Here is a 41,508-nt window from a genome sequence, read left to right as displayed (position 1 = left end):
GCACGCAAGAGTGTGGAAGAGTAGGTCGCCGCCAAGTCTTTTTTACTCCATTTTAAATGGAACCCTTTAACCCTAGTAACCTTGTTGCTAGGGTTTTTTGTTTTCCTCCTCTTTAACCCTTTAATCTTAGCCAGGCTTCTTTTATTTGCTTAGCTTGTTTCTAAAAGTAGCAAAAATAGTTCCGCCTAGCATGGAAGTTGCTAGGATCCGTAGGATAGCTAAAATAATCCCGTGTAAATGACAGTTTTTCATTCTCTCTTGCCCCTTCGCGGCTTTATTGCGAGGTCCCTACTGGAGGGATTCACACCAACGGCGGTTTAAATCACTTGAAAAGTATTTCTCTTTTTCTTGAGGAGAAAGAATATAGGTTTCGAAAAAAATCTTTATCGATCGAGATATAGAGGGATCCTTTTCTTTTAACTGTAGAAGAAACAAATCTAACCATTTTTCTTGATTTAAATGGAAAGTATCTGCTGCGATAAGCATCGCAACGGCTAGTAAGCTATATAAGGGAGAGTCCTTTAAGAATAAGCTAGGGGGAGAATCTCCTTCTACTATTTGCCCATCTAGCATTAATAAAGCCATTTGGCGATCTGGAGGCATTCTAGATGGCAGTCTTGTTGCATCTTCTTTATCCTTCCTGATGTAAGAAGCAAATTGATCGACATCTTCTTGAGAACCCAAGATAAGCTTAAAAGAAGGGGAATCTTGCTCATTTAGGCTATCGGTAATGCATAGCAGGTGGGTGATTGGTTTTTTGGATGTTAAAGAAAATTCTTCACCTACGATCGTGTCAAGATAATTCTGAGTTACCATTACACAATCAAAATTAACGATGGCTTGTAAACCTGAATCAGGAAAAAACTGGCTGGCAGGTAATAATGTAAATGCACCCACATTAGGGTTGCCAAAATCAGGAGAAAAAAATATTTTTTTATTAAGCTTTTGGCGATCGGCCTTAGGTATCTTAGAATCTTGCTGCATGCGCGTTTGATTAATAGCCAATTGCTCAGTTTCATTTTCTTGGTTCATTTGACTCTCTTGGCATTGCACCATCGTTCCTTCGCGGTTTTGCGAACCTGTGACAGAAGAATTGAGAAAATTAGCGCTTAATTCGATATTGCTAGCTAAGCGGGGAATAGCTGCGAGGCGTATTTGTTCGAGCTGCGTTTTTAAAGACTCTATTTCTTCATTTAGTACTATATCTGAGACCATTGTAATTAGCCTCTCAGAAACCTTTTGCAAATAATCTCCAATATTATGAGAAATTTTTCCTTCTTTATATTCTTTTAGAAGGCTGGTAACGACTTGCCGGGCAAATAGAGGAGCTCCATGGCTGGCTAGGCGCATATAAAGTTGCGAATCTTTTTTATCATATAAGGTATCTAAGACATATTGTTGAGTAGTATTGATAAGGTCTTGTAGGCAATGTTGTAAATTATCATTAATCCGCGCTTCCATTTCATTGAGGTAGGTAAATAAGATAAATTGCTGCATGGTAGCTTCATCTCGAATACCCTTTTCACTAAGTTTTTGTAAGGGGGAGTCTTTAAATCTATCGACCATGCATTTCACGCAGCTTTCTGATAAGGCGTGTACGACTCCTTGCCCTTCTTCTAATTTGCGCATACGTCGATTGCCCTGGCAAAGTTCGTACAACGGGGTGGCTTCTGAAGCTGTCACGAGGGCAAGTGCATGGTCATCTTGAGGAATATCAGCCCCGGTAATATGATCTTGATCATAATAGGTGAATAGTTCACCAAGCTTATATCCGGTTTGTTCTATAAGATGCTCTTTATCAGTTCCCTGTATAGGTTGACAGTTTTGATCTTGAATATGCAAGCAAAATAAGTGCCCTTGTGGGTCATAGAAAAGAATACCTTTAATTTGGGCCTTATTTACTTGCTCGGAGATTAAACGAGCAACCTCTAGAGAGGATAGCCCGCGAAAGTGACAACCGACATCGATGATTGCATGAAAGCGGCCCTTATAATCTTCATGATGAAGTAAGCTTAATAAAGCTTGAGGGGTAGGCTTAACGACATGTAAGGCTGAATTGCGATTGACTAATAGATCGATTGTTTGGCCGCTGGTTCCGCTATCAGGATACCATTCGACCTGCCTTCCCTTACTATCAAGAGTAGGACGCATATCGGAATTATCCAAATTTCCCGAATATCCATTAATGGATTTAGCCATGGTGGCCGTACTTTTCCCATTACTGCTTACTTGAGATTCATACAGGTCCACTTTATGAAGAATGCGTATACTGATATAGCTGATTAGCATTTGTAAAACAGTATCATCCGTTGTATTTCTTAGGGCTTGGCAGAAGCTTTTCGCGTCCACTTTTTCCTGTTCAAAAAAATTGGTAAGAAGGGGTTCTTTCTCTCGTAGATTGCGAAGCACTTGATAAGCGGCAGTCGTCTCTAGATCACTTGTGACTTTACGCTGCATCTCACTTTGAGCTTGTGCGCGCAAAAAACCGACAAAATCATCCACCTGTTCCTCAAAAATCCCTTTAGATAAGTAGGCAATTAAGGTGTGGATCATCATGACATAATGATCGCTAAACTCTGAGCCAATCAGCGGCTTCATGTTAGCTTGGAAAGGAATGGAAATGAGAGGATGCCCTCCTACAGCTATAAGCCCATGATGCTCATCCACTTTCTTTTGTAGTCCTTCCATCAACCATCCATCCCCAATTAAGCGTTGGGCTAATACCGCATACTCCGCCGCTGTTAACCCACCTGTCAGGGAGTTTGTATTTTTTTCAAGAAAATCGGGAAGAGGCTTATGAGGATTTGAAAGAAATTCAATAAGTTCTTGCTCTTCATGAGGATGTTGAATACCTAGCTTTCCTCTCCATAGGGGATCTTTAAGTAATAGGCCTGGGAGGTTTTCCATCATCTTTTTGCTATCAGCTTCATGATGGGTTTGTTGATTGAGTTGATCGATGCAATCTTTTAAGGAACCCTGTTTGACAATTCCTTCAGAAATTAAAAGGCGTAACAGCTTGCCAATTAATTCTCCCTCTTGAATGTCGGGGTGGACAATTTTTCCAAAAGGCATATTCAGTTCTTTCAAAGGATCCATGGCTTGATGCACTTCATCAAAAGTAAACACGCCTCGACCACGGAAAATGCTTAAAATCTCGCTCATCAAGGTGATTCTATCTCGTTGCGCCTTATCATTTTCTTTGAAACGCAATGCTTCTTTAAGGAATCTACAACGAAGTGCTTGTAAAGACTCACTTGTGGTATGGATAAATTGACGTTTATGTATCGCTAAGATAAGGGTATCTTTAAGATGGGTTAGGTGTTCTTTAGTCATATATTCAGGACGATCATCAAATTCAAACAATCTCTGCTCTTGAGTAAAGATTGCTAAAGCTTTCTCTCCCATGTTGTAGACGCTAGTTGCATATTGATGATCAGGCGAGACGTGCACAGACAGATGATAACCATCAGCTTTTGCTAATGCTAACATTTGTCCCCATACTAAAGTTTTACCTCCTGCTTGGATCAATTGTATGAAAATGTCCCTCCATTGATGATTAGTTTCAGTTTGAAGGGCATGGTTCAAGCCTTCAATTGAATGTTGACGTACGAGGAAAAGCTGATCATCTTTAAGCTTGGTCATGCAATATTCAAAGACTAAAAATATATGAGGGACAGGGCATTTGGAAAGATCATGAGAAGTAGACATCAATGCGTTTAAATTTCCAATTGCCTGCAATAATTCTTCATTATTTGCTTGGCTTTTTGCTTCGTTTACCCTCTGGATACCTTGGCAAATACTTTCCAAATGATGAGAACGAACAAAAGCTTCTAAATATTCTCCAATCATAGAGTGTAATTTTTCTGCCTGTTGCTTGCCCTCGATCTCAGAGCGAGAAAATCCCATTTTTTTGCGGTACATTTCGGCGTCTCCGTGTAGAAATAATAGCACGCAATCCTCGAGCGTTAAGGGCGCCCTATGCTTGGCTCCTACTTTAGCTGCTTGAGTGGGATTTTCTTTAAGCTGCTGATTAGCTAATTTTAAAATACTTTGTTCTAAATTATGCATAGTAGAACTTGCCTCACCATGCTCCTTCATTAACTGTTGGCTAATCTCTTCAAACTGTTCTTCCACTTTTTCCCATTCGCTTATCTTAATAGAAGTTTGACCTAGCTGACGGTTTTTAATAGCTCCAAGGTAGTAATCAAGTGTTAAATCTTCTATGCTGCTGTTTATAAAATTTGCTACCGATTCATCGTCGGAATTCAAGTTTTGTGCTGGCATTTTAAAAGGTTCAATATTAGCCTTTTTGGCAAGTTCATTAAGGTCTCTTATTTTATCCATTAGAGGAGATGGGAATGCACGGAATTTTGATGGATTAATTTTTCTTAATTCGCCTAGCAAGGTGTGCAGTTTAAATTGATCAGCAAGAGAAATAAGTTTCTTGTATTGAGGGTCAGACTCTAAATCCATCCTGTCTAACTCAGAAGAGTCTTTGGTTGAATCTTCTTTTAGGTCACTTAGTATTTTTGTGATTTCCTTTTTTACTGCCTCCTTTATTATTTCGATTTCTTTACTAAGGTCGCCTAAGGAGGCATCTTCTTTAGAAGACAAAGCATGTGGAAATAGACGCACATGGCACTCTTTAATGTCGGCGAAAAGGTTTTTTTTCAAATCTTTTCCTTTTACTCCTCTACCAGGATAAGCGGAAGGTAATTCCAAAGTATTAATTGCTGGCAGGATTTGTCGGGGAGGTTTTAAACGAGTGCTAGGCTTAGCCTCGGAGGTCTCTTTTGCAGCAATAGCAAAAGGATTGTCATGAACCACATCCTGGCTATCTTGAGTAGAAGGTTTAAAGGCAAAAGGTTTATCAGAGGGTGTTGAAGAAGGAGTGCCAAAGGCAAAAGGATTATTAGTGGGTGTTGAAGTTGGCTGAGAAGGAGTGCCAAAGGCAAAAGGTTTATTAGAGGGCGTTGAAGTTGGTTGAAAAGGAGTGCCAAAGGCAAAAGGTTTATTAGAGGGCGTTGAAGTTGGTTGAAAAGGAGTGCCAAAGGCAAAAGTATTATTAGTGGGTGTTGAAGTTGGCTGAGAAGTTGAATGGGATGTGCGGGTACGGGAGGAACGGTTTCCACTTGGCTGACCTGTTCTGCCTGTTCTTTTTTTAGTGGAGGCATTAGCCTTACCTCCGGATGTGGTTGTTAATTTGTTTTTAATAGGATCAACGCACAATTGTATAGCCTGATTTAAAGCGCTTACATCTATTTCTCCTTTTTCCTCAAATAATAAGGTAGATACTTGATCAACAACCTTTTGGGCATTTTCAGGAAACTTATCACTAGAAAGAAGGAAGTTTATGGCTTGAGGTTCTCTCTCTTTTAGCTCGCAAGCGATACGTAGGACAAGGCGCAAAGTTTTATTGCCAGGATAGGTGTCCGAATATGCTTCATCTAAAAAATCCTTTACTTCTTTTCTTTCTTCAAGGCTATCGCTATTTGCTTGTTGGAATAAAAAGGGGAAATAGCGAATAAAATCTTTTCCTTGGCGCGAACGAAAGGGGGGTAACTCGTCTTTTGTCTGGCTTTTAATATTCTTACGTAGTTCCTTCCATCGCACTTTGTTGAGATCGTCGCTTATTTTTTCCAAATCTTGTAAAACTTGGCGGGTAGGTGAGGCAGTAGGGGTTATCCATTCGCTTTCCATTGCATTTTTCATCCCCCATGTACTTAGTAAATAAGTGGGAACGAGAGATTCAATCCGTAAATCTTTAGGTAAAGAACCCATTCTTTTTAAATATTCTTTAACCATTTTTTGAAGAAATTGCGGAATAGGTTTGCTTTCTGTGGTATCTGTAGACCAGCTTGCTAGCGATAAAAACTGCCAAAATTCTTCCCATTTTTGTTCAGGAGCCAAATCAGTGGGAATAGATGGTTTGAAAAACGGGTCATTATTTTTTTTAGCCATTTCCAGTGATTGTTTTGAGGGATGGGCTTGTAGGTTTTGACGGACTAAAGCAGCTACATACAATTGTAGGGCTAGGCTATAGTGACTATGGTTAATTCCCCATTTATTAGGAGTATCGCGCCTAAGATTATCAAATCTAGGAGTATCGTCCTCCTGAGTGTGGCAAAATATCCATCCAAGTATACGTAGCTGATTAGAAGTGAAGCGTTGATATGAATAGGCTTGTTTTAAGAGCGATAGCGCCTTTTTATACTCTTCTGGGGTGCGTGCATGCATGAAATGCAAGTAAGTTAAATAGGTATTAGCTTCGGGAGAAGTTTGAATAGCAAGCTGAGGTGTCCAATCCGCAGCCTGAAGAGCGGCGCTTCTAGGGGGAGAGGTTAGCTGGCAAGTGAGGTAGCTTACATGGCGAGGAGAGTCTACTTGGGGAGGAGAATCTACCTGTGTATCAAACTCCTGTTGTGTCTTTTGAGGAATTAAGGCTCTGCATTGTCTTGCCGGGTTTTCAATGATTAAAAAACCCTCGAAGCCTGCTAAGCCTCCTATCCTTTGATTTTCTGCTAGGAAAAAATGGCTGCTTTCCCATTTCCATCGATTTCCATCAAGCTTAAAGTGGAGGGGCTGATTTTTATTAGCAGGAGAAGTTATATAGGGGAAAGAAAGCACATACTGCTTGTTAGTTTTGCTTTCCCAAAGAATCATGTGACTATCAAAACCTTGCAAGCTTTCTCTCAACATAGTATCTGCTTCTAAGCATTCATACCGTTCTCCATTGATTGTAAAAATGCCTTCATGATCAATCGTATATTGCACTTGTTTAGTCTGTTTATTGAAAATAATTAAGGCTGCAGATTCGGTCAGATTATTTGCTTTAATCCAGATCTGCAAGTCGGGGTGCCCTTTCAAGGCAGCAGGCAAAAAATCGGCGCCTTGCTCGGCAGGTTGTAAAGAATACCAACCCATCCTGTCGAATTTGCGATGCAGTTGTAATAAGTTGTCAGCATCTCCATATAAACGAATTTTATTTTCTCCACTGACTCCTTCATAATAATCGAGGCCCCCTTTTCGGAAGATAAAGGGGTTTTGGCTGCAGACTTCTTGGTAGAAAGGGTGTTTCTTATAATTGGAGGGGCATGAGGAAAGTGGGTAATCATTTTTTTTAAATTCTCCTGTGATTATATCTAACTGATAGCGGTTGTTACCCTTGTCTTGCCCTGTAAAAAAGGGAAAAGCAGCAGGCTGCCATTCGATATCGGCTTCTGACATATGCGAAGCTGTAATTTGACTTAGGACGTTGCTAAAGTTAGTTTTAAGAAAAGCTTGTATGATGGGGAGATGTTGTAAAAATGCGGCTTGAGCCGATTGCTTCAAGGCGTTTCTGTTGTAACCATTTAAATCGTGTTTGAACTCATCGCTGGGTTTATTTTCTCGAATTTTTTCCAGTTCTACTTGTGCGATTATCAGCAGTTTGATTTGTTCTTGGTCTTCTACAGTCAAAGGAATCACTTTAAAGCTATCTATGAAGCATAGAAGAAGGCGTTCCCGAAAAGCAAGAGCTGACGAAAATCGATTATCTGCATTCCAGCTTATCATTCTTTGCTGGAGCAATCCTAATCTTTCAGTATTTTGGTCTTTATCATCTAAAATTTCTATGCAATCACATAAAGCCCGTTCATACTGCTCACAAATAAAGGCTAAAGTATCGCCTATTTCTTGCTTGTGAGGATTATCTTTAAAAGCGCTTTCTAGATGTTTAAGATGGTTTTCAAAAAACTTTACCAAAAGTTCAGCTACTTGCGGTACTATTACTTCCTTAAATAAGCCTACTTCGAAAAAAATTTGAATAAAATAAGCTTGCTTTTCAGGATCCATGAGGGCCTCAGGATGCTTGTTAAAGTAGCTAATTAAAGTAGTATAACGTATTGCTGATTTGGATGCCTGGGCACTCACCAGCTCATGTAAGGAAGAGTCTGTTTTAGCTAATAATTCGTTTTGTTGCAGGTTTTTTTTTGTTCCCAAATCAGTTAAAGAGTCTGGTATTACTGGCTTTTCTGGTAAGTTATATGGATGCTGTTGAGCAAGTTCACGCACAGGCACTTCTGGTAAGTTATTTGGATACGGTTGAGTAAGCTCTCGCAGTTGAATGCTAAAGCACAGCTTATTTTTGCTACTTTTTTGAGAACGAGGAATTCCTAAATGACTATCCTTCTCGCTATAAGGCTTAATCGAGCTAGCTGTATCTCTTTTTTTGCTACCTGGTAAAGTTGAAATGGAAAAACTGCATTTGGCTAACCAAGCTAATTGACGGAGTTGTAAGAAAGAAGGGGAAAAACCTTCTTCCTCTGGTATAAGGTGACCGGTATAATAACAGTAGACACGCCAATCTTCTGCAGAAGCAGAGCAATCTTTAGGCCTTTGCTCATCTATTTTCGCCCAATCCATTTCAGAAGGAAAGCAGCGCAGGGTAAATTCATACTCATCTTTGGAGAGAGTAAGCATTTCAAAAGAATCTTGATACAAAAAATAGGGATTGTTCGGAAAATCTATACCGCTTATGCTAGGCTGCTCTTTAATACCAAAGGTGGCAAAATTAAAGAGTTGTAGGGTTTTTCCTCTATCTTCTTTAGGGACTTTTCCTATATTTACAAAATAGCCATGCAAATGTTTGAAAAGTTCTTCTGTTTCCCCCTCTAGGCAGGGGCTAGGCAGCTGGGCCATTGCTTGCTCTAGCGGTAAGGTAAAGACTGGGGGAAGAGCTAAGCTATATCCCTTTACTCCTCCTGAAAGAAATCCCGCTTTCTCCTCGTGTATCTGACATAGCTGCCACCCCAGCGCCAAGGCACTATGGAAAGCTAGAAAATTTTTCAAGTTAAAAAAAGCATTTGGTTCAGAAGATTTGGTCTGTTTAACCGACTCATTAAATAAAAGCGCGCTAAGATCCAAGATTTCATTAAGCAGTGAAGAGCAATCGTGGACTTGAAGCTCATCTTGTAGTTTGGGACTATTTAAAATGCGAAAAGATAAATCGGCAAACGTCTTCTCCAAAAAAGGAAGAGCATTACCTTTAGCTTGAATGTATTGCAAGGCAAATTGATGAGCAGTATGGCAAGAATCGATTATCTCCTTAGGGCTTGCCTGGGAGGGGAGTGGAAGGAGTGTAATGGCAGGCAATTCAGGGGATGAAAATGGCAATTTTATTTCTTGCTTAGAAATTTCGGGAGGCCTCCATTCCTCTAGCTTCTTGGCAATTTTCATGCTTACTGAGGGGGGACTTTTGAATTGAGTGGGCACGCTTGCTCGCTGCGCTAGAGCGATTTCCCAGCCGTTTTTCTCACAAAGGATTTCAAATTTTTCCCTTAAGCCTTCTAATTGCTTTAATACTTCGATGGCTTTATCATTTTTTGGGTCAAATTTAATAATTTTTGCTTGTTGATGAAAAAGGCGTGATAAAAGGTAATCCGTCAGAACCCGCATATCGCGCTCTTGTAGTTTCTCTGGATCTACTGTAATAAGACAACGGGCAATCTCTCGTTCCCATAAGTTAGTAACAACTTTATAATCTTTTGTGCAAAAGGCAAAGTAAGCAATCAAAGAACGTAGGCGGCAGGTGCCACTAAGTTGCCCCTTCATCCACTGAAGGGAAGTTGGTTCTATTTTTGAAAAACTACTCAGCAGCACGTAAAGGTGCGAAGCATCAAATTCTGCATTTGAGTCCATAACACGGCGGCTGAATGGAACGAATAAGGGTTCGAGCATTTTAAAGATAAAGTCTTCATTCAACTTTTCCACGGGTAGTGAGTAACCTTGTAAAGTGTTCACATATAACTTAGTGCCATCATTGTGAGCAGAATGGTATTGCGTGCCATCTCCCGTGTTGAACACATGGAGTTTATAGCTTGTTTTATTTTTATCTAATTGGATTTCTACTAACATGGCGTGGCCGGCTTTATCCGGTTTAGAAGCATGCCATCCCCAGCTAAATCTTACGGAGCCCTTTTCTTGTAATTTCTGAATAACCTGCTTGGCCATTTTCTCACATGCGTCTTTGCGAATCATTAAGGTGTCAGGTTGAAGTTCTGAATTTTTCTCTTGGATTGTTTCTGGCTCCTGCGATTTGTTTAACCCTTCTTGCATCAGTTGATTAAAATCTTTTAGTTCGTCTAAGTGATCGAAAAAGATTTCCATTCCTTGGGGTAATTCATAAGTATCCTTTAAATAATTTAACCAAAGGTGCATAAACTCAATGCCTTTGCTCGTACCCTCGATTAACTTCCCCTGGCTCGTTCTAGCTTTTTCCAAAATGGCATCGCCCACGAGGTGAGCCACATTGCTTAAGGTTAAGGATGATAAATACTCCTCAGGGGGGACGCTTTCAGATTGTATAGGAATAGAAGTAGAGGGAGGAGAGGCTTGAAAAAAATTAGCCTGCAAATAGGCTTTTTTTAGTTCTTTAAGTTGAGCAAATAAGGTGGTTATTTTTTTAACTGTTGCTTGTTCCATTCCATGACTTTGAGTACTTAATATCTTTAAGCGTCCCTTAAGCTGCTGAATTTGTTGTAAGCTTGGCGTACTTTGGTTGGAGAGAATCGAGGAACTAAGATTAGATATGGAGGAGTGTGTTTTTTCATTCCCTGTTTGTTCTAGCGCAGAAATCTCGCGTTCTAGCTTGGAAAATTCGCTACCTAGGTCTTTATAATTCATAGGTTCATTGCGAGCTTCTTGCATAATCCCTCGGATGTGAAATAAATTTTCAATTATCATTATAATTTTAATTTAACGATTTTGTTAATTATTAAACAAAATATTTTAATTTTTGAAACTTATTTTTTTGGTTTAATAACTGAAAATGTTTGATTTATATTCAAAAAAAATAACTAATCTTCTATCCCTACAATTAGGAATTAAAATTAGAAAAAGAGGCTTTTTAACAGGCGATGTCATCTGTTAGGCAGCTTGATATAATTGATCGAATAAGATTCTCTTTAGAAGAGCTCTCTTTTGCTGATAGCTTGTTTAAATCCTGGCCAGTTGAATTTTTTAGCTGTTTTGCACCACTTGGACTTTCCAGAGAGGTGCTACCTTAGGCTGGTACGCAGAAAATTTGTACGATAGGTCGCCAAAGTTTTTAACCCGAGCTGGTTACCTTTCTGGTAGCAAAAGAGGCGCGAATGACTTTTTTGGGCTAGTGTGAGAGGGAGGATCCAGGGGAGGAAGGCTATGCTAGAGGAGAAAGAGCTCTACGTTTATCAGAGCTTTGATTAAAAATTACTTTGATACGCCCTTTGCATTGAAAGGCGTTTCAAAGGATTTTTAAGATTAAAATAAATCGGGAAACTTTGCTTTAATCTTTAGCGGAGGTTGTTGTAAAAGACCTTTTGCTCTTAGGGCTACCACCAACTCTCGGGAAGGATCGTCCATAGGGCCTAGTTCAATGAGGTGGGAAAAAAGGCTTTCTAGGACGGTTACATCAGGGTATTTGGCAAGATAGCCTTCTTTTTCTTCGTGCGACATGCCCGTCGTGACTTTTTCTACACATTTTTAAGGGGCTAAAGATTGCTCTGTTGCCAATGAGGCAAAGAAAAGAGAGGCAAATCGTTCTTGATAAGCGTATTCTCCACCGGGATAGTTGCTTTAATATACCCTGCTGTAATCCGTTCTAGCCGTAACCCTGCTATGGAGAATAAAATAGCCTTCAGGCTTGGACGTTCACGTTTTTGTAGCAATGTAACAGCTGGGTTAGAAACGCTTTGTGGGGGAGGATTAGCTGGGGAGTGAACTGAAACTTGCGTATTTTTTCCTCGGTTAAGGGTGCGCACAATCGGCTCTTATAAGGAAAAATTTGGTTTTTTACAAAAGTAAAAAGTTTTTTTCTTTAAGGAACTGGGTCGTGGCCACCAAGACAACGGGGATTACACCGACAAATGCGGGAAAAAGCCAGGCGGGCTCCTTTGGAAATTCCGTATTTTTGAATGGCTTCCATGGCATATTGGGAACAGGAAGGGGTAAATCGACAAATAGGGCCCAGCATGGGAGAGATAAGAAGCTGATAGAGACGGATTAAAAATAGAGCAATTTTTTTCATATGATTCTAAAAACGTCTCTTAAGAGAGTCAATAAAACTTCTAGAATGATCAGCCAAATAATAGTCCACTCAAGCCGGCTAGAGTGCTGATGGTTGAGCTCACTTCCCAGCATTTCAAACAATTCTCGCACCACGTCTAAGCGATGATTAAGTACTTCGGTTCGGTCTTTAATATCGAGTTCATTGACAATAATCAAATGTAGCTTTTCAAATTCAGGGTATTCCCAAAAAAAATCCGGGGAAGCAAGCGCGTGAATATGTAAAGTAATCGAATTGCGCTCTATGAAGAGCTCGCCCATTTTTTTGCGAATTTGGCTGCGCGAAAGAGGAATGCGACCTAGTTTAGCAAGCTCTTCAGGTAGGTATTTTGTTTGATTGTATATCTTTAATAGGCTGCTTTCAAAAGCGCCTAGCTTAACAGATTGGGAAAGTCCTTGGGAAGCTGCTAATTTGGTTAAAGCGGAGGTATCGGGAAGCGTTAAATCATCTTCTACAAATTTAGCCAGGGGGCCATAAGAAAAGGTAAAGGCATCGCTTTCAATTTCATCGAGCGGTTGTTGTTCAAAAGCTTTTAGATGCTCAATTAGCTGCCATCCTTGCTCTAAGGATAAATTCCAACAAACAACCGTTCCATAGGAAAAGTAAAAAATATCGCTTAGGCCATCTTCAAAGGGCATTTCAACGTGAACGGCATCTCTATGTAAATGTGTTGGAAAGCGCGTTCGGAATGTCTCGAACAAAGATTTGATATTATAAGAAGCAGCCGTGCAAAACGTGCAGCAGTCCATGGAGAAACTCATGTTGAAGCTTAATTTTTAAGCTTACTATTTCTGAGAATTAAAAACGCTACTTATTGGAAACTTACATAGAATGCGAAAGGGGGGACTTGAACCCCCACGAGGTCACCCTCACTACCACCTCAAGGTAGCGCGTATACCAATTCCGCCACTTCCGCAGAGCGTTATTGAAGAGTTAGACTCTAGCATACACATAAATATCTATGCAACAGAAATCATGCGCGAAAAGTTTGGTAAAATAAATCAAGGGTTTTTTGATAGAGTGAAGCAGGAGGGGCATACACGCTAATCTCAGGCAAAATTCGACAGGAAGCTAAAAATAAAAGAGAGTTGAGTTCTTCCTTGTTTAAGCTGAGGGCATGGGAAGGGCTATGCTCGAAACAAAAGGTTTCTCCTTCGAAAATATAGCTCTCGCTTTCTAGGGGTAATTGGCAGGTCGCACAGGAATTAGAAAGGCCAAATACTCCTTCGTGACGCAACGTTTTGAGTAGGAAACTTGTAGCTAAGCTGTTTGCGTTTAAGCTATGAGGTAGAGCATGTAAGTAGCGAATAAGAAGAAGGTATAAATGGGGAGCCGGTTTATGTGGGTATTGAGAGGCCAATAGAGCATTTAAGATTTGAAAAGCAGCTTCCAAAGTTTCAATTCTTTCTCGGATTTTAAGAAAAGAAGCTAGGGGGGAAATCTCTTCGCATGGATAAAGCTCCCCTTTTCCTTGCCGAATAACAAATTCGGCTTGAACGAGAGGGGATAGCAGAGAAGGGGAAACTTTCTTCCGTTTTTTTGCAAACAAGGCGATTAAGCCGTTTTCTTTGGAAAACACATTTAAAATATGATGGCCTTCCCCGTAGGGGACCGTTTTCAAAATAAGGCCTTCCACCCTGAATTCATTCATGCGTGTACAAATTTGAGAAATTTTTCACAAAATTTTTCTTTTTCTTCAACAAATAACTTATGTTCACTTTTTCAAATTTTACCAAAAAAGGCTCTTTGATTCCATGTTGGACTTGCTTTCCAAAGGCAAAAGGGCAAATCAGGTCATTTTTTGCATAAAAAATAGCCGTGGGGAGCGAGATGGATTTCAAAAATAGGACTTATCAGATTTCCCATACCCTCGCAAGTCTATGCCAATAAAACGGCAACCGGGAAGAAAAGGGTGTAAAGGGTAAAAATTGGGGGTTGAATGGCCAGCCATGCAAAAAAATGAGAGGTTTGCCGTTTCCCTTGTCTTCCACAAAAAGAGCAGTTTTTAGATCAACTTTAATAAATGGCACGGTTATTGTATAACTATTTAGCAAACCTAAAAGTTTTTTGAAAAAATGTAGCTCTTGAAATTAAATTTTTTTTAAGCTATTATAATAACAAAAAGAATCTAAAATAGCCCTTCATTTAATGTTATTTTGTCTCCAAAAGGGGGAAATTATGTCAGAATCAGTCAGCCCTCAGCCTGTAGCTCCTGCAGTTATGCAAACAAGTCCCTCTACTTCTGCTTCTTCTTCTCCGTCCCTTGCACCTACAAGCTCTTCTGCAGGATACTCAACCTCTACCCGCGTCGACTCTCTGGCTGAACTAAAAAAGAAGGCACCTAAAGTGTACAATGCGATGATCCAAGGGATCGCGACTCATATTTGTAATGAAATGAAAAATCACCAAGATCGCCTGAAGAAAATGACCAGAGAGGCTTCAAATTCCTAGCCCATAATTAAAAATTTTTGTACAAGAAAAGAAGAGGTATTCTTATGCTAAGTGCTCATCTTTTCTTAGGTTTTCATGCAGATTTTCAATTTTCTGAAAGCCTGCTAAAAGTTAATCCCGAACTTCTCAAGATTTTTATTCAAAAGGAAGGGGATTACTTAATTGAAGTTTACCATCGCGAAAAAAAATATTTAGGGAAATATGTAGAAGGCATTGCCGATTTGAACCAATTAGAACTTCTAAAAGAAAATGTTTATAGTTTTCTTAGAAAAATAAATCCCCATTATCCTTCGCATGAATTTCCCCTTTTTTTGTTTCCAATAACCCGCTAGCTCCTCTTTTTTTTAAAATCCTTCCATTTGATTCAAAAAATGAATGAAATATTCTTCCATTTAAGCTATTATCATTGGCATCAAAGATGTGTAGAATAGGGCCTCATGAAGGGTGATGAGATAGAAGAAGGCGCAAGCTTTCTTATCCAAGATACAGAAGTTAGAGTTCGCTTGGATAAGGTACTTGCTGCTCGATATAAAAATAACGGGTCGAGAACCTATTTTCAAATGTTAATAGAAAAAGGGCTGGTTCTGTTAAATGGTGAGCCAGTCAAAAAACGTTTCAAGCCAAATTTAGGGGATGAAGTCGAATTATTTTTTGCTGCCGCTCCCGAAATCCCTTTAATTCCTCAGCCAATTCCTTTGCACATTTTATACGAAGATGACTATTTGCTGATTGTCGATAAGCCGGCAGGAATGGTTGTGCATCCTGCTCCTGGCAATTGGACGGGGACTTTTGTGAATGCTCTTCTGTACCATTGTGGGTATTCCTTAGGCGGGGCCTCCCTAGATTCTTTACGTCCAGGGATTGTCCATCGGTTAGATAAAGAAACTTCTGGGGTCCTTGTGGCAGCAAAAACGCTCCCTGTTCAGCAAAAGTTAATGGAGTTATTTGCAAATCGGCAAGTTTATAAAGAGTATTGGGCTATTTGCTTGGGAAATCCGGGAAATTGCGAATTAAAGGGTTCCATTGGCCGTCATCCTGTTCATCGTAAGCAAATGACTGTGCGTGAAGATGGAAAAGAAGCGTTAACTTTGTGTGAAACTTTGGAAGTAAGAAATGATATTTGCTTAGTTAGGTTGGTTCTTTCCACGGGAAGAACCCACCAAATTCGGGTGCACTTAAAACATGCCGGACACCCTATCCTGGGAGATTCTATTTACGGCAATAAACAAGTGAATTTGAAATACCGAGCAGAGCGTCAAATGTTGCATGCTCGAAAAATTGCGTTTTCCCATCCTATCACGCACCAAAAGATTGTGACAGAGGCTCCCCTTCCCCCAGATATGGAGCAATTTTTAAAGAAAAGAGATATGTTAGAAAGGATTAAAAAATGCGGCTAAATTATTCCCTACGCCGAACAAGCTTGCGTGTGGATTAAACAAATTTATTTTTTATCAAGCGGGAATGTTTGAAGCATAAATGAAAGCTTCACTAATTAATGAAAGTCCTGTAACTTTAATTTTTGAAGGGCATTATATCCTTTTTAATGCGAAAACTATTTAGGAGGTTAAATTTTTGTTTTAAGAATGCAATTGTTTTGCAAATTTTTTTTGGTAGATTAATAACGAAATAATCAGTAACCTTGGAATTAGGGTAGAGATTAGTTGATCTCTCTATTTGCAACGAAGTTTGATTAATCGTTTATCTACTGTAAAGTTAATAACAAACGAGCTCGATAAGATATGAACACTTAAAGTGTGTCATAGACTGACAGGCCAGTAAATTGATTGTCAGAATATACCGAAAAACTTTTATTAACCTATTCACACTTGAATGAGGATCGAATTATGAAAGAATTTGTGGCATACATTGTCAAAAACCTTGTGGATCACCCAGATAAGGTTAAAATTAATGAAATCGGAGGGATTCAAACTCTAATTATTGAAATTTCGGTTGAAAAATCCGACATTGGTAAGATTATCGGGAAAAAAGGAAAAACAATCAATGCGATTCGTAACTTATTGATGTCTGTTGCAAGCCGCAACGGGATTCGCGTTACCTTGGAGATCGTAGAAGAAAACGGCAAGCCAGCCGAGTAATTGTTCTTTTTGGCGTAAAGCCGGGTGACTTGTTACGGGAGTAAACGAGGCAGGTAAGGGGAAATCATAGCCTTGCGGGAATTTATCGATCCCGCTCTAAACCTCAAAATTGCTAAAGTTTGTTCTTGATTTTCATGTGTATAGACAAGGGGAACCTGGCTAAAGTGATTCAAGAAAATGAGCCCTAATTGAGCGGCTTGTGACCCTTGAATCTCTAGTTTTAATTGATTGTCTACCATTCCAGAGGTAGATTGAAAGGCTGTTAAAAAGCGAATGAGGTGATCATACGCTTCTTGGCGATTGGGGACCCAAAACCATATTTCATCTTGATGAGACGGTGGGTCTACTTTTCCCCAAAAAACTTCATTAGCACTGCGAATAGTGCTGATCATCTGTAAATGCAAATCAATCTGGGGAAATTGTTGATTGATTTTGATGGCTTTATCGCTCCAGTATCTCTGTAAAACGTTTGCAACTCTGGCAAACGTTGGATAATTAGACTTAAAAATTTTTGTTTGCCCAACGCGGCAGCATCCATTCTGTTCTTTGGTGTCAGCAAATAGGTTTGTCATTTGGCCGCTTATACAGAGTTGGAGGCTTGCTTCTATTTCTTCTTCCTTAAGTGCATAAATTTTTTTATATACAGAATAGGTGTCTTCATTTTGCAGAATTTTTTTAGCTGCTTTTTGAGCAAAATATGGGTCGCGAGGAATATCTTCTAGATTGATCATCTCGACCTCTTTTTTGTCTGCAATCGACTTCATTTTATTTAGCAAGGAGGCAACACATTCTACATCGCGTGCAGATACCTTTGTTAAGAGATCCGTGTCATCGAAAATGGCATGTAAAAAACAGAAATATTCTATAAATTCGCGCTGCGGATGAACATAATAAGACCTTCTCGTTTGGGAAGCTATTCGCCTATCTAGCAAACGCTTGAGCAGCCGATCATTAAGAAGGGAAGAGGGGGCAGCGTAAAGAGATTGAATTTCAGTCTCGAGCTCCCCTGCTGTACGATTACCCACGCTATATTTGTTGTTAATGTGAAATGCTTGCTCGGCGATTAATACATTGCAAGATTGCGCATCACCTATCAATACTGCCGGAGTAGAAGTGGTTTTAAGAGAAGCTTTATGGTGATCGACCACACTAATGACATTTAGGTAGGAGGCCATGTGAACTTCTTCTAAGTTACAAAAATCTCTAAAAGTCACGGTGCCTAAAATGGGTTTCCGGATATCTTTAGCCCAAACGACCCCCAAAGGAAAAGCGTTTCCAGATGGATCGGGGAGCACCACTGTTAAATAGTCGTAATCGTGGATTTTAGCTCGGATATTTTCCACATCGGTTTGAAGAGAGATGGTGTGCGGAATCTTATTAAAAACCAGATGCTTGATTTGAATGACGATTTCTAGGCGATTGCAATAGTTATAAACATATTGAATCCCCTTTGGCATGCCGTGAAATAAAGTTTGCAAATATTTAAAAATCTTAGTGCGACTTTCATCGATATCACCGCTATTTTCAAATAAATCTGAGCTTTCAAGAGCGAGAAAACGATGATAAAACTCGTAAAAGTCGGTTAAGTTTAAATTTTTTAGAGCATTTACTAAGTTTTCAAAAGTTCCATGAATCCCTTTTTTTACACCGATAATATGCACGAGAAATTGGTCTAGTTCACGAGTTTGTTTTTCATTCAATTCCTTGGCAGGTTCAGCGTGTTTGATGGAGACGGAAAAAATCTTATTAACAAGCGCAGGGATATGTGTTTTTCGAATGTTTTGTTCAGCAAAAAGAGAAATAAGGTGGGAGTAAAGGTAGTTTTCAAACCAGCGTAAACAAGAGGTGAAAAAAAACAAAACTTGTTGAATTTCTTCCACGTCGTTTGCGCGCCAATCCCCCACATAGGAATTTTGATCGACTAGCAAAACGGCATTTCCCGCGCTGCTATGACTAAATGAAGAAACCAAAGCATGGGGAGGCTTTTGGATGGTATTTTTACGTGTAACCATATCTATTCCCGCTAACGTCAAGCGATCTGAAGAACGACAGGTAACTGTAAAAACTTCCTCTCCAAAGATCTGTCGAAAAAGTTGCGTGACAGGAGAGTCGGGCGGCCCCCCTGGCAAGCTCCAAATGTGTAAGGCATCGCCGACACGGGCGGCAAAAGCATCCACCCAACCCCAAAAAGAAGCAACCATCGTATCGATATCTGGAGAGTGATGGGCAGAGACGAAGTGGGTTCCTTCATAGGTTTTTCCCATTCCGATTGGAAAGAACACCTGGTATTCATCCCTTGGCACATATTTCCCTACAATCTTGGCCCGAATAGCTAGATTCTCTTCATAGGAGATGTCAGAAAGTTGATTGAGCCAAAATTCAAAGTCCATCAACTTGTAAGGGTTTTTTAAAAAGTTTAACTGGTTGACCTGTGTAATGAAATCGATAACTTGGCTAAGCAAGAAAGACTCCAGAGGGGCTTCTTTAATCAGCTGATATAAAACTTGAGAAACTTGCAAAAGCTGTTCAGGATAAGAAAGTGACTGAACTTTCGAAGTGCGAAACTTTTCTACCACTTCCGAAATAGTGGGAAATTTCTCGGCAGAAGGGATATACTCTCCCAGAAGAGTAGGGGAATGCATGGTTTTCTCTTTTTACAATAAAAGGTGCATTAAAACAGGATTGTTGGAATTACACAAGAGGCTAAAATGAACAAAAAAGTTAGGAAACCTAACCCTTAGGATTTTAATATGTTAGTCGTGTTTTTTTGTTTAAGCATTCTAGCTGGTTACTATTTTTCCATAAAAAGAACCTATCATCACGGTCCAAAAAGCGACCACTTTAATGGAAAAGTGTTTTTTAATCCTTGGGCCATTCGAAAAAATTCCTTTTTCGCATTTTTGTCTTGGAAATGGGGAGCCAAGCCTAAAAAATGGCCTACGCATGTAAATAATTCCTTCGGCGAAAATCCCCCTGAGAAAGTCGAAAGCTCGGAGATTTTAGTCACTTTTATCGGCCATTCCACTTTACTGATCCAAACAGAGGGAGTGAATATTTTGACAGATCCTGTTTGGTCTGAAAAAATAGGGCCTTTTAGTTGGCTTGGGATTAAAAGAGTTGGCGCACCAGGCGTTTCTCTTGAAAGATTGCCTAAAATTGATCTGGTCTTAGTGAGCCATAACCACTATGATCACTTAGATTTAAAGACGATCGAAAAGCTATGGAGAAGAGACCGGCCCCTGATTTTAACCCCGCTAGGCAATGAATCTATCATTCATCAAAAGGACTCAAACATCGAGGTTAAAACATTAGATTGGGGGCAATCAATCTCCTTTAACTCCATCCTATCTTTGCATCTCGAACCTGTACAGCATTGGTCTGCCAGGGGGATTTTTGATCGAGATAAAGCCCTTTGGGGTGCTTTTGTGATTTGTACTCCGAGCGGTCCTCTTTATTTTGCTGGAGATTCGGGCTATTGCAAGGAAATTTTTTGTAAAACAAAGGAGAAATTCGGGTGTTTTAGGCTGGCTTGTCTTCCTATCGGAGCGTATGAACCCCGATGGTTTATGCGTTATGGGCATATGAATCCCGAAGAAAGTGTTCAAGCTTTTAAGGATTTGGGAGAACCTTTCACCATAGGGATCCATTTTGGGACATTCCAGCTATCGGATGAAGGATATTTAGACCCTATTGCAGGCTTGGATCGTGCCAGAAAAAAATTTCAGGTTCCCGAAGAAAAATTTTGCGTGTTGAAAATAGGGCAAGTCACGAAGGTTGGGTGAGTTATTTTAGATACGGATTTCGCAATTGAGAAGAAGGGGTGTCACAATAAGTCGATTTTTCGGAAAGGCTTCCTTCTCCTACAAATCTTATAGCGCGCGTGATTAATGAACGGACTGAGTAGGATTCGAACCTACGACCACCCGCTTAGAAGGCGGGTGCTCTATCCGCTGAGCTATCAGTCCTTAGAGAAGGTGTTATATTACCCAAACATTCTTCTTCTTTTCAACCAAAATTGTTACTCCTCTAGGCTAAACTTTTTGCACGATAGGGTTTTGAAAAGAAACGGCAATCGAAAAAGAATGTGCGGAGGTGTTAAGCCACTAAGAAGGAGTTAATTGGCATTTATCGCATGGGTATATTTTGCTAAAAATAAAGGTTTAAAAATGGCTTACAGCAAGTTCTTTTGCTTAAATATCCTCCTGCATTTCTTCTCCCCCCTACGCTCTAGGGGATTTGCTTAGCGCACATATAGCCATCTTTCGGCTACTTCGCGACAATATATGTTAAAAATGGCCGCTTGCCCAAATTCAAGCCACGAGTATAGGGCTCCTTTGCTATAAGCTACTTCCACTTTATCTTGAGCGCTGTTCTCATCCTTTTGATGCTCTAGCCATTCTAAGTTTGTTTTTTGTTAGGCAAGCATGGCAAAGATTCTCTATCTAGCTGCTAAAACTTTCTAGCAAAGTGCCATCTCTGCCCTTTTTTTAAAAAGTCGCTTCGATTTTAAGAGCTCTTTTTACAAGCCCTTTATCTTATAGCCCCCTTATAGCTATTTCTTCCCTTCTTCATCTAGGGCCATCCGGCTAATTTAGGCCTCTGATGGTCCATAAATTTGTAGGTAGAGGCAGAGATCCATTTTTACTCCGTTTGTTTAACTTCCCTAATCAAAATATTTAAAAAATAAAAAAAATATAAGCAAATATTTAAATTAAAATAATTAGTATGTTATTAATTTTATTATGGCAGGTAGACTAATTCCATTCTCTCTTAGGTTGTAAATAATAAATGAAAGATAAACAAAGAGGCTTAAAATGGACCCTACAAACCCTTCTCATTCTCCCGTTTTTAATAATTCCTCTCCCCCACCCCAAAGTCCACCTTCTACCAAAAGAAAGGCGGATCATCTAGAAGTAAATGAGCTAAAGCAGGATGGTCAAAAGAGCCAGCGGACTGGGAGCTATTTAGCAAATTATTCATCACGTTCAGCTGAACCCTCCTCTTTAAAAACCCATCAATTTAACTCTCCTACAAGTAGCTTCTCTAATTTTCGTTTGAAAGTTAAACAGAATGCGACCAAGAGCGCTGTCAATAGGGTGTTCCCAAACCAAAAAGTGGAGAGGAGTGAAAAAAAAGAGGTTTCCCCCACTTCTCGGCCAATTGAGGAAAAAATGGAAGTGGAAGAAGATGCACAGCTCCAAAGCCTAAAGCGGCAACTTGAACAAATCAAAGAGAGTTTTCCTAATCCGATGGTTAGAAAACCCTTAGAAGAAGACATAACTGCACAAATTAAACAACGCGAACAAGAGCTAGCTGAGCTTAATTCTTATAACGCCAGGCCTCTTTCTTCTGAAGTTATTCAACGGGCAGACACACTTTTAAAAATGAATTTCTTCACATTTGGATCAGCAGAAGAGTCTAAAAGTCAGCGATCACAAAGCAGAGGAAGGGACATCTCAAGCTTTAAAAGAAATGCAGACTGGAAAGATATCCGGCTGGAATTACGCCATATTGTCCTGGAACAACATACGAAGAGAGACGAAAAAGAAAGGGATGTTTTTGTTGCTAATGCGATAAATTTCTCTATCCCTTCGCTGCCAGATGAGGGTCCTAAGGATTGTTCGCTCTCTGGGTTACAGGGTTTACTAAGGGATTTGGAAATTTCAAAAGGAGGAGAGTCCGAACGTGTTCATTTACATGCCCAAATTCGGCTACAGCTTTTCTACCATATGTGCCAAGGGTATTATCAGTCGGGTACCACTACAATTGAACCAGTAAGAGCAGATATGCAAATGGGAAAGGGAAAGCTGGACGAAGGTACTGCAGCTTGCCACCACTCCATGCTCGCAAATGTTCGGGATAATTTTTTAGACTCTCTCTATAACAGTTGCTTAGGCGAGTTAAAGGCCATGAGCACAGATAAATCTAAAAATTTTGATGCGCAGCTCATGTTAAAATTAAAAGCTATAGGCTTAAATATCGATCCAGAAGCAATGATTGCTGAAAGTGAGAAGGGGAAAACGTTACAAGAGCAATTACACAGTCTATTTGTAGGCATTAGAAGTAATAGTGTCTGGGAAGCGATGGGAGAAAACGATTGCCTATTTGCTTACTTAAATAATAGAACAATGATAGCCCCAGCCTTAATTAATGAAGTGGATAATTTAATCGAAACTCAAAGAGCCAAGGCTTGCCAGTATTTAACAGAGGTAGCGGCAGGCAAAATCACTCCTTCTGAAGCAACCTTAAAGCTTGCGGATGAGATTATAAGTTTATTAAGTACAGCTGAAAGGATGCTTAAGCGGGCAAATGAAAATCTTGATCAATTGGCAGAGCTTGGCCAGCAAATGAGCCAGAGAAACCTTAGCAAGGAAGAGAAGATTCAGCATCTTGAAACATTCAGAACTTTAACCCAGGATTTTAGAGAATGGCAAAAATTAATTGAGTTTTATGTCCGAAAAAAAAGATTGCATCACGCCTCTGCCCTTAACGATACAGCACTCTTTAGGCTTTTCCAAGGAATAACCAGGGAAGAAAAATTGACACGCCTAGGAGAAAGAGATCTTGATTTGCTTATTAATGATTGCCAAAATTTTATGAGGGAATTCCTCGCTTCTAAAGAGAAATACCAACAATTGAACGAGTTTATTCACCTGGAACTAGAAGGGTCAACAGAAAAACATACATCCTATCAAGCATTGAGCAAGGGCCCTTCTCTCTTAGAAAATGATTTAACGCAACAAATCGCTCTGATTAGCCACAATCTAAGTGTTGCTAAATTAAGAAGTAAATAGGAAGGATAGGCGTCTTGTCACAGCTAAAGTGCCGTCAGAGAGAGTTGAAAGGCAGGTGACAGTTTCGGCATGTTTGCCTAAAAGAGTAATGGAACATTTTCTCCATTTTTTTTGTGAAGATAGGATAGAAGGATATAGGAGCAATCCTCTTAAAGACCAAATATAGGTTTTTCCCTCCTCAGGTCCCAATTTAATCCTTTAGTCCCTATGGCTAAATTGCCATGGGGTAGAGGGGCAAGACAGGAAATATAGATTCCCCTACACATTCTTTTAGCGCTGTTTTTTTTATTGCTCCACTTCATAAAGGATATAAAGTCCCACTTATCTTCCTCTTGCTTATCTGCAAACCATAGGCACATCTCGCTCCTCTCTTTTTATTTGCTGCTAAGCATCCGTCTGAAAGCCATTTAATAGGACAGCATTAAAGATCGACTGACACAGCATCTTGAAGAATATGTGGATAGATATGCCCTGCCTCAATTTCTCTTTGAATCATTTCTTTAGAAATTTCTCCCGCTTCAATTGCTTCTTTAAGCTGTTTTAAGAAAATAGCTGCAAAAGGATGACCAGGGGTCTTCCAAGGCTGCCTAGGAACATTTGTGTAATGAATATTTTTGGTCGCAGGGTCGTAGGTATCCAAATGGTTCCAGTATTCGGGCAATGGGGCAAAGTCCTTATAAGTTAATCCGCCAGGCTCGCCCCACAAGGCTTCTTTATAAGAAGCAATGCCCGCATTGATGAGCGTTTCCCATTTAGACACATCCCAATGTTTAAGCTGTTCACAATTTATAAGCATAGCGCTTGTATACCAGGCATTGGGGGGGCAAGGGCGGGCGAGAGCCCCTTTTCCGTTGAGGGGAAGATGGTAGAGGTCCGTAATGTCTCCCAGCACAACCATATCTGCGTCTAAATAAATGGCTTTACCTTGATATCCGCAAGCTTCTGGAATAGCAAAACGGTAAAATGAAAAGCCTGTGTACATCTTGCGGTTAAGTTTAAGGGGGAGATCAATCAGAAGATGAAATTCAACGGGACTCTTAGTATGCTGGAGGATGCTTCGCTTTAAAACTTCAGTAGGTAAAAACTGAGCGTTTTCCGTTCCTATAAATACTCTAATGGTATCCACTTACTGACTCCTCTTATTTTTTTTGGAGTCTAGCATAATGATGGGTGGAAAGGCAATTTTTTAAAATAAAAGGGGAAGAACTGCGTCTTTCCCCTTTAGAAGGTTTTGTTAGAAAACAAAAATTCCGCCCAGGAGACGACTTAAATCATTGTAAGTCAGAAATAAGAAGAATCCAATTAATAAAATAGCAAAGGGAACGACTAGCTTTTCAATCGTCTTGGGATTCAGGCGACGGCCAGATGCCAGCTCAAATAGGGAAAGCGCGATGGTTCCTCCATCTAAAAGCGGAATAGGCAAAAGGTTAAGGACTCCTAGATTTAAACTGATCGCTCCTAACCAATAAAGGGCCTCTTTAATTCCTATCATCCAGTTGTAATGCACGACCTGCACAATTCCAATAGGTCCACTTATCCATTTTGGATTAAGCGTTCCTGTGAAAAGAGCGGACAATGTTCTCCAAATCTCCTCAAAGACTTGATAAAATAACCCGGTAGGTGTGGGGTTATAAACGACTTTACGGTCTTGCACACTAGGTAACCCGATTAAAAGTTGTTTCTCCTGTTTTTCGAACATGCTTAAAGCATGGGCGCGTCTTTCAGGATCCTCGATCGTTTCCAATTCTTTTTTCTTGGCTAAGATTTCGCTAGCCACTCTCGCTTTTTTCTCAGAAGTTAGGGCAAATTCTAAGCGAGTTTTAGGGGTTATAGGATTTAGGAGAACTAAAGACCCACTTTGCTTGAGAGGCGTTTGTGTCCCAATCCGATTGATAATCTCATGAAGGTCATTCCAAGGGATTTGCTGATCAAATTCTTTATCCGCATTTACCCAGTTAGTTTGCTGATTTGGGAGAGGAGCGCGTTGCACAATGATATTGACTTGATTAGCCTGCAAGAGTTTTAAAAGTTGAGAGGGATGCGTGATCGGCGTTCCATTCACCGCGATAATTTTATCTCCCCTTTGTAAGGGGAGGTCTCTTTCTGAAAAAGGATGGGCGGGAAATGCTTCTTGCTGAGCGTCTTTATCAATAAATCGAACGGCGTTTTCTACCGTGCCATCATAAGTTAAATGGTAAGGGATGGCATATAAATCGTCAATTTTAGAGGATTGAAGGCCAGCGGCAAATTTCCAATCATTTAGCTCTTCCCTAAATTCAGCGTCAGGGCGTAACTCATGCACAAGGACGCGGGGAACTCGCACTTGCAAGGTTTTTCCTGCTCTTTCAACAGTCAGAAGGGGTTTTTGGCTATTTAAAATGTAATAGAGTTCCTGTAAAGAAAAAATAAGGTCCCCATTAGCCCATAGAATTCGATCTCCGGATTGAATTCCACTATGTTGAATAGGAGAACCTTCTGGTAAAGGATTTTCACTTCCATCAGGCAATTTACCATAAATGACATAGCTAGCTGAATTTAAAATTCCTGCGGTCACGACATCTTTTTGAAGAGATTGGGGATGAGAGTAGACTTTAACTAAGCTTTCAAAAGGTGTTTTTTCGCCGGTTGCATAGTTGACTTTGTTTCCCGAAACGACTATTTGGGAGGATCCAGTCATCGGGGCTTGCAAGTGGTCCTTAGCGCCTTCAAAAGGATAATGATTATAAGCTGTGATTTCATCTCCAGGGCGAATTCCTTGTTCATAAAGAGTAGAGTGAGGATCTAACCAACCGATTTTGCTCGTAAAATCACTGAAACTTTTTTCTCTGCCTCCTGTAAACCATAAAGCGGAAAAAATCAGAAAAGCTAAAGCCAAATTGGCAAAAGGTCCCATGAAAGCCACTTTTATCCGATCCCAAGGGCTTTTACCAAAAAAACCGTCTTGGATTTCATAAGGATCCACTCCTTCTTCGCTTTCTACCCCGGCAATTTTGACGTATCCTCCCAGAAGGAGCCACCCGATTTGCCAACGCACATCCTTTTTTTCCCATGAGAAAATAGGCTTTCCAAATCCAATAGAAAAAACTTCCACTCGCATACCCACGCGGCGGGCCATGAAATAATGGCCGAGTTCGTGGATAAAAATTAAAAAGCTTAGACCAAGGAGTGCTAACAATGTATACATCAAGCTAAAAATCATGGAAACATTTACCTTATGGTTATTCTGGTTTAAGGCTTTAAGCAGCCTTAAGATCGAGCAGAATTAATTTTAAGTTTTGTAATATTTTAACAAAATCATTATGCCATAACAGCAGGTAAACTGCTAATCTAAAAGTCTAAAAAAAGATCATTTGTCAAGCAAGACATTTAAGCACGCTCCGCATGTCGCCTTGCTTCTGCGTCTATCTGTAAAATATCCTCTAGCGTATGCAAAGCTTGTGACGCGTGGGTTAGCATTAAGTTTTCAAGCTTTTGAGCAATTTCGATCCATCCGAATTGGCCTTGTAAAAAACGATGCACAAGGACTTCATTCGCCGCATTCATATAACACGCCAAACTTCCTCCCTGCCGCAGGGCTTCGAAAGCAAGTCTAAGACAGGGAAAATGGTCATAATTTGGAGCTGAAAATTCTAAATGTTGCATTTTTTTTAAATCAAGGGGGTTGAGAATACTGGCGACTCGGTTAGGATAAGTCATCGCATACTGTATAGGAACGATCATGCTAGGCTCGCCCATTTGAGCCATGATTGCTCCGTCGGTGAACTCAACCATGCTATGCACAATTTGTTGTGGATGAACTAAAACTTCAATTTGCTCTAGTTTCACCCCAAAAAGCCAATAAGCCTCGATGACTTCGAGCCCTTTATTCATTAAGGTAGAGGAGTCAATCGTAATTTTGGCGCCCATTGAAAAATTAGGATGGTTTAAAGCTTCTTCTACCTGGATTTGTTTCAAGCGGTCATAATCCCAATCGCGGAAAGGGCCCCCTGAAGCTGTTAAAATTAGTCGATGAATGGTCGAGGATTTCTCGCCGTTTAAACATTGAAAAATCGCGCTGTGTTCACTATCCACAGGGAGTAACTGGCATCCTTTTTCTTGTATCAAAGACATCACGAGAGAACCGCCAGAAACAAGCACTTCTTTATTGGCTAAGGCAATATCTTTACCAGCTTTAATGGCAGAAATTGTAGGAATCAGGCCTATTGTGCCGCTGATAGCAGAAATGACTAGCTGAGTGTCTGAATGGCAAGCGACTGCATTTAAGCCTTCCATGCCTGCTAAAACAGGAATTTGGGGAATTCTTTTTTGCAATTCGGCTGCTTTATTTTCGTCATAAACCGCGATCAATTCAGGCAAAAATTCTTTGGCTTGCTGCTCGAGTCGATCGATATTAGAATGGGCCGCAAGAGCCGTGACTTGAAATGAATCTTTCAAATGTCTCACAACTTGCAAAGTGGTGGTTCCAATTGAACCTGTAGATCCAAGTAGCGCGATCTTCTTCATAGTAAGGACTTTTGTTAAAACAGAATAGAGTATAGCAGAACAAGGAAAATGTCAAATGAAGAATTGATTTTTTTTGCAATTCGAAAGGAAGGAGGGATTAAAAAAATGCTGGCTTTGTAGCTTTAAGGCGCCTAAGCAGTGAAGAAAAAGGATAAATAGAAAGCTTGGTTAATGGGGGACTTTCCTTCAGATTAGCGGGCTAGGATAATGATCATTGCTTCCATTCTGCGTGAGGGGTAAATGGACGTTGGCAATGTTCTAAGGAAAGTAAAAAGCATGTTTACATGCTTTTTACTTTCCTTATTTCCCGCTTTTATTGTTTTTAGAGGTTATTTGTGGTATGCTATCGCTTTTAAGGATACTTGAAAAGAATTATTGAGAGAATGAATGAATCATCGGCGAAATGGGCTAAAGTTAACCATGAAACATAAATATGGAAAATATGGGACATTTTTTTGGATAGCGAGTACGGCTTTCATTTTAGGGTATTTGACAGCAGGATATATAGAAATCGCCAATCTCTTACCACCTGAAACCGAATTAGCGAGACCGCAAAGAAATTCTAGCCAGCTATTCAATCCTATTTTTTCTCCGCGAGGGGCGATTATGATTAAACGCCCTGGGTATACCTTGGAATATGATGGAAGAACTCGCAATGCGCAATGGGTTTATGAATGCTTGACTGCGGAAAGTTTAAAAGGAAAGGTTAGCCGAGACCCATTTCCTTTTCAGGAAGATCCTCGCATTCCCAAAATTTTTCAAAACACTTTAGAAGATTTCAAAGGATCTGGATTTGACCGCGGTCATCTAGCGCCGGCAGCCGATCATCAAGCTAATCCGGACACTTTGCGAGATACTTTCTACCTCTCTAATATGAGTCCCCAAGTGGCCCAATTTAACCGGGGCTATTGGGCAAAAATGGAAAAATATGTGAGAGATTTAACAAAAAGCTCAAAAACGGTACACGTCCTTACAGGGCCTTTATTTTTGCCCTGCGTAGCAGAAAATGGCAAAAAATATGTGCATTATCAGGTCATAGGGCCAAATAATGTAGCCGTACCCACTCATTTTTTTAAGGTCATTGCCCGAGAAACAGAGGCAGGCAGCATACAAACAGAAGCGTATGTGCTGCCTAATCAGCAAATTGCTAAAGAGGTCCCTCTTAATCAGTTCAAAACTTCGGTACAAGAAGTTGAGAAAGCCTCAGGGGTTTTATTTCATTAAGCTTTATTAAGCTCTTGGACAAGATTGTAAAGAGTCTGGGTGCCTTTTGACTTTAAAAAGGCATTTAATTCCTCCATTTTTGCCTCCGAAAGAGGCTGAGGCCAGCTCTTGAATTTTTTTAATACTTATTCAGTGTTGGTAAAAATTTTTTTCTAGGTTGTTAAATGGGATGACGTATAGATGAGCCATAAGAAGTGTTCCTTCCTAATAGTGATATCATCATGTTAGAAGCCCAATAATATATATCCTAAGATGTAGTTTTCTTGCTTGTCAATTTTAAAATAGGCTTAATCATTAGGCTTTGAGAGCCAGATAATTTCGGGAGTTTGAGTATGGAAATTGACAAGGCGGGCCGCTACAAACAAATAGTCTGAAAGGCGATTCAAATAAACTAAGCTTTCGGGCGGCGCATCCTTGCTTTCGATATCAGTCACGAGAGCTCGCTCAGCTCGCCTACAAACTGCGCGAGCTAGCTGTAGGGTGGAAGAGGCGGAATGGCCATTTGGCAGAATGAAATGTTGCAAAGGAGGAAGCTTTTCTTCCATCCAATCGATCCACTGCTCAAGCTCTTTTGTGCTGAGTAGGGAAGTTTTAGTAGGGGAAGAGGCTAAAATCGCTCCCAGTTCAAATAAGGTATGTTGAATCCCTAAAAGCTGTTCTTCTAGGTCTTTAAACTCGAGGAATTTAGGGAGAAGGGAAAGAGCCATGCCGATAGCGCTATTACATTCGTCCACACATCCAATGGCTTCAATGATAGGATGGTTTTTAGGAACTTTTTTTCCAGAAAATAAGGAAGTTTGTCCCCGATCGCCTTTTTTTGTATAGATTTTCATCATTCACCTTTTTTAACTTTTAAGGAGGGCAGCGCTGGTTTAAAGCTTGCCGTACTTCTTTTAAAGCTTTGGGAAAATGGTCCCTTGCTCGTGTGATTTTTTCTGCTTGCAGGAGATGCTCCCAGGCTTTAGTGGATTCACATCTCTCCATGCATAATACTGCTAAATAATATTCAACCGTTGGATCAAAGGGGTAGAGAGAATGGTAGATATTTAACCATACCAGGGCTTCGCGGTTCCGATGCAACTGTAGATAAGTTGAAGCAAGGCTAAAAATACCAGCTCGAAAAAGAGGGTATTTTTCCCCTAATTTTTCTAGGGCTTCCTTTTTTCTTAAAAGTGATTCTCGCGACTCATCTACTTCCATAAATACCGTTTTTATCCCTTCTATATCTACAAGTCCGTTTAAATAGTCTTCTGCCATATTTTCTTTTGTGACTGCATGATCAGGGATATAGTCTTTGATTTCTTCAAGAAGCTTTCTCCCTTCTTCTATATTTCCTAAAAAAAGGTGGGTATAGCCTGTCAATTCTTGTAAAAGTTGATCTTTAGGTAAATAGGGTTGAGCCTTTTTGTAACAAAGCAGAGCGTTTTCGTAGCGGTGTTGCCTGAGATAGGCTGCGGCTTGGTTAAAATGAGCTAAACCAATCACCTCTTTTATAGTTCTTTCTTGAAGAGCTCGTGTGTCGATGCCTAAATATTCTTCGCAAGGCAAATGGATGCCGCGAGCAGTTGTTTCTATATTAAGGACGTTTTTGCCATCCTTATAGCGCACATAGATGTGCCCTGGAGGGGTGACCATTTCAATAGGTAAAGAGAGGCGTTGAGCCAGGCAAATATACAGAAGGGAGACTCCTAAGCAAACACCACGTCTCGAATCCAAAACCGAGGGAAGAAACGTGTAAAGGTCAATGTCCTTTGCATAGCAAGAATGAGGAGGAAAGCGAAATCCCATATCAAAAAAAATAAATTTGTTAATGGCTGAGATCTTTTGAAGCGGGGTAGCATTAGAAGGTAATTGAGCCAAAATTTGCAAGGCCATCAGGTCTATTATCGCTTGATATACCTTACCAGAGTTTTTATCCTCATCCTCTAAATGGGAGAGAAACAATCCATTGGCTAAATCGATTTCTTCAGGAGGAAGAGCCAAAACTTCTGCTTCGTTAGTCGCGTGAAAACCTTTAAGGTGGCGATTAGGTAATTTGGAGGCCAGTTTTTCAATTAACCCAAGTGCTTCTGAAGACAAGTGTGGGGCCGTGTCATTAGGTTGTTTATTGACAAGTGCAATCAAGGCATGAATGGCTGAAGGCTCAATTGGGGTTAAAGCGGTCTGGGGCGAAGAGATGGAGACCCCCTCCAAAAGTTCCCAGGCTTTTTTAAGAGCTTGTTGCCCTTCAACCGTATCAGGGTATAGTTCATATAAAGCTAAATGCTGTGCGACTGATGTGGGATCCAAGCTGCGAAATAAGGCGCGGATTTTTAAAGGGGAAGCTGCCATGCAAAAGCTGCTATACATTAAAATGAAAAGAAAAAAGAAGCGCATAAAGATTTAAACCGTTAATTTTTTTATAAGTTTTGCTAGCTCAGGGTTTTGAATGATTTCTTCTACACTGGGTTTAAAACGATAGCTCCAGTTCCTATCGGACACGACGCCAGGAATATTAATCCGCTCATCCTCTAAACTCGGCCACGTTAATCCCGGAATGACAGCAAGGTATTCGTGTAGAAGATTGATATGAAAAATGCTTCGGGTATGATGGCTGTCATACAAAATCTCTTGGTGGCGCACAGAAGAAAGGGTGGGTTCATAGGTCCATCCTTTAAAGCTTGAAAAATCTTTGGCGTCCTGAGGATTATTCCTCCACCATTGTTGAAGTGTTTCAGAGTCGTGCGTAGAAACGGTCGTTAAACTTTCTAAAATATAATCGTGGGGATTAATAAAGCGACCATCCTCGTTCCACCTTCTTTCCCAGCGCATCACTTTTGTGCCACATATGCCGAGCTGGCGAAGATTTATTCTAACTTCAGGAGGGATAACTCCCAAATCTTCTCCAATCGGCAACATAGGGCAGTAATCGACCATCATTTTAAGAATTTTTTCCCCATGAGAGATCCATACAGAAGGATCTTCCGGGAAAAACTTCCCCTCTTTAGCAGATTGATTAAACGGAATCCCCCAAATGCGATAAAATCCAACCACATGGTCAATGCGATAGAAATGATAAAAGTGGGAGGCGATCTCGAGCCGTTTTTTCCACCAGGTGTAATGAGTCTCGGCATGTTTGTCCCAGTTATAGAGGGGAAATCCCCAATTTTGCCCCACTTCACTGTATTGATCGGGTGGTGCTCCCGCAGTTAAATGGGTATGAAATAGGGGGCGGTTCAACCAAACATCGGCACTTTGAGAGTCAATTAAGATAGGAATGTCCCCTTTTAAAAAAATGCCCTGACTTTCGGCCTCCTTTTTTACTTTTTCCATTTGAGAAAAACATAAAAATTGCAAAAGGGAGTGGTAGGCAACTTCTTCGCGCTTCCCTAAAAGCAGTTCAGCAAGGTAGTCTTCCGTGGGATAGCGTAGCTTTTCTGGCCACAGGTCCCACGATTCCCAATTTCTGGCGATTTTCAAAGTTTTAAATAAGGCGTATTTTTCAACCCACTCATTTTGCTGCTGAAATTTTTGAAAATCGTCAGCTTTTAAAAGAAGCGGGCCTGCTAGTTGAAAATACTGGCGTAAGAATAAATCGCGTTGTCCATGCACTTCTTTATAGGAAACTCGTTGAGTTTGATTAAGAGCTTGGAGTTGAGCAAGTAGGGGTGTTAACTCTGGATAGTTTGCCAAATAAGGGAGTTGTTTTAAGCCTAAATGAATGGGATTTAAAGCAAATGCCGAAAGGGCATTGTAAGGACTTGTTTCTAAGCCAGTATCATTGAGGGGGAGGAGTTGGATAATATGGATCCCAAGTTTTTTAGCCCATGCCAAGAGAGGAAGAAGATCAGTATACTCACCAATTCCTCCACTACCTTTTGAATGTAAAGAGAAAATGGGCAGGCAGATGCCATGAGGGGGGAGGCTGGTAGGATCTCTCAATAGTTGCTGCACAAAAAGATTCGCCATGGTTCCCCTTCCGAATAAGTTAAAAAAATACGCAAATTTACTCCTGCAATATTGACAGAAATAAAAAACGTTTTATATACTTACTTATTTTATGATTTATTGCATTTTTATCAATAGATCCCTTTCCATTTTAAAATCCTCTTTAGGTCATATGAAGGCTAAACTTCTCTTCCCTTTCCAATTTTTTATCATTTTCTTTATTTCGCCTTGTCTTCTTGCTAATGAAGCTTTTTTGCGGCAAGAAATGGTAGAAGATTTGCATTTTATTAAAAAAAATTTCCAGATCAAATATGTGCCGGCTGAATGGAAATGGCTACATTTGGGGTGGGACCTTAATCAACAATTTGCAAATGCAGAAGCGGAAATTCATCAGCTTTCTTCCCCTGTTTTAAAAGATTACCATAAGGTTTTAAATAAACTTTTTACCTCTGTGGCGGATTATCACGTCACTGTATCCTTTCACTCGACTGAAAGGGCTTCTTTGCCTTTTCATGTACATGGGGCAGAAGGGCGCTATTTTATTACATGGATCGACGAGGAAAGATTACCAGGGGCTTTCTCTGATTGGGCGGTGGGTGATGAAGTGATTGCCTTTGATGGGCAAGATATTGAGAAGGCCATCTACCATCTACGCAAATCAGCTTACGATCGTCTCAATGAAAAAACGGATCAAAGGATTGCTGAGCGTGCTTTAACCTGGCGGTCTGGAAGGTTTGCAGAAGATGTTCCTCAAGGAGAAGTCGAAATTGTCCTGCAACATAAAAAAACAGCTCAGCAAAGATCTTATTTGTTAACTTGGGATTATCGTCCAGAGCAGATAAAGGAAAATCCTTTACCTGCTCTAACTTCTCGTGCGCTCCCCTTAAAACAGCCGTTTTTCCAACGTCCTTACTATAAAAAAATGATGATGACTCCTCTATATGCTCAGTTTAAACAGGGCGAAAGGCATACAGGAGAGGATATTCACAACTTGGGAGCACGGCATAGTTTTGTGCCTCTTTTAGGTTCAGTGATTTGGCAATCTGACTTGGATTGTCCTTTTTATGCTTATATCTGTGAAACCCCCCATAGGCAAAGAATCGGATACGTGCGAATAGCGACTTATGAAGGAGGGGATGAGGAAATAGCGGAATTTGAGCAAATGATCGATTTTTTTCTTCCTCGCACCCAAGCTTTGGTGATTGACCAAGTCAATAATCCAGGCGGATCCGTTTTTTATAAATACGGCTTATTAACTTTTCTAACAGATAAGCCTTTAGAACTGCCCAAATATAAGATTGCCTTAACTCAAGAAGAGGTGATGGAGGCTTTTAAAGCGCTTGAAGCTCTTAAAAAGATAACAAGTGAGGAAGAAGCTTTAGAAGTTTGCGGTCCTAGCTTATATGGATATCCGGTCTCTTTAGAATTGGTTCATTCCTCCATTCAATATTTCCAATTTATTTTAGACGAATGGGAGATGGGTAAATATATCACTTCTCCTGTCCATCTTATTGTGAAGGCCATCTTGCCCAACTCAAGAGTGACATACAACAAGCCGATCATTGTCTTGATAAATGAATCTGATTTTTCTTGCGCAGATAATTTCCCTTGCATTTTACAAGATAATCAAAGAGCGACTATTTTTGGGGCACGCACTGCTGGTGCAGGGGGCACTGTGGTAGGGGAAGGGCATCCGAATAGGCTAGGGGTTGCGGGCTACTCTTATACAAATTCCCTCTTAGAAAGGCATCTGGATGGCACCCTTATTGAAAATCTAGGAGTCACTCCAGATATCACTTATGAGTTGACTGCCGAAGATTTTCGAAATGGCTATAAGGGGTATCGAGTAGCCTTACAGCAGGTGATCGATCCTATTTTAAAAGAGGCCCATCCAAATGATAGGCCTCTTTTTACGGAAAATCAAGACTTGCGAAGGTTTAAGCTTTCAAGGTGACATGAATATTCTTTTTGTTGGCCTCGATTAGCATTAATCCTCTTAACTCTACATATAAAGTGGAGTAAAAAAAATGGCGCCAAGTTTCTATAAATTGAAGCAACCTATTTTTTAAAAATGGATGAGCGGTGAGAGGACTTGCATTAAACAGGGTGATCAACTGGCTTTCAAAATTTTTGAAAGCCTCTTTGGCTAATCGATGGGCCTGTCTGGAAACAGTTGATACTCTAAAGTGATTAGACGAAGCTAAGCGATAAGCTTTTTCCTTTGTCGCCTGGACAACATTCCGCTTTATTATCTGCTCCATTTTTAAAAATTGGAGGCTGCTATTATACAATAAAGAACGGCTTGGCAGCTGTAAGTCACTATTCATAATTAACTTAGTTGTTATTCGCTTTCAATTTTGCAATTTTATTTTCTTTAGAAAAATGTCCAAAGCAAATAAAGTCTTTATTTTTGGTAAAAAAGGGGACGTCTCCCCTCTTCATGCTATCGCTAAACTGTTTAATAAAAGCTTCTTCATCCGCGATAAATTCGAATTCGGTGTGTTCATTCACTGCCTTTATAATTTCCCTTTGCACAGCAAGAAATTCGTCAACCAATTTTGTTTCTGCTGTAGATAATTCTTTTGATTGGGGTTGAGAGCTATATAAACCTGTCGCATGTCCAAGTTATACCACCTCCAGATCGATAGGAATCAACTCGCCATGGCTAGTTAATAAGACATTTTCCATATGAAGGTTTGTAATTCCCGCACGGCTGCATACTTGTTCGAGCCTAAGCAAATTTTTCTCTGCGTTATCTCGCTTTTCTCCTGGGAGCATATATTTAACTGTAGTAGAGGCTCCCATTATCAGCCCATCCCCCTTAATATATTCCCAAATGCTTGCCTTACCGTCATTAATATGCTCGATTTTATAAAAAGGAAGAGCGGGGCCAGATTTGCTTTCTTCAGGCAGGGCATTAATTGCTGCAAAAAGCTCGAGAATAGCCTTGTCTGTGTGCGCGTTTCTTGGCTTATACACGACTTCCAAAAGAGTGGACTTATCTTGCAAAGAGGTAAAGGTAACCAAGATAGGGGATTTGCCATGATTGTGATCATCTCCTCCCAAAATCTTTAAGTGAAATCCCACCTGGGAAAGATCTTTTAAGTTTGCTTTACCAAATTGCTGCAGAATCGTTGCTTTATTCTCTTCTAGGTCTTTTTTTGCTTCGGTTTCGAAAGCTTTTCAAAGGCCAATTTTACTATTTAAGATCGCTTTATAATGTTGAATTTGGGAAGAATCTGTGCGGCTATCAAATTTTACAGGTAATTCTCGGCCTGGTAAAAACAAAGCTTTAAGCTGATTATCAAGAGTGCGTATTTGTTTTTCCTTGCTTTCTTGTTGGTCATTTAAAGTTTCGAGTTTATTTTCCAACGTATAAATTAATTTTTTTCGCTCTTGTATCTTAGCTTTAATTCCTTTTATTTTCTCTTCACTTTCACTCTTTTTTTGTTTTTTTAGTAAGAGACTCTATCTCCTCTTCAACAGAAAGGAGCTGACCTTCTAGGGAAGAGATTTCCTCAGAGTGATCCTGACTTTCCATAAATAAATTGTACATATGCTCAACAGTTTGGTGGGGATCTATTTCGAAACTTGGTGGCCCAACTTGCTCGCTTGAATTTTTGCCTATAGAAGAGGCGGCAACCGGATGGGTGAAAACTAAGTTGTGAACATCTGGAGTTGAATGAAGGGGGTTCATCAGATCTCCTTATCCTGAAAAAGGTCATTATTTGTTGTTATATAAGTTATTTTAATTAATCGCTGATTTTTTAATAAATAATTTTAAAAAATCTCCCTTTGAATAAAGATTCAAACTTAATAATTTTAAAAAAAAGTTTAAAAGATATGTTAATTAATTTTTAAAAAATAGGATAATGATATTAAGTCTTGAATGCTTTTTTTTAATGTAAGCACATAAAGAGGTGTTTGAATGAGTACATACCAGAAGCAAGAGGGCAATTTATCCATTATTGAGGCTGTAGAAACTCTTTCTCAGATCGCCGATTTGGACTTTGAGGGAGAAGCAGGGGGCGTTCAACCATTTCCAAACAATTCCATCAAAACAGTCCATGGGCTTCGTCCTGAAAATGCCGATCGCACTATTACAAGGGTTAAAGGCATCTTTAAAGTTGTGCTAAACTACTTGCGTAGCTTTTACCAAACCCGATACCGCTATGTGAGAGATGCACACGCAGTGGAAGAAATAAAGTCCCTGATGGTTCTAGTAGGTAAGGCTGCCAAAAAGCTGGATAGGTTTGCCTGTTTATTTCATAAGAAAAGGCAAGAAAGCATTACAGAAACGAAAGAGTATAAAGAGCTTGAAGAATTTTATCTGACCCATATTGCGCATAAGTTTAATAAAGGCTTATTAGTAAAAGGGATTATTAGTTTAACTAAACGCCAAATTTTAAAAGAAGAAAAGCCCTCGAGTAAGCGGCAGCTTGGCCAAAAGGTAAAGCATGTTTTCATAGATCTTGAATCTGTCAAGAAGGATACAGAATATGAATTGTTTTTTTTAAGAAAAGAAGATGGCTCTCGATTTTTTAGTCTTAAGTTAATTCGAAATGTAAAACTTCTTTGCGACTTGGGGGATTATTTTGGAGAAAAAGTTAACCATCCTCTTATGGCCAATATCCGCTTTCACGTTGATCTCTTTATCCATAGCGCAGCCCGCCATATTTTACGGTCTTTTGGATCCCGTCTAGATTTATTTTATCGCGAAAGTGCCGAGCACCCTAATAATGAGCTTGCTTCCACCCTAAGGAAAGCGTTGATGGCGCTTTTCTTATGCGGGCAATCGTCTCATCTGCTGCGCTATTCACCTACCAAAAGCTGTGCGGGCTACTTTAAGGATTTTCAAATGTATTTATCACAAGCCTTACATACCCGTGAATTCCAGAAATTGGTGGCATACCCTCCAGAGAAATTTGACAAACTAGGGGGGGTATTATTAGAAACAGCCTACTTTTTATGCCGTAGCTTCTTTTCAAGCGTTAAATCGATGCAGGAGTTTCTCCCTTCTTTGAAAAGCATGATGATAGAGGCTCGAGAATTATCTTATAGCTTCCGTAAAGGGGCTTATAATCCTTCGGAAACCGCGGTTTTTGATCAGTTAACCCAAGATTATAAGGCCTTAAGTAAAGTTTTAAAAGCCCATTCTCATGGTCCGCTCGTTCGAATTTTAGAAAACTTAGAAGGGGATAGGTATCATTTCTTTGATCCTTTGCACCAAGGCAATATTCCCACTCAATTGTTTACTTTATACTTCGAAAATATGCGGTGTGTAAATATTCGCATCCCTACCCCCACCTATCAAGAAGCGATTAATAAAGCCTCCGTGGTGGATGAATTTAAAGCCTTTCTGCGTTCTTATACTTACTTAGACAGTGACAATCCACAAAAAGGGCACTTATTATTTAACTTACAGGATAAAACTTCTTGGAAAGAGTACGCTCGCTCTCATGCGATAGAAGAATTGCAAAAACACCCAGACTTTTCTTCGGCCTTAACTGTGGTGACCTTTCCTAAGGATACAGAATTTTATCACCAGGCGGCTTCTTATTCTCATGAGCCTGATGTGATCGCTTTTATTCAACATTTTGAAGAGCATTTGCGAAGTTCGGGAGGGGGGTTCTATTTACCTTCCGCCCTAAAAAAAGACCTTTTCTCTGAGTTTGTCCCTCCTCTTTTTGAGGCAATTCACCGCTTATTTTTTTCTTACAAAAATGTTTTAAGCCGGGAAAGCCGCTTAGATTTTATCGAAATTTTTGAATTTTTTCTTCAGCTTAAAATTATTGAAATGGTAAAGCCCCAAACATTTAGCTTTACGTGTAAGGACGGGATCGATATAGGGGCGGCTGAAAGTGCAAAGCTTTTTGCGTTTATGAAGCTTCTTTCCCAGCCCAAATTAACTGAGGAGGAGATCTTTGAAATCAATCTATTTCTTCACGCTCCAGCCATCTTGATCCGAGAACGGCAGATGCTATTTGATCGATTTAGCCGTTTAAACAGGGCCATACGGACGATAGAGGTTCGGAAAGAGGAATTAGGCTACGACAATTTTGTCCAACTGATGCATCAATTATTCGGGCCTTTATACAAAACCTCTATTTTAAAGTCCCTTCTCCTATTACCTTCTAATTTTGAAGAAATTTAAAGGGCATAAATAGCCTTATACTTGCTTTCTAAATAGTTGCAAAAGGGTTTGCTAGAGAAAGAGGAGCCGCTTATTTTTTCAACGAGCTCAACGCTAGAATATTGCTGACCAAACTGAAAAATGGATTTGGCGAGCCATTCCTTAATAAATTTCATCTCTCCTTTTGCAACTTTATTTTCCCAATCGGGAGACTCTTTCTCAAAGGCTGAAAAAAGCTGAGCCGCGTAAAGATTACCGAGGGAATAGGTAGGAAAATATCCAAAACAGCCTAAAGACCAATGGATATCTTGTAAACATCCTTCGGAATCTGTAGAAGGGATGAGCCCTAGGAATTGTTTGAGTTTTTCATTCCATGCCTCGGGAATTTCTTTAATGGGAAGTGAGCCCTCAATAAGGGCTTTTTCTATTTCGAAACGCAAAATTACATGGAGATTATACGTCACTTCATCCGCTTCTACTCGAATAAAAGAAGCTTGGACTTTGTTGGAAGCTTTGTAAAATTCTTCAAGGGTAATCTTTTGGAATCCCTTAAATTCTTTTTGAAGCAAGGGAAAATAATATTTCCAAAAAGGTAAGCTTTGTCCAATCCGCGTTTCCCACCAGCGAGATTGACTCTCATGGATGCCAAGAGAGGCGGGTTGTCCTAAAGGCGATCCATATTCATTCATAGGGAGCCCCCTCTCATAAAGCCCATGTCCAGCTTCATGCATCACAGAGCGTAGATTGCTTAGCAAGGAGGTTGGATGAATACGGGTGGTGATGCGACTATCGGTAGGATGAGAAGCGGAAGAGAAAGGGTGAATAGAAAAATCGAGCCTTCCGCAATGCATGTCATAATGCATCCCCTTTAGAACCAGTTGGCTAAATGCGATTTGTTTGGATTTAGCAAATTTGCCGAATAAAAAGCGATCGTCTATAGGGGGCTTTTTCTGAATTTTTTTAATCAACCCTACCAGAAATTGCTTTAAATCAGAAAAAGTAGGAGTTAAGCGCTCTGTCGTCATGCCTGGTTCATAAGAATCTAATAAAGCATCATAAGGGTGGGCCTGAAAGCCTAATAGATCCGCTTTTTGACGGTTCATTTGAATAATTTTTTCTAAATAGGGAGCAAATCGACGAAAAGAGTTTTCTTGCCTTGCTGAGCGCCACACTAAAAGGGATTGGGATGTCAGTTTAGCAAAGTCTTCTACAAATCGAGTAGGCAGAGCGACCTCTTTTAAATATTCTTTCCGCCAAACTTTTAAAGCGGCATTTTTTGCCTTTCCTAAGCCTTTTGCTAAAATTTTGCCGCTTTTGATATCGATTAGCCGTGAAAGGGTGTTCACGAAGGGCTTGGCAATTTTCCCTTTGTGGATGAGACCAGCCATGATTTTTTGCTGTTCGGCACGAATGGCAGCTGCGCCTTCAGGCATATAGGTTTCTTGGTCCCAATGCAGCAAGGCGTCAATCCCCTCGAGGATGCGTGTATTTCGGGAAATTTCGTGAAGTTTTTTATAGTGCTGGATTGCTTCAGGCATACAGTAGAATTCCTTATTAGGTGGAGTCTGTTTTTATTCTGGATTGAAAAAAGGCATGTGAATAGTCGAGTAGTTTTTTGCCCCATAGATACTCAGTTTGAATCTTTCCTTTTTTACCAATCATGAGGAGCTGCCTTTTTCCTCCTTGTTGTCCTCGATAGGCAGGATTTTCAATAAAACAAAGTGTCCCCTCTTTTGAGGCGGTGTGTTTTGTTAAATGCCCATCTTCTTCATTTAGGCCAGAACCCATAAAAACTTCTTCTTCCGGTTCAAAGCCAGAGGCTGTAAAAAAAAGGCATTCCGCGGTTTGATTCAAGATTTCGGCTGTAATGGAATAGTCTTTAACCTGGGCATGGATAACCGGAAAAGGGATCAAGTGCGCATGGCCAAGTAAGGCCTTATCTTTGGAAAGAAGAAAAACATCAAAAGATTCTCCTAAAAGGGAGGGTTCAAAAGCAAGTACGAGCCTATTTTCTGGCATACATACAAGCGATATAGCTCGGTCAGGGCGGATAAAAATTTCTTGGCAATCAATGGCGTGATTTACATTTCCACGCACATATAACCAATAAGGCTGAGCGAAATCTAACTCTTCGACAAAAAGCATGTAAGAGCCCTTCTCGATTTCTTTCGCACACAATAGATTGCGCTGGGAAGGCTGTGCCTCTATCGTCTCAGGAATAGGCTCATAGGTTGAATCTTGCTTAGCAGCGCAGCTGGTTAAAGCCAGCAAAAGAAGGAAATAGGTTAAATCTCGAAG

General features: G+C 40.1%; 28 protein-coding genes, 2 tRNA genes and 1 pseudogene (1 of these 31 only partly in view). 9 read left to right on the top strand and 22 right to left on the bottom strand.

Annotation, left to right across the window (positions count from 1 at the left end):
- Window positions 1–288 precede the first annotated feature (288 nt).
- From PARA125_RS08830 to recO, 7 genes are all read right to left on the bottom strand, one after another.
- Window positions 289–10,722 (bottom strand): nucleoporin FG repeat-containing protein, encoded by a 10,434-nt coding sequence (locus PARA125_RS08830; protein ID WP_213158514.1) that lies wholly within the window; start codon window positions 10,720–10,722, stop codon window positions 289–291.
- Between the two features lie 555 nt (window positions 10,723–11,277).
- Complete coding sequence (locus PARA125_RS08825) at window positions 11,278–11,472, bottom strand: hypothetical protein (protein ID WP_213158513.1); 195 nt, start codon at window positions 11,470–11,472, stop codon at window positions 11,278–11,280.
- Between the two features lie 35 nt (window positions 11,473–11,507).
- Window positions 11,508–11,777 (bottom strand): hypothetical protein, encoded by a 270-nt coding sequence (locus tag PARA125_RS08820; protein WP_213158512.1) that lies wholly within the window; start codon window positions 11,775–11,777, stop codon window positions 11,508–11,510.
- Window positions 11,778–11,833: 56 nt separating this feature from the next.
- A complete protein-coding gene (gene yidD, locus PARA125_RS08815) occupies window positions 11,834–12,043 on the bottom strand; it encodes a membrane protein insertion efficiency factor YidD (protein ID WP_213158511.1) in 210 nt (69 codons plus the stop codon).
- The gene (locus PARA125_RS08810; RefSeq protein WP_213158510.1) at window positions 12,040–12,831 is read right to left on the bottom strand and encodes an RMD1 family protein; all 792 of its coding nucleotides are present in this window, start codon (window positions 12,829–12,831) and stop codon (window positions 12,040–12,042) included. Before PARA125_RS08810 ends, yidD begins: the two co-directional genes overlap by 4 nt.
- Before the next feature lie 83 nt (window positions 12,832–12,914).
- A tRNA-Leu gene (locus PARA125_RS08805) sits at window positions 12,915–12,998 on the bottom strand.
- A 57-nt stretch (window positions 12,999–13,055) separates the two neighbouring features.
- A complete protein-coding gene (gene recO / locus PARA125_RS08800) occupies window positions 13,056–13,733 on the bottom strand; it encodes a DNA repair protein RecO (RefSeq protein WP_213158509.1) in 678 nt (225 codons plus the stop codon).
- A 527-nt stretch (window positions 13,734–14,260) separates the two neighbouring features.
- Between recO and PARA125_RS08795 the strand changes: the two genes are divergently transcribed.
- From PARA125_RS08795 to PARA125_RS08780, 4 genes are all read left to right on the top strand, one after another.
- A complete protein-coding gene (locus PARA125_RS08795) occupies window positions 14,261–14,533 on the top strand; it encodes a hypothetical protein (RefSeq protein ID WP_213158508.1) in 273 nt (90 codons plus the stop codon).
- Window positions 14,534–14,577: 44 nt separating this feature from the next.
- Window positions 14,578–14,865: a hypothetical protein gene (locus tag PARA125_RS08790; protein WP_213158507.1), complete on the top strand. Its 288-nt coding sequence runs from the start codon at window positions 14,578–14,580 to the stop codon at window positions 14,863–14,865.
- A gap of 105 nt (window positions 14,866–14,970) precedes the next feature.
- Window positions 14,971–15,930 carry an RluA family pseudouridine synthase gene (locus tag PARA125_RS08785; protein ID WP_213158506.1) on the top strand — a complete coding sequence of 320 codons (960 nt, stop codon included), beginning with the start codon at window positions 14,971–14,973 and terminating at the stop codon, window positions 15,928–15,930.
- Between the two features lie 447 nt (window positions 15,931–16,377).
- Window positions 16,378–16,629 carry a KH domain-containing protein gene (locus tag PARA125_RS08780; protein WP_213158505.1) on the top strand — a complete coding sequence of 84 codons (252 nt, stop codon included), beginning with the start codon at window positions 16,378–16,380 and terminating at the stop codon, window positions 16,627–16,629.
- Window positions 16,630–16,661: 32 nt separating this feature from the next.
- Here the strand turns inward: PARA125_RS08780 and PARA125_RS08775 are convergent, their stop codons facing one another.
- The gene (locus PARA125_RS08775) at window positions 16,662–19,271 is read right to left on the bottom strand and encodes a hypothetical protein (RefSeq protein ID WP_213158504.1); all 2,610 of its coding nucleotides are present in this window, start codon (window positions 19,269–19,271) and stop codon (window positions 16,662–16,664) included.
- Between the two features lie 108 nt (window positions 19,272–19,379).
- Here PARA125_RS08775 and PARA125_RS08770 point away from each other — a divergent pair, with 108 nt between their 5' ends.
- Window positions 19,380–20,411: an MBL fold metallo-hydrolase gene (locus tag PARA125_RS08770; protein ID WP_213158503.1), complete on the top strand. Its 1,032-nt coding sequence runs from the start codon at window positions 19,380–19,382 to the stop codon at window positions 20,409–20,411.
- Window positions 20,412–20,521: 110 nt separating this feature from the next.
- Here PARA125_RS08770 and PARA125_RS08765 read toward each other — a convergent pair.
- Window positions 20,522–20,594: transfer RNA gene (locus PARA125_RS08765), tRNA-Arg, on the bottom strand.
- A gap of 849 nt (window positions 20,595–21,443) precedes the next feature.
- Here PARA125_RS08765 and PARA125_RS08760 point away from each other — a divergent pair.
- Window positions 21,444–23,423, top strand: a complete 1,980-nt coding sequence (locus tag PARA125_RS08760) for a hypothetical protein (RefSeq protein WP_213158502.1) — start codon at window positions 21,444–21,446, stop codon at window positions 23,421–23,423.
- Between the two features lie 421 nt (window positions 23,424–23,844).
- On the opposite strand, the gene PARA125_RS08755 is transcribed toward PARA125_RS08760, so the two are convergent.
- The 3 genes from PARA125_RS08755 to PARA125_RS08745 all read right to left on the bottom strand — a co-directional run bounded on the left by PARA125_RS08755 (window position 23,845) and on the right by PARA125_RS08745 (window position 27,926).
- Complete coding sequence (locus PARA125_RS08755; RefSeq protein WP_213158501.1) at window positions 23,845–24,549, bottom strand: glycosyltransferase; 705 nt, start codon at window positions 24,547–24,549, stop codon at window positions 23,845–23,847.
- Between the two features lie 108 nt (window positions 24,550–24,657).
- Complete coding sequence (locus PARA125_RS08750) at window positions 24,658–26,622, bottom strand: site-2 protease family protein (RefSeq protein ID WP_213158500.1); 1,965 nt, start codon at window positions 26,620–26,622, stop codon at window positions 24,658–24,660.
- A gap of 167 nt (window positions 26,623–26,789) precedes the next feature.
- Window positions 26,790–27,926, bottom strand: coding sequence for a 1-deoxy-D-xylulose-5-phosphate reductoisomerase (locus PARA125_RS08745; RefSeq protein ID WP_213158499.1), 1,137 nt, complete (start codon window positions 27,924–27,926; stop codon window positions 26,790–26,792).
- A gap of 387 nt (window positions 27,927–28,313) precedes the next feature.
- Here PARA125_RS08745 and PARA125_RS08740 point away from each other — a divergent pair, with 387 nt between their 5' ends.
- Entirely contained in the window at window positions 28,314–29,150 is an 837-nt protein-coding gene (locus tag PARA125_RS08740) for a DNA/RNA non-specific endonuclease (RefSeq protein WP_213158498.1), read from the top strand.
- Between the two features lie 287 nt (window positions 29,151–29,437).
- On the opposite strand, the gene PARA125_RS08735 is transcribed toward PARA125_RS08740, so the two are convergent.
- Genes PARA125_RS08735 through PARA125_RS08725 form a run of 3 tightly spaced genes read right to left on the bottom strand, consistent with a single transcriptional unit; the run spans window position 29,438 to window position 33,098 of the window.
- Window positions 29,438–29,986, bottom strand: coding sequence for a cob(I)yrinic acid a,c-diamide adenosyltransferase (locus tag PARA125_RS08735; protein WP_249274314.1), 549 nt, complete (start codon window positions 29,984–29,986; stop codon window positions 29,438–29,440).
- Window positions 29,987–30,002: 16 nt separating this feature from the next.
- Window positions 30,003–31,481: a transglutaminase family protein gene (locus PARA125_RS08730; RefSeq protein ID WP_249274313.1), complete on the bottom strand. Its 1,479-nt coding sequence runs from the start codon at window positions 31,479–31,481 to the stop codon at window positions 30,003–30,005.
- 51 nt (window positions 31,482–31,532) lie between these two features.
- Complete coding sequence (locus PARA125_RS08725) at window positions 31,533–33,098, bottom strand: 4-alpha-glucanotransferase (RefSeq protein WP_213158496.1); 1,566 nt, start codon at window positions 33,096–33,098, stop codon at window positions 31,533–31,535.
- 91 nt (window positions 33,099–33,189) lie between these two features.
- Here PARA125_RS08725 and PARA125_RS08720 point away from each other — a divergent pair, with 91 nt between their 5' ends.
- Window positions 33,190–35,031, top strand: a complete 1,842-nt coding sequence (locus PARA125_RS08720; protein ID WP_349305717.1) for a protease-like activity factor CPAF — start codon at window positions 33,190–33,192, stop codon at window positions 35,029–35,031.
- Here the strand turns inward: PARA125_RS08720 and PARA125_RS08715 are convergent.
- From PARA125_RS08715 to PARA125_RS08695, 5 genes and pseudogenes are all read right to left on the bottom strand, one after another.
- Entirely contained in the window at window positions 35,015–35,404 is a 390-nt protein-coding gene (locus PARA125_RS08715) for a hypothetical protein (RefSeq protein ID WP_249274311.1), read from the bottom strand. The two genes, PARA125_RS08720 and PARA125_RS08715, sit on opposite strands and share 17 nt — an antisense overlap.
- A gap of 7 nt (window positions 35,405–35,411) precedes the next feature.
- The gene (locus PARA125_RS08710) at window positions 35,412–35,588 is read right to left on the bottom strand and encodes a hypothetical protein (protein ID WP_213158494.1); all 177 of its coding nucleotides are present in this window, start codon (window positions 35,586–35,588) and stop codon (window positions 35,412–35,414) included.
- A 114-nt stretch (window positions 35,589–35,702) separates the two neighbouring features.
- Window positions 35,703–36,227, bottom strand: a pseudogene (locus PARA125_RS08705) (DUF4135 domain-containing protein); the annotation flags it as partial.
- A 33-nt stretch (window positions 36,228–36,260) separates the two neighbouring features.
- Window positions 36,261–36,449: a hypothetical protein gene (locus tag PARA125_RS08700; protein ID WP_213158493.1), complete on the bottom strand. Its 189-nt coding sequence runs from the start codon at window positions 36,447–36,449 to the stop codon at window positions 36,261–36,263.
- Window positions 36,450–36,513: 64 nt separating this feature from the next.
- On the bottom strand, window positions 36,514–36,774 hold the full coding sequence (locus PARA125_RS08695; protein ID WP_213158492.1) for a hypothetical protein: 261 nt from the start codon (window positions 36,772–36,774) through the stop codon (window positions 36,514–36,516).
- Between the two features lie 231 nt (window positions 36,775–37,005).
- On the opposite strand from PARA125_RS08695, the gene PARA125_RS08690 reads away from it, so the two are divergent.
- Window positions 37,006–39,231 carry a hypothetical protein gene (locus PARA125_RS08690; RefSeq protein WP_213158491.1) on the top strand — a complete coding sequence of 742 codons (2,226 nt, stop codon included), beginning with the start codon at window positions 37,006–37,008 and terminating at the stop codon, window positions 39,229–39,231.
- Here PARA125_RS08690 and PARA125_RS08685 read toward each other — a convergent pair.
- Together PARA125_RS08685 and PARA125_RS08680 are read right to left on the bottom strand one after the other, a co-directional pair.
- Window positions 39,228–40,748: a carboxypeptidase M32 gene (locus PARA125_RS08685; protein WP_213158490.1), complete on the bottom strand. Its 1,521-nt coding sequence runs from the start codon at window positions 40,746–40,748 to the stop codon at window positions 39,228–39,230. The two genes, PARA125_RS08690 and PARA125_RS08685, sit on opposite strands and share 4 nt — an antisense overlap.
- 16 nt (window positions 40,749–40,764) lie before the next feature.
- On the bottom strand, window positions 40,765–41,508 hold the 3' portion of the coding sequence (locus PARA125_RS08680) for a hypothetical protein (protein ID WP_249274310.1). The gene runs 12 nt beyond the window's last position; only the last 744 of its 756 coding nucleotides appear in the window; the start codon falls outside the window, past its right edge; its stop codon occupies window positions 40,765–40,767.

The organism is Parachlamydia sp. AcF125 (genome assembly GCF_018342475.1).
Taxonomy (GTDB): Bacteria; Chlamydiota; Chlamydiia; order Chlamydiales; family Parachlamydiaceae; genus Parachlamydia.
The sequence above is the reverse complement of the archived record's forward strand: the minus strand, read 5'-3'. Positions and strand labels throughout refer to the sequence as shown.

What these genes read in the sequence shown, in the direction of transcription:
- PARA125_RS08775 (WP_213158504.1), bottom strand. Translation starts at nt 19,271, where the DNA reads ATGCATTCCCCTACTCTTCTGGGAGAGTATATCCCTTCTGCCGAGAAA.
- PARA125_RS08825 (WP_213158513.1), bottom strand. Translation starts at nt 11,472, where the DNA reads ATGTCGCACGAAGAAAAAGAAGGCTATCTTGCCAAATACCCTGATGTA.
- PARA125_RS08720 (WP_349305717.1), top strand. Translation starts at nt 33,190, where the DNA reads ATGATTTATTGCATTTTTATCAATAGATCCCTTTCCATTTTAAAATCC.
- PARA125_RS08740 (WP_213158498.1), top strand. Translation starts at nt 28,314, where the DNA reads ATGAATCATCGGCGAAATGGGCTAAAGTTAACCATGAAACATAAATAT.
- PARA125_RS08735 (WP_249274314.1), bottom strand. Translation starts at nt 29,986, where the DNA reads ATGATGAAAATCTATACAAAAAAAGGCGATCGGGGACAAACTTCCTTA.
- PARA125_RS08790 (WP_213158507.1), top strand. Translation starts at nt 14,578, where the DNA reads ATGCTAAGTGCTCATCTTTTCTTAGGTTTTCATGCAGATTTTCAATTT.
- PARA125_RS08725 (WP_213158496.1), bottom strand. Translation starts at nt 33,098, where the DNA reads ATGGCGAATCTTTTTGTGCAGCAACTATTGAGAGATCCTACCAGCCTC.
- PARA125_RS08795 (WP_213158508.1), top strand. Translation starts at nt 14,261, where the DNA reads ATGTCAGAATCAGTCAGCCCTCAGCCTGTAGCTCCTGCAGTTATGCAA.
- recO (WP_213158509.1), bottom strand. Translation starts at nt 13,733, where the DNA reads ATGAATGAATTCAGGGTGGAAGGCCTTATTTTGAAAACGGTCCCCTAC.
- PARA125_RS08770 (WP_213158503.1), top strand. Translation starts at nt 19,380, where the DNA reads ATGTTAGTCGTGTTTTTTTGTTTAAGCATTCTAGCTGGTTACTATTTT.
- PARA125_RS08690 (WP_213158491.1), top strand. Translation starts at nt 37,006, where the DNA reads ATGAGTACATACCAGAAGCAAGAGGGCAATTTATCCATTATTGAGGCT.
- PARA125_RS08715 (WP_249274311.1), bottom strand. Translation starts at nt 35,404, where the DNA reads ATGAATAGTGACTTACAGCTGCCAAGCCGTTCTTTATTGTATAATAGC.
- PARA125_RS08745 (WP_213158499.1), bottom strand. Translation starts at nt 27,926, where the DNA reads ATGAAGAAGATCGCGCTACTTGGATCTACAGGTTCAATTGGAACCACC.
- PARA125_RS08695 (WP_213158492.1), bottom strand. Translation starts at nt 36,774, where the DNA reads ATGAACCCCCTTCATTCAACTCCAGATGTTCACAACTTAGTTTTCACC.
- PARA125_RS08830 (WP_213158514.1), bottom strand. Translation starts at nt 10,722, where the DNA reads ATGATAATTGAAAATTTATTTCACATCCGAGGGATTATGCAAGAAGCT.
- PARA125_RS08785 (WP_213158506.1), top strand. Translation starts at nt 14,971, where the DNA reads ATGAAGGGTGATGAGATAGAAGAAGGCGCAAGCTTTCTTATCCAAGAT.
- PARA125_RS08685 (WP_213158490.1), bottom strand. Translation starts at nt 40,748, where the DNA reads ATGCCTGAAGCAATCCAGCACTATAAAAAACTTCACGAAATTTCCCGA.
- PARA125_RS08780 (WP_213158505.1), top strand. Translation starts at nt 16,378, where the DNA reads ATGAAAGAATTTGTGGCATACATTGTCAAAAACCTTGTGGATCACCCA.
- PARA125_RS08810 (WP_213158510.1), bottom strand. Translation starts at nt 12,831, where the DNA reads ATGGACTGCTGCACGTTTTGCACGGCTGCTTCTTATAATATCAAATCT.
- PARA125_RS08730 (WP_249274313.1), bottom strand. Translation starts at nt 31,481, where the DNA reads ATGGCAGCTTCCCCTTTAAAAATCCGCGCCTTATTTCGCAGCTTGGAT.
- yidD (WP_213158511.1), bottom strand. Translation starts at nt 12,043, where the DNA reads ATGAAAAAAATTGCTCTATTTTTAATCCGTCTCTATCAGCTTCTTATC.
- PARA125_RS08750 (WP_213158500.1), bottom strand. Translation starts at nt 26,622, where the DNA reads ATGATTTTTAGCTTGATGTATACATTGTTAGCACTCCTTGGTCTAAGC.
- PARA125_RS08760 (WP_213158502.1), top strand. Translation starts at nt 21,444, where the DNA reads ATGGACCCTACAAACCCTTCTCATTCTCCCGTTTTTAATAATTCCTCT.